General features: G+C 56.6%; 54 protein-coding genes and 1 riboswitch (2 of these 55 only partly in view). Of the genes, 29 read left to right on the top strand and 25 right to left on the bottom strand.

What is annotated here, in order from left to right:
- Positions 1-2,347, top strand: partial view of a hypothetical protein gene (locus GC165_04005; GenBank protein MBI1332025.1) — the 3' portion only. The gene continues 386 nt to the left of window position 1, outside the view; only the last 2,347 of its 2,733 coding nucleotides appear in the window; the start codon falls outside the window, past its left edge; its stop codon occupies positions 2,345-2,347.
- On the opposite strand, the gene yicI is transcribed toward GC165_04005, so the two are convergent.
- A complete protein-coding gene (gene yicI / locus GC165_04000) occupies positions 2,344-4,494 on the bottom strand; it encodes an alpha-xylosidase (protein MBI1332024.1) in 2,151 nt (716 codons plus the stop codon). The two genes, GC165_04005 and yicI, sit on opposite strands and share 4 nt — an antisense overlap.
- A complete protein-coding gene (locus tag GC165_03995) occupies positions 4,491-6,614 on the bottom strand; it encodes a carbohydrate-binding protein (protein ID MBI1332023.1) in 2,124 nt (707 codons plus the stop codon). Before GC165_03995 ends, yicI begins: the two co-directional genes overlap by 4 nt.
- A gap of 129 nt (positions 6,615-6,743) precedes the next feature.
- Here GC165_03995 and GC165_03990 point away from each other — a divergent pair, with 129 nt between their 5' ends.
- The 3 genes from GC165_03990 to GC165_03980 are packed head-to-tail and all read left to right on the top strand — an operon-like array spanning position 6,744 to position 8,897.
- Complete coding sequence (locus tag GC165_03990) at positions 6,744-7,766, top strand: LacI family DNA-binding transcriptional regulator (GenBank protein MBI1332022.1); 1,023 nt, start codon at positions 6,744-6,746, stop codon at positions 7,764-7,766.
- Positions 7,767-7,782: 16 nt separating this feature from the next.
- A complete protein-coding gene (locus GC165_03985; GenBank protein MBI1332021.1) occupies positions 7,783-8,625 on the top strand; it encodes a prepilin-type N-terminal cleavage/methylation domain-containing protein in 843 nt (280 codons plus the stop codon).
- A gap of 50 nt (positions 8,626-8,675) precedes the next feature.
- Complete coding sequence (locus GC165_03980; protein ID MBI1332020.1) at positions 8,676-8,897, top strand: hypothetical protein; 222 nt, start codon at positions 8,676-8,678, stop codon at positions 8,895-8,897.
- 56 nt (positions 8,898-8,953) lie between these two features.
- Here the strand turns inward: GC165_03980 and GC165_03975 are convergent, their stop codons facing one another.
- Positions 8,954-9,664 (bottom strand): hypothetical protein, encoded by a 711-nt coding sequence (locus GC165_03975; protein MBI1332019.1) that lies wholly within the window; start codon positions 9,662-9,664, stop codon positions 8,954-8,956.
- Between the two features lie 4 nt (positions 9,665-9,668).
- Positions 9,669-12,767, bottom strand: a complete 3,099-nt coding sequence (locus tag GC165_03970) for a hypothetical protein (protein ID MBI1332018.1) — start codon at positions 12,765-12,767, stop codon at positions 9,669-9,671.
- Between the two features lie 90 nt (positions 12,768-12,857).
- On the opposite strand from GC165_03970, the gene GC165_03965 reads away from it, so the two are divergent.
- Positions 12,858-13,847 carry a hypothetical protein gene (locus tag GC165_03965; GenBank protein ID MBI1332017.1) on the top strand — a complete coding sequence of 330 codons (990 nt, stop codon included), beginning with the start codon at positions 12,858-12,860 and terminating at the stop codon, positions 13,845-13,847.
- A gap of 9 nt (positions 13,848-13,856) precedes the next feature.
- On the opposite strand, the gene GC165_03960 is transcribed toward GC165_03965, so the two are convergent.
- The 3 genes from GC165_03960 to GC165_03950 form a co-directional block, all read right to left on the bottom strand.
- Positions 13,857-14,561 carry a hypothetical protein gene (locus GC165_03960; GenBank protein ID MBI1332016.1) on the bottom strand — a complete coding sequence of 235 codons (705 nt, stop codon included), beginning with the start codon at positions 14,559-14,561 and terminating at the stop codon, positions 13,857-13,859.
- Between the two features lie 162 nt (positions 14,562-14,723).
- A complete protein-coding gene (locus GC165_03955) occupies positions 14,724-15,485 on the bottom strand; it encodes a prepilin-type N-terminal cleavage/methylation domain-containing protein (GenBank protein MBI1332015.1) in 762 nt (253 codons plus the stop codon).
- Between the two features lie 57 nt (positions 15,486-15,542).
- Positions 15,543-15,650, bottom strand: a riboswitch (TPP riboswitch).
- A 24-nt stretch (positions 15,651-15,674) separates the two neighbouring features.
- On the bottom strand, positions 15,675-16,187 hold the full coding sequence (locus GC165_03950; protein ID MBI1332014.1) for a hypothetical protein: 513 nt from the start codon (positions 16,185-16,187) through the stop codon (positions 15,675-15,677).
- Between GC165_03950 and GC165_03945 the strand changes: the two genes are divergently transcribed.
- From GC165_03945 to GC165_03920, 6 genes are read left to right on the top strand one after another with little or no spacing between them, the layout of a single operon-like run.
- Positions 16,177-17,211, top strand: coding sequence for a decaprenyl-phosphate phosphoribosyltransferase (locus tag GC165_03945; GenBank protein ID MBI1332013.1), 1,035 nt, complete (start codon positions 16,177-16,179; stop codon positions 17,209-17,211). The two genes, GC165_03950 and GC165_03945, sit on opposite strands and share 11 nt — an antisense overlap.
- Positions 17,208-17,930: an SDR family NAD(P)-dependent oxidoreductase gene (locus GC165_03940; protein ID MBI1332012.1), complete on the top strand. Its 723-nt coding sequence runs from the start codon at positions 17,208-17,210 to the stop codon at positions 17,928-17,930. The genes GC165_03945 and GC165_03940 overlap by 4 nt, the downstream gene beginning before the upstream one ends.
- Entirely contained in the window at positions 17,927-19,354 is a 1,428-nt protein-coding gene (locus GC165_03935) for an FAD-binding protein (GenBank protein ID MBI1332011.1), read from the top strand. The genes GC165_03940 and GC165_03935 overlap by 4 nt, the downstream gene beginning before the upstream one ends.
- 50 nt (positions 19,355-19,404) lie before the next feature.
- Entirely contained in the window at positions 19,405-20,157 is a 753-nt protein-coding gene (locus GC165_03930; protein ID MBI1332010.1) for a hypothetical protein, read from the top strand.
- Between the two features lie 47 nt (positions 20,158-20,204).
- Positions 20,205-21,134, top strand: coding sequence for a polysaccharide deacetylase family protein (locus tag GC165_03925; GenBank protein MBI1332009.1), 930 nt, complete (start codon positions 20,205-20,207; stop codon positions 21,132-21,134).
- 21 nt (positions 21,135-21,155) lie between these two features.
- Complete coding sequence (locus tag GC165_03920) at positions 21,156-21,992, top strand: methyltransferase domain-containing protein (GenBank protein ID MBI1332008.1); 837 nt, start codon at positions 21,156-21,158, stop codon at positions 21,990-21,992.
- A 61-nt stretch (positions 21,993-22,053) separates the two neighbouring features.
- Here GC165_03920 and GC165_03915 read toward each other — a convergent pair whose 3' ends face one another.
- On the bottom strand, positions 22,054-22,386 hold the full coding sequence (locus GC165_03915) for a hypothetical protein (GenBank protein ID MBI1332007.1): 333 nt from the start codon (positions 22,384-22,386) through the stop codon (positions 22,054-22,056).
- A gap of 120 nt (positions 22,387-22,506) precedes the next feature.
- On the opposite strand from GC165_03915, the gene GC165_03910 reads away from it, so the two are divergent.
- A complete protein-coding gene (locus GC165_03910; GenBank protein MBI1332006.1) occupies positions 22,507-23,328 on the top strand; it encodes a hypothetical protein in 822 nt (273 codons plus the stop codon).
- Here GC165_03910 and GC165_03905 read toward each other — a convergent pair.
- The 8 genes from GC165_03905 to GC165_03870 all read right to left on the bottom strand — a co-directional run bounded on the left by GC165_03905 (position 23,298) and on the right by GC165_03870 (position 29,716).
- Positions 23,298-24,338 carry a gfo/Idh/MocA family oxidoreductase gene (locus tag GC165_03905; GenBank protein ID MBI1332005.1) on the bottom strand — a complete coding sequence of 347 codons (1,041 nt, stop codon included), beginning with the start codon at positions 24,336-24,338 and terminating at the stop codon, positions 23,298-23,300. The two genes, GC165_03910 and GC165_03905, sit on opposite strands and share 31 nt — an antisense overlap.
- Positions 24,332-24,514: a hypothetical protein gene (locus tag GC165_03900; GenBank protein MBI1332004.1), complete on the bottom strand. Its 183-nt coding sequence runs from the start codon at positions 24,512-24,514 to the stop codon at positions 24,332-24,334. The genes GC165_03905 and GC165_03900 overlap by 7 nt, the downstream gene beginning before the upstream one ends.
- A gap of 26 nt (positions 24,515-24,540) precedes the next feature.
- Positions 24,541-25,011: a hypothetical protein gene (locus tag GC165_03895; GenBank protein ID MBI1332003.1), complete on the bottom strand. Its 471-nt coding sequence runs from the start codon at positions 25,009-25,011 to the stop codon at positions 24,541-24,543.
- 232 nt (positions 25,012-25,243) lie between these two features.
- Positions 25,244-26,464, bottom strand: coding sequence for an extracellular solute-binding protein (locus GC165_03890; protein ID MBI1332002.1), 1,221 nt, complete (start codon positions 26,462-26,464; stop codon positions 25,244-25,246).
- A 4-nt stretch (positions 26,465-26,468) separates the two neighbouring features.
- The gene (locus GC165_03885; protein ID MBI1332001.1) at positions 26,469-26,978 is read right to left on the bottom strand and encodes a hypothetical protein; all 510 of its coding nucleotides are present in this window, start codon (positions 26,976-26,978) and stop codon (positions 26,469-26,471) included.
- Positions 26,979-27,097: 119 nt separating this feature from the next.
- Entirely contained in the window at positions 27,098-27,946 is an 849-nt protein-coding gene (locus GC165_03880) for an SDR family oxidoreductase (protein MBI1332000.1), read from the bottom strand.
- Positions 27,822-28,790, bottom strand: coding sequence for an alpha-ketoacid dehydrogenase subunit beta (locus tag GC165_03875; protein ID MBI1331999.1), 969 nt, complete (start codon positions 28,788-28,790; stop codon positions 27,822-27,824). Before GC165_03875 ends, GC165_03880 begins: the two co-directional genes overlap by 125 nt.
- Positions 28,787-29,716, bottom strand: coding sequence for a hypothetical protein (locus tag GC165_03870; protein ID MBI1331998.1), 930 nt, complete (start codon positions 29,714-29,716; stop codon positions 28,787-28,789). Before GC165_03870 ends, GC165_03875 begins: the two co-directional genes overlap by 4 nt.
- A 115-nt stretch (positions 29,717-29,831) precedes the next feature.
- Here GC165_03870 and GC165_03865 point away from each other — a divergent pair, with 115 nt between their 5' ends.
- Complete coding sequence (locus GC165_03865) at positions 29,832-30,350, top strand: sigma-70 family RNA polymerase sigma factor (GenBank protein ID MBI1331997.1); 519 nt, start codon at positions 29,832-29,834, stop codon at positions 30,348-30,350.
- Positions 30,347-31,507: a hypothetical protein gene (locus GC165_03860; protein MBI1331996.1), complete on the top strand. Its 1,161-nt coding sequence runs from the start codon at positions 30,347-30,349 to the stop codon at positions 31,505-31,507. Before GC165_03865 ends, GC165_03860 begins: the two co-directional genes overlap by 4 nt.
- Here the strand turns inward: GC165_03860 and GC165_03855 are convergent.
- Both GC165_03855 and GC165_03850 read right to left on the bottom strand, forming a co-directional pair.
- Complete coding sequence (locus GC165_03855; GenBank protein ID MBI1331995.1) at positions 31,504-31,851, bottom strand: hypothetical protein; 348 nt, start codon at positions 31,849-31,851, stop codon at positions 31,504-31,506. The two genes, GC165_03860 and GC165_03855, sit on opposite strands and share 4 nt — an antisense overlap.
- A 53-nt stretch (positions 31,852-31,904) precedes the next feature.
- Positions 31,905-33,869, bottom strand: coding sequence for a hypothetical protein (locus tag GC165_03850; protein ID MBI1331994.1), 1,965 nt, complete (start codon positions 33,867-33,869; stop codon positions 31,905-31,907).
- A 202-nt stretch (positions 33,870-34,071) separates the two neighbouring features.
- Between GC165_03850 and GC165_03845 the strand changes: the two genes are divergently transcribed.
- Both GC165_03845 and GC165_03840 read left to right on the top strand, forming a co-directional pair.
- Positions 34,072-34,950, top strand: a complete 879-nt coding sequence (locus tag GC165_03845) for a sulfurtransferase (protein MBI1331993.1) — start codon at positions 34,072-34,074, stop codon at positions 34,948-34,950.
- A gap of 85 nt (positions 34,951-35,035) precedes the next feature.
- On the top strand, positions 35,036-35,446 hold the full coding sequence (locus GC165_03840; protein ID MBI1331992.1) for a hypothetical protein: 411 nt from the start codon (positions 35,036-35,038) through the stop codon (positions 35,444-35,446).
- A 26-nt stretch (positions 35,447-35,472) separates the two neighbouring features.
- Here GC165_03840 and GC165_03835 read toward each other — a convergent pair whose 3' ends face one another.
- Positions 35,473-35,892 carry a hypothetical protein gene (locus GC165_03835; protein ID MBI1331991.1) on the bottom strand — a complete coding sequence of 140 codons (420 nt, stop codon included), beginning with the start codon at positions 35,890-35,892 and terminating at the stop codon, positions 35,473-35,475.
- A gap of 288 nt (positions 35,893-36,180) precedes the next feature.
- On the opposite strand from GC165_03835, the gene GC165_03830 reads away from it, so the two are divergent.
- The 3 genes from GC165_03830 (at position 36,181) to GC165_03820 (ending at position 39,118) form a co-directional block, all read left to right on the top strand.
- Positions 36,181-37,161: an FAD-dependent oxidoreductase gene (locus GC165_03830; GenBank protein ID MBI1331990.1), complete on the top strand. Its 981-nt coding sequence runs from the start codon at positions 36,181-36,183 to the stop codon at positions 37,159-37,161.
- Positions 37,162-37,205: 44 nt separating this feature from the next.
- Positions 37,206-38,336 carry a hypothetical protein gene (locus tag GC165_03825; protein MBI1331989.1) on the top strand — a complete coding sequence of 377 codons (1,131 nt, stop codon included), beginning with the start codon at positions 37,206-37,208 and terminating at the stop codon, positions 38,334-38,336.
- Between the two features lie 110 nt (positions 38,337-38,446).
- Positions 38,447-39,118 (top strand): response regulator, encoded by a 672-nt coding sequence (locus GC165_03820; protein MBI1331988.1) that lies wholly within the window; start codon positions 38,447-38,449, stop codon positions 39,116-39,118.
- Here GC165_03820 and GC165_03815 read toward each other — a convergent pair.
- The 5 genes from GC165_03815 to GC165_03795 form a co-directional block, all read right to left on the bottom strand.
- Positions 39,115-41,166, bottom strand: coding sequence for a hypothetical protein (locus GC165_03815; protein ID MBI1331987.1), 2,052 nt, complete (start codon positions 41,164-41,166; stop codon positions 39,115-39,117). The two genes, GC165_03820 and GC165_03815, sit on opposite strands and share 4 nt — an antisense overlap.
- A 122-nt stretch (positions 41,167-41,288) precedes the next feature.
- Positions 41,289-42,947: a DNA repair protein RecN gene (gene recN / locus GC165_03810; protein MBI1331986.1), complete on the bottom strand. Its 1,659-nt coding sequence runs from the start codon at positions 42,945-42,947 to the stop codon at positions 41,289-41,291.
- Positions 42,944-43,900, bottom strand: a complete 957-nt coding sequence (locus tag GC165_03805) for a hypothetical protein (protein MBI1331985.1) — start codon at positions 43,898-43,900, stop codon at positions 42,944-42,946. Before GC165_03805 ends, recN begins: the two co-directional genes overlap by 4 nt.
- Positions 43,887-44,609 carry a hypothetical protein gene (locus tag GC165_03800; protein MBI1331984.1) on the bottom strand — a complete coding sequence of 241 codons (723 nt, stop codon included), beginning with the start codon at positions 44,607-44,609 and terminating at the stop codon, positions 43,887-43,889. Before GC165_03800 ends, GC165_03805 begins: the two co-directional genes overlap by 14 nt.
- 12 nt (positions 44,610-44,621) lie before the next feature.
- Positions 44,622-46,475: a tetratricopeptide repeat protein gene (locus GC165_03795; protein ID MBI1331983.1), complete on the bottom strand. Its 1,854-nt coding sequence runs from the start codon at positions 46,473-46,475 to the stop codon at positions 44,622-44,624.
- 23 nt (positions 46,476-46,498) lie between these two features.
- Here GC165_03795 and GC165_03790 point away from each other — a divergent pair, with 23 nt between their 5' ends.
- Positions 46,499-47,533: an L-threonine 3-dehydrogenase gene (locus GC165_03790; protein ID MBI1331982.1), complete on the top strand. Its 1,035-nt coding sequence runs from the start codon at positions 46,499-46,501 to the stop codon at positions 47,531-47,533.
- Between the two features lie 56 nt (positions 47,534-47,589).
- Here the strand turns inward: GC165_03790 and GC165_03785 are convergent, their stop codons facing one another.
- Positions 47,590-48,261 (bottom strand): PEP-CTERM sorting domain-containing protein, encoded by a 672-nt coding sequence (locus GC165_03785; protein MBI1331981.1) that lies wholly within the window; start codon positions 48,259-48,261, stop codon positions 47,590-47,592.
- A 534-nt stretch (positions 48,262-48,795) separates the two neighbouring features.
- Between GC165_03785 and GC165_03780 the strand changes: the two genes are divergently transcribed.
- The 9 genes from GC165_03780 to GC165_03740 all read left to right on the top strand — a co-directional run.
- Entirely contained in the window at positions 48,796-49,263 is a 468-nt protein-coding gene (locus GC165_03780; GenBank protein ID MBI1331980.1) for a hypothetical protein, read from the top strand.
- A 5-nt stretch (positions 49,264-49,268) separates the two neighbouring features.
- A complete protein-coding gene (locus GC165_03775; protein MBI1331979.1) occupies positions 49,269-49,715 on the top strand; it encodes a hypothetical protein in 447 nt (148 codons plus the stop codon).
- Positions 49,716-49,764: 49 nt separating this feature from the next.
- Positions 49,765-50,277: a hypothetical protein gene (locus GC165_03770; GenBank protein MBI1331978.1), complete on the top strand. Its 513-nt coding sequence runs from the start codon at positions 49,765-49,767 to the stop codon at positions 50,275-50,277.
- Between the two features lie 214 nt (positions 50,278-50,491).
- A complete protein-coding gene (locus GC165_03765) occupies positions 50,492-52,252 on the top strand; it encodes a type II secretion system protein GspE (protein MBI1331977.1) in 1,761 nt (586 codons plus the stop codon).
- Positions 52,253-52,403: 151 nt separating this feature from the next.
- Entirely contained in the window at positions 52,404-53,657 is a 1,254-nt protein-coding gene (locus tag GC165_03760) for a PilT/PilU family type 4a pilus ATPase (protein MBI1331976.1), read from the top strand.
- A gap of 12 nt (positions 53,658-53,669) precedes the next feature.
- On the top strand, positions 53,670-54,902 hold the full coding sequence (locus GC165_03755; protein ID MBI1331975.1) for a type II secretion system F family protein: 1,233 nt from the start codon (positions 53,670-53,672) through the stop codon (positions 54,900-54,902).
- Between the two features lie 80 nt (positions 54,903-54,982).
- Entirely contained in the window at positions 54,983-56,002 is a 1,020-nt protein-coding gene (locus GC165_03750; GenBank protein MBI1331974.1) for a hypothetical protein, read from the top strand.
- Between the two features lie 136 nt (positions 56,003-56,138).
- Positions 56,139-57,029: a prepilin-type N-terminal cleavage/methylation domain-containing protein gene (locus GC165_03745; protein ID MBI1331973.1), complete on the top strand. Its 891-nt coding sequence runs from the start codon at positions 56,139-56,141 to the stop codon at positions 57,027-57,029.
- A gap of 16 nt (positions 57,030-57,045) precedes the next feature.
- Positions 57,046-57,535: the 5' portion of a hypothetical protein gene (locus GC165_03740; protein ID MBI1331972.1), read on the top strand. 1,535 nt of this gene lie beyond the right edge of the window; the window shows 490 of its 2,025 coding nt (coding positions 1-490); its start codon is at positions 57,046-57,048; its stop codon lies off the right edge, out of view.

Raw genomic sequence — 57,535 nt, 5'->3', positions numbered from 1 at the left:
AGCGACTTTTCCTGGTGACTTTCCCCTTCAAGTAAACCGGACATGGAGTGTCGATAACGGCCATCTCAAACTCACTTTTTCGATCAAGAATCCGACCAAGGACACGATCGAAGTTGGATCGCTCGGCATTCCGATGATCCTGAACAACATCATCAGCGATCGAAATTTGAAGGAAGCCCACGAGCGGTGCTCGTTCAGCGACCCGTACATCGGGCGCGACGCGGGTTATGTTCAGGTGACGAGGCTGAGCGGGGAAGGACCGGCGCTAGTGATCACACCGCAATCAGGGTCGCCGCTAGAGGCATATCACCTGCTGAACGAGCCGACGCGACCCAACCAAACGTTCGAAGGCATGTTCGAGTGGATGGTGCATAGCAAGGCATACGCGGACAATGAATGGAAGGAAGCTGAGCAGTGGAACCCGCCCACGGAGGCTTCGGTTGGCGCGGGGGAAACCAAGACCTATGGCTTGGAGTTCCTGGTGTCGCCCAGCATCCGGGGGATCGAGAAGACTTTGGCTGACAACCATAAGCCGGTCACGGTGGGAATTCCGGGCTACATTCTGCCGATCGACCAACACGGAAAGCTGTTCGTCAAGTACGACAAGGCGATCAAGAGCTTGGAAGTGGAACCAAAGGGGGCGATGCTGGTCTCCAAAGCAGGGAGCGCCAAGAACGGCTACAAGACTTTGAGTGTGAACGGAAAGGGGTGGGGAAGGGCCCGACTGACCATCACCTACACCGATGGGGTCCACCAGACCATCCACTACTACCTGACCAAACCGGCGCAGCAAGTGGTGAAGGACATGGGGCATTTCCTCAGCACCAAGCAGTACTTCACGGACATGGACGATCCGTTCCATCGCGCGCCGTCGTTCATCAGCTATGACCGCGACGCCGACAAGCAGGTCACGCAGGACAGCCGGGTTTGGATCGCTGGACTCGGCGACGAAGGCGGCTCGGGTTCGTTCGTGGCCGAGGCGATGAAGCTGTTTGGACAGCCGACTAAGGACGAGGTCGGGAAGTTCGAAGACTTTGTGGATGGCGTTTTGTGGGGCAACATCCAGTTCAAGGACGGCCCGAACAAGTATGGCGTTCGCAAGAGCGTGTTCTTTTACGAACCGGCGCTTGTGCCCGACTTCAAATACAATCCGAACTTCAATTGGACCAGTTGGACGAGCTGGAACAAGAAGGCATCGGAAGACATCGGCCGTGGCTACAACTATCCGCATACCGTCGCGTCGTATTGGGCGATGTACCGCGTGGCGCGCAACCATCCGGGGCTGGCCACCCATCACGACTGGCAGTGGTATCTGAATCAGGCGTACGAGACGACGATGTTCATGACGAGTAAGGACAAGGACGGCAATCCGCGCGTCTGGTATGTGGACCTTGGGCTCATGGAAGGCACAATCTTCATCGATTTGCTGAAGGACCTGAAGAACGAGGGTTGGGCTGATCAGGCCAAGCAGATGGAGGCACGGATGAAGGCGCGGGCCGACCACTGGATCGCGGAGGAGTACCCGTTTGGAAGTGAAATGGCGTGGGACTCGACCGGCCAAGAAGAGGTTTACGGTTGGTGCAAGTACTTCGGTCGCAACGACAAGGCGATGGTGTCGCTGAACTCGATCATCGGCTACATGCCGAGCCTTCCGCACTGGGGCTATAACGGCAACGCGCGTCGGTATTGGGACTTTCTGTACGGTGGCAAGCTCCCTCGGATCGAGCGGCAACTGCATCACTACGGGTCGGGCCTGAACGCGATTCCGATGCTGACCGAATATCGCGAGCATCCAGATGACTATCACCTGCTGTTTGCGGGCTACGGCGGGGCCATGGGCTCGCTTTCCAACATCAGCAAGGAAGGGTGTGCGTCGGTCGCGTTCCACTCATTCCCGTCGACGCTGAAGTGGGATGCCTATACCGGCGACTATGGGCCGAACTTCTTGGGGCACTCGCTGAATGCAGCGACCTATTTGATCGACCACCCCGACTTTGGCTGGCAGGCATTCGGCGGCAATGTTTCGGTGGCGGGAAGCAAAGTCAGCATCTTACCGCTCGATTGCTACCGGCGACAGTTCTACATTGCTCCGGCTGGTTTGTGGCTGACTTTGGACGCGGGTTCGTTTGTTTCGGTCGAGTACGACACGAAGACGAGGGCTGTGCGGGTGGCGGTTTCGGGCGATGCGAACACGCCAAACGCACGCCTGCGATTTGATCAACCAGCCAAGATGGCCGGAGTTGGGCATTATGCGATCGAAGGGTCTTATACGACTGACGCTGGCGCGACCACTATACCGATGGTGGCGGGCAGAACCCGCTGGATCGAACTGAAGCAGGGCGTTTAGCTCTGCTTCAAGTTGTCGAGCCTTCGCCATTTAGGGGTGAACGGCTCGGCAGATTCGTCGAACACGGTCGGCATTCCGCCACCAAAATCAAGAACTCCAAGCTCAGCAGCGAAGGCGTCGTATGGCGTGTCGTCGGCGAGCGAGATGGGGATAGAGAATCCATGACGCGCGAGAAGCGGGATCGACAGGGTCGAGTGCTGCTCGCGAATCCAGCGACCGCCATCCACCGCTTGGCCAGTCAGCAGATTGGTCCACTGGCCCGATGGGACGTAGTAGTCCACCATGCCATCGAACGAGAAGACTGGTGCGACCAGTATAGCTTCGCCAAGCATGTACTGCCGGTCGAGTGTATCGCATGCCGGATCGTCGGGGAATTCCAAGTGCATCGCCCGCATGACTGGTACGCCGGTTCGATGAGCCGTCACCGCCGCCGACCAAAGGTACGGCATCAAGCGATGCTTGAGGCGAGTGAAAAAGCGTAGCACATCGACCGCTTCTTCGTCGTAGAGCCACGGCACACGGTAGCTGGTGCTTCCGTGCAGGCGGGAGTGGGACGACAGCAGTCCAAAGGCGACCCATCGCTTGTAGAGGTCGGCGGGCGGAAGGCCTTCGAAGCCACCGATATCGTGGCTCCAGAACCCGAAACCGGACAGGCAGAGCGATAGTCCGCCGCGAAGGGATTCGGCCATTGCCTCGAAATCCGACCAGCAGTCGCCGCCCCAATGCACTGGGTACTTCTGACCGCCAACGGTTGCAGAGCGGGCAAAAAGCACGGCCTCGCCTTTGCCACGCTTGCGCTCCAGAAGTTCAAAGACGGCTTGGTTGTACTGCTGCGTGTACAGATTGTGCATCATCACGGGGTCGCTGCCATCATGGTAGGCGACGTCGGTCGGAATCCTTTCGCCGAAGTCGGTCTTGAGGGCATCGACACCTTGGTCGAGCAGGTCGGCGAGAAGCCCTTGGTACCAAGCCTTGGCGTCGGGATTGGTGAAATCGACGATCGCCATCCCGGGTTGCCACATGTCCCACTGCCAGACGTCGCCGTTTGGCTGCTTGAGGAAATAGCCTTTCTCTCGCCCTTCCTCAAAGAGGTCTGAGGCCTGGGCGATGTACGGATTGATCCACGCGCAGACCTTGAGTCCGCGGTCGTGGAGGCGCGCCAGCATGCCCTTGGGGTCGGGGAACACGTTGGGGTCCCATTCGAAATCGCACCACCGAAAGCCGCGCATCCAATAGCAATCGTAGTGGAAGACGGAGAGGGGGATGTCTCGATCGGCCATGCCCTGGATGAACTCGGTGACGGTCGCCTCATCATAGTCGGTGGTGAACGAGGTGGACAGCCAGAGGCCGAATGACCACGGCGGCGGGAGGGCTGGGCGTCCCGTCAATTGGGTGTACTTGTCCAGCACCTCTTTGGGCGTGGGACCGTCGATGACGAAGTACTCCAGCGACTCGCCGGGAACTGAGAACTGGACCCTTGAGGTGCGCTCGCTGGCGACCTCGAACGAGATGCGGCCTGTGTGGTTGACGAGCACGCCGTAACCCCGATTGGTGAGGTAGAAGGGGATGTTTTTGTATGCCTGGTTGCTACAGGTCCCGCCGTCTTCGTTCCAGATATCGACGACTTGGCCGTTCTTAACGAACGCCGTGAAACGCTCGCCAAGGCCGTAGACCAATTCACCGACGCCGAGCGTGAGCTTGTCGAGAATATAGGCTCCTTCGCCCGCGACTTCCATGTAGGCGGCACCTCGGTTCGGCGAAGTCGTAATGATTTTGCCACCCCGCAGGAACTCGATTTTGTAACTCTTCTTGCTGACTTTTGCAGTGAGCGAGCCGCTGGTGAGGGTTAGGAAATCCTCGTCTTCGCCAAGCTTGACCGGGCAGTCCGTCTGAGCGATTTCGAATGACGGACGCTTGGCATTGACACCCGCGTGGTGCACGAGTTTGACCGCGATGACGCCGGGCAGGGGGCTTGAGAGCGTGATTGTCAGATTCGCCCCTCCCAGGGTATCGCCGCGATGATTGATTTGGTGGCAGGGGACGATGGCGGTGACCGATCGGTCGTCGGACGACGCGTCGTACACCTGTGCCGCATAGTTGGGCGAGACGCCCGGGAGGTGCATCCAGTTGCCGTCGGTGAATTTCATTTCGGATCTCCGTACAATACGCCGCGCCCGTTGGTGCCTAGGTACACACGGCCAAACACCTTAGGATCGCCTTCGATGCAGTCTCCGGTGCCGAAGCCAGTTTTGGCGTCATTGATTCGCTGGAAGGTGTTGCATCCGTCGGTCGAGCGGTAGATTCCTTCTACTCCATCGAACTTGCCGATGACGTAGGCAGTGGGTGTCTTCGAACCTGGTGCAGGAGCGCCAAACGCGATCTGCTCGATGAACTGACCGGGCTGGTAAACGGAGCCCTCGGCCTTGACGAGATCACACCGGAGGACACCCTTATTCAGAGGAATCCAGACCACGCCCGCTTCATTCGGCGAGGGGTAGATGCGCCCCTGGTCGGACGGATACTTGTTGGCGACGGCCCGGAACGAGCGGCCCGCATCGGACGAAAACCACAGATTGCCGGTCCGACCGTCGTGAATGGTGAAGTAGTTGGCGTTGGTTCGATCAGCGACGACTCGCCCAGTTGTCCTTTCGCCGCTCGCGGCGTGCCAGGTCGCGCCTCCGTCGTCGCTCCATTGGGCGGTAAGGCCGTTGACTTGTTGGACAATTGTCTTGCCATCGGCGGAGATTGCGGCGGTACCAGAGTTTCGCATCCCGGTCGGCTTTCCTGCAAAGGGCTTCCAAGTCTTACCGCCATCGTGGGAGAACGCGCCCTGCCCCGCCCCGACACGGATGACCGCCAGGGGGTCCTTGCCTGCATAATCCACGTCGGTCGTGGTGTTCCAAAGTGGGTTCGCCCACATGCCGCCGGGGGGTGAGTGGTCGAGGTCGAAGTGGGTGAACCCGGCGATGTCGCCGAGGGCCGAGATCACGTGCGCCCCTTGCGGCGGGCTGGCAAGATCGAGAACCGCGGTTTCTTCCAATCCCTCAGCGCGGGGAACCCAGTTCACGGTCTTGCCTTTGTCGGCATCGGTGAGATTGTCTGTGCCCCAGATTGTCGCGCCGGTCACGTACCAGGCTCGGTTGGAATTGAAGGGGTCGATCTCGACGTCGCCGATCCAGTGTCCAAATTCTGGTTCAGGCCGGGCCCAGTTGAGGAACGGAGATTTCGATGAGTCTCGCTTGGAGTGTTGAGCTAGATTCATCCAGCTAATCCCACTGTTGGTCGAGCGAAAGACTGTGTCGTGCTTGCCCCAACGGTCGATGGTGCTCACCATCACTACGCCCGGGTTTTTGGCATCGAGGGTGATGCCGCCGTAGCCAAAGGTGTTGCCTGCTCCCGGTTCTTCGGGCGTGATGTTCATGAACTTGCCTTTGCTTGGCGAATACTTGTATACGGCGCCATCGGTCACGCCATTTGGACCAGCCGCGTTGCAGTAGGACAGGAAGAGATCGCCGTTCTTAGCCTGCTTGCAATGATGGGGCCAAAGCATTTTAGGTTGGCCAGGAACAGCGGTCCAAGAGGTTCCACCGTCATGGCTAACATAGAGGTTTTCGTCCAACCCGGTCGTTCCAGCGTAGAGGGTTTGGCAAGGCATGCCTTTCTTGGATGATGATGAGTCGAACTCAATCCAGCCGATTCCAATGCGGTTGGTTCGACCAGTGATCGGGAAACCCGAAATCGCCTTCCAGGTCGATCCGTAGTCGCTGCTTCGCAACAGGCCATTGTTGCGGGTGCCGAAGTAGAGGACACGGCCATCATTCGGGTCCACCTCCAGCCTCTCTCCGATCGACCGTCCGTCTTCGTTTCCTCCGTTTTTGAAGGGCAAATTGACCCGATCCCAAGTCTCACCCTGATTGCGCGAGCGCAGGATCGCCCCGTTTTGCCCCCATTCATTGGTGTACGTACCGGCCGCGATGTAAACCCGCTTCGGGTCGCTTGGGTCAATGGCAACCGATTCGGTACCGTACAGGTTCCAGTCCGACCGGGTGATGAAATCCTCGATCGGCACCCAGCGCTGGGTCTTCTCGTTCCACCGGTACGCACCGCCGATGTCGGTTCGGGCGTAGATCACATTCTTGGCGTAAGGGTGGGTGGTGATGCCGGTGACAAACCCTCCGCCGACGATTTCGACATTCTTCCACGTATACGGAATGCTCTTCGGCCCTGGGCCCAATAGCCCCATCAGAACGGCGGCGGCGACGATCATTCCCTAAGTTTGCCAGAAATTTGAAAAAAGCTACACAAAATTTGATACATCGTTGTAGTATGTTTGATACATCGTTGTAGCGACCCCTCCTTTGGCGGGAACCTCGCTGACTCAGAGTAGAGTGAGACTATGGCAGTGACATTGAAGACCGTGGCCGAACGGGCGGGGGTGACCCCGACCGTCGTTTCGCGTGTTTTGCACAACAAAGCTCTCTCGATCCGGGTTAGCGAGGCAACGGCTGAGCGGGTTCGACAGGCGGCAAAGGATCTGAACTACCGCGTGAATGCGGCGGCTCGGGGCTTGCGAGAGCGGCAAACGATGTCGATCGGCATCTTGCATGGGGTTGGATTCGGTCGTCCCCGCTTTGACTACGGAAGCCGGTACTTTGCTCAATTGATGGACGGCATCGTCGAGGGGGCATTCAACCACGGCTATAGCGTCACTCTTTGTCCGAAACTCCTCGGTGACGATCCGACCGATGCGCTAGCCGACGGTCGCTTCGATGGCCTCGTCTGGTACAGCACGTCGCCGAGCGAGGAGAATCACCAACTTCTGGAAAAGACGTCCTTGCCGTTGGTCCTTATCCACTCGACTGGCGAGGATTTTGGTGGGCGTTTTCCGACGGTCATTTGCGACAACTATCAGGGTATCGGCCTCGCGCTCGACCATTTGCAGTCGCTCGGTCATCGGCGAATCGGCTTCGCTATCGTTTCGGAGGACTCCTTTGGGGAGGGGAAGATTCGACATGACGCTTTCGTTGCCCAAATGCTGTCGCGAGACCTCCCGGTTTCCGAGCGAGACATCGTCGATGTCAACTGGGATGGGGCGGGCTTTGGTCGCTACCTGGACGACGGGATTCGCCACACGGCCTTTCTCGCCGTCAGTGATGGCGCGGCGGGCAGGATGATCGAAACTGCCCAGAGCCGCGGGCTGAATATTCCCAACGACCTTTCCATCGTCGGATTCGATTCCACTGCGTACTGCAACGAATTTCGACCCTCGATCACCTCGGTTGCCCAACCGCTTTTCAAGATCGGCGAGACCGCCATCGACCTACTGGTGAAGACGATCCAGCAGGAGACGGTCCCCGACAAGCACCTCGTCATCCCTTGTGGCTTCGACCTTCGCGAATCCACCACGTCCCCACCCTAATCTTAGAGAAATAATCATGAAACGTAGAGGTTTCACGCTCATCGAACTACTCGTCGTCATCGCTATCATCGCGATTCTTGCCGCTATTCTTTTCCCTGTCTTCGCCCAGGCCAAAGCCGCCGCTAAGAAGACTTCCGACCTTTCGAACCTGAAGCAACAGACGCTAGGCGTCATCATGTACGAATCCGACGTCGATGACGTCGTGCCGTTCGGACTCGACGCCAACTGGCAGGCCGCTTGGCCCCTTCTCGTTACACCGTACATCAAGAGCGGCGCCATGGGTGCACAGGATTACGGCAAGAGCGCTGGTCTGTTCCGAAGCCCGTTTGAGACCAACTCGGCTCCGGCCGCAGGCGTCGATCCGGTCGGTTGGGCCCTTGGCACGACCATTTCCTATGGTGCTAACGGCTACTTCGACTGCGATAATGGGTGCGTGCTCCACGGACTCTTTACCCCGATGGCGCAGGGATGGATTCTGCCCGACACCAAGAGCGCAACTGCGGTAACCAAGCCAGCCGAGACGATTATGCTCGCCAACAAGTACAACGGCGAAGCCGTCGCCTACGGAAGTATGGGCGTCTATTCGGCCTTCTACGGATCGGTCTTCATCGGCCCCGAGAACTGGTTTGACTGGGCCGCACCTGGCGAAATACCGAACGGCAACCCGAACGCAGGCTGGATCAACGGCGCGGTCGGCGCGGCTTACCCGCTTGGCTCGCGCGGTGCGGTTGGCCTGACCACTGCCAACACGTCCAACTTCACCTTCTCGGATGGCCACGCCAAGGCGATGAAGCCAGAGGCTACCAATCCCGATCCGATTGGCAAGCCTGACCTCAATATGTGGAACGCAGATCGATAAGTGAGTGTTTGGGAAGGGCTTCGGCCCTTCCCCCTCTTTTTTGAAAGATCATGAAGATACTCAGCCTGTTAATCGTTGTTTCGGCTTGTCTCGCGGGATGTGGGTCGGCCGACTCGTCCATGAATTCTGAAGAAACAAAAAACTTTGCTCCGCCCAAGGATGCGAAGCGGGATCCCAAGGCAACTCAGGGAATCGCCGATTTCAAGAAGCGCTTTGAGGAGAAGCACGGCGGCGCGACCAACATGCCCGCCAACGCCTCCAACGGGGCTTAAAGCTTTTCTGACCCAAATTATCGTGAACTTGCCCCCGTCTCTCGGGGGCTTTTTTGTCAGATCTTGGCTTGGTGGAGTGCTTCGGCCAGCTTCTTCGCGGTGTCGGGAATTGCCTTCGTCGTTCGGTAGGACGCTCCGAATTCCAATTGGATCGCCGCGATTCCATCCTTGCCGTAAGTCTGGACCGTGTATCCGCCGTCAAACTTGGGATTTTCCGGGTCGTGAGCGTTCTTCATGGTCGGGAAAATCTTGATTCCCGACGCCTCGAGTAAGCCGAGGAACGACGAGGGACCGAAGAGGTCATTGTCCGAAAGGCCAGCGATGGTCTTGAGGTTTTGGGTCCCACGGAAGACGGTGTCCTTGTCCGCACCCTGACCATGGATGTCGATCAACAGTCCGTGTCCAAACTTTGCCCGGACCGCGTCGACCGCCTTCTTGACAGCCTCATGATAGGCTTTGTACTGTTCGCGGGCGTCGTCGGACTCCGCGCCGGATTCGATGGGGCGATTGACGTCGACGTATTTGCGCGAAAATTGGGCGATGACCACCCAAGGCTTCTTGCCAAAGAGTCTTTCAACTTCCTTAGCCGTCGCCCTTGCAAGGTCATCGGTGCGTGTATCGGTGACGACGACGAACTGTTTGGCCCCGTTCCCAGTGCGAACTCCACCGGGAATTTCCGTGGTTCCGCCGTGCGGTGCGGCGAGGATGATGGCGAGATCGCCCTGCACCGTCTCAATCAGGCTGAGTGAGACGAGCAGGGCGATCATAGGGTTAGCCCTTGAGCTTGATGGTGATGATCTCGAACGGCTTGTACGAGAACTGGACCAGTCCGTCGTTGACGTCGAGGTCGGCGATCTCGTTCTCTTCGAGGTCGCACAAGACGGCTTCGCCTGGAGCGTTCACACAGAACAGCTCGGCTTGGCCTCGGCTGTTGTGGCACTCGTAGAGTCGGATGATCAGATCGTCCGAATCCTCGGCCTTCTTCACCGTTTCGATGACGATGTTTCGGTCGTCGCAGGTCACCAGCGGGTCGAGCTGAGTCGCAGGTCCTGCCGTTGGCTCGATCATCGCCGCGCGGAGCGGCGAGTTGTGCGCATAGGCGGCGTGGACGACGTCCGCATAGTTATACGGCCCGAAGTGCGGCAACAGGACGTAGCTGAACCGGTGCACGCCCATGTCGCACTCGGGATCCGGTGCCTTGGGAGCGCGCAGGAGCGACATTCGCATCACGTTTCCGTTGATGTCGTGGCCGTACTTGCCATCGTTGATGAGGGCAACACCGAGGTCGCCCTCGCTGAGATCGACCCACTTCTGGGCGCACACTTCGAATCGGGCCATGTCCCAACTCGTGTTGTAGTGCGTCGGTCGCTCGACATTGCCGAACTGGATTTCGTAGGTTGCACGGCTGGAGTTCACCTTCACCGGGAAGGCGACCTTCAGCATCTTATCCTCTTCGTGCCAGTCGATCTCGGTGTCGAAGCGGATACCTGGCGTGGGGCCGAGCGAAATGCGCTGGCGAATGGTAGATTGTCCGAACTTCTTGACGATTTCGATCGCGACTCGGACCGGACCCTTTTCAACCAACTCAACGCTTTCGCTCTTCAGCAGGTCTTGGGCGGTCTCGTAGGCATAAACGTCGACGTCCCATGCGCTCCAGAACAGCGGCTTGTCTTCCATCAGTTGGAACACGTTGGCCAGCTTGCCCGGCTCGACAAACTCGGTGCCGTCCTCCAGACTTTGAATCGAGGAGATGTTGCCGTTGACATCGAACCGAACCGAGAACTGATCGTTCTCGAGCTTTCGCGAAGAGCCTTTCAGGCGGTTCTTCAGCGGGGTGCCGGACTCCTTAAAGTCGCCGACGGCGACCGTACTGAGGGCATCCTGCGGGGTCTCGAAGATCAGCTTTCGTTCGCCGAACTCTTCGACAAGCTGAACCGGAAGGAATTCATCGCCGACCTTGAGGCCGACCGGAGTTTCCTCGTCGGTCCACGGAATCGACGCCTGGGTGGGAACGTTGCCGTTCTGGAACATCGCGATCGGCTTGCTGAACTCAGACGAGTCGAGCCTTTTGCTGATCGCCTTCAGCGAATCCTGGATGACTTCGTTGCCCATCTTTTCGACGGCTTCGTAGTCGACCTTGCTGTCCACGTAGACTTCGTGGACGGACGAACCGGGAATGATGTCGTGGAACTGGTTGAGGAGCACGAGCTTCCAGGCTTCTTCCAGCTTTTTCGACGGGTGCTTGCCACCGGCAAAGAAGGCGAGCCAGTCGGCATCGCGGAGCAGGAACTCGCAGTCGCGGTTCGACTTCTTGTTTGCGGCTTGGCTGGTGTAGGTGCCACGGTGAAGCTCCAGGTAGAGCTCGCCGACCCACGTCATGAGGTCTTTGCTCTTGGCTTTGGCATCCCGGAAGAAGTCGATGGCCCTCTTACCGAACATGACTTCGGGGTAGTTCGGCGCCATTCGTCCGCGCTGGATGAATTCTAGGTGTCGCTCGGTTGGGCCGCCCCCACCGTCGCCGTGACCGAACACGTACAGCGAATTCTCGGATCGAGCGTGATCCTTGTAGTTCTTAACCGACTTGATGACTTCCTTTGGCTCACACGACGCGTTATAGGTGTCGGCAGGAGGGAAGTGGGTCCAAACCTTGGTGCCATCGATGCCCTGCCAGTAGAAGGTGTGGTGCGGGAACTTGTTGAACTGGTTCCAGCTAATCTTCTGGGTGAGGAAGTAGCTGATGTTGAACTTTTCGAGAATCTGCGGAAGCGCCGCAGAGTAGCCAAAGACGTCCGGAAGCCACATGTCGTGGGTGGTGTAGCCAAGCTTCTCCTTGAAGTATCGCTTGCCATACAGGAATTGGCGAACCAATGACTCGGCGCCCGTCAGGTTACAGTCGGCTTCGACCCACATGGAGCCAACCGGCTCCCACTGGCCTCGGTCGATCGCCGCCTTCACGCGCTCGAACAGCTTCGGATAGTCTTTCTCCAGCCACTCGTACTGGCTGGCCTGCGAGTGGACGAAGATGTACTGAGGGTACTTCTCCATCAGCGAAAGCTGAGTCGCCGTCGTGTGGGCCATCTTCTGCTTGGTGATCGAGATCGGCCAAAGCCAAGCAGTATCGAGGTGGGCGTGACCTACAGGGTAGATGGTGTGTTTGTACTCGGAATTCAGACTTCCAAGGGCGTCCTTGATGATCTTTCGGCTTCGCGTAATGGAGTCCAGGCCATCCTTCGCGAAGAGGTTGATGACCTCGTTAAGGGCTTGGAGCAGAGTGTAGAACGACGGATCTTCCTTATCGACGCTCGAAAGCAGGTCATAGGCAAAATCGACGTCGAAATAGAGAGCCTTGACATCGTTGTTGACGATGACGAGATCGGCAAATTCGACCTTCTCGACCTTGGGTTCGCGCGGAAGCTCCTTGAGGTGAACGCGGCATTGCGGGTTCTTGGTATACGCCTCAATGACGTAGCTGACGTTTTCGCCACCCTTCACGGGGCCTTCGGTCGGAAGAGTGCCGCCGGTCAGAAATCCAAAGTCGGTGTGTTCGTAGTCGACGCCACGGAACGGGGAGTTGTCCTTCCAGAGAGTGCGTTCACTACCGATTTCGGCGTAGACGACGACTTCTTTGCCTTCCCACTCCTTCGGCACTTTGCCGGAGAGGCGGAACCAGAAGGTGGTGTAAGCCGGCCCGTACTCAAATCCCTTCTCGACCTCTTGCCAAGGTCCTTTCTCGGCTTCCTTCTGAGTCTTGCAGGGGTTGGAGTTGACTTCGATCTTCAAGCCATGCCGATCTCCGTAGATTCTGGGCTTGAGTTCGGTCTTCAGAAATAGACTAATTCGTCTTAAAGTAAGGTCAGAGTGTTTGAGCATTGGGGGTAAAAACCAGTAGTTTACTGAACTGGGGCCTAAAGTTTCTTGATAAAAGGAGTGACTATTAATATTGGGGCCGAACCCATATAAATGCTGGGTACCGTCATAGCAACGTTGTATGGCGAGAGCGATTTTCGCTCTCTGTCGCGTGTTGCCCGGCACACCCAGATACTCTCATGCCTGAGAAAGGCTTTTGGCGATGAGAGCGACGTGGACTGGGACGACGTCGTCGAGGCTCTGCGACGCAACAATTTCGTTCAGGAAGCCCTCTTCATTGCTACCAAGCACAACCGCGAAAGAGGAGCTGCCCTGATCCAGGAAGGCAAGGTGATCACCTTGGCCTGTGAATGCTACCCCCAACTGCTCATCGCGAACCTAGGCGTGAATGCACCTCCGATTTTCTGGATCAGCGACCCTCGATTGCGCGAGGAGACGCCCTGGATGAACCCGGACGGCTCCCAGCGGGTGTGCGTGTCCGGTGTTGGCTGCCGACAGCCGCTGGGAGTTGGGCTTGCGATTGCCACGAAGGTGGGCGAGTGGGTTGCGTCGCGCGGCTACTTCGCTGTCTCCGGCGGCGCGCAAGGATGCGACGAGGCCTTCGGAAATTCGGCCCTGAAGGCAGGTGGCCAAGTGGTTCATATCTTGCCTCATGGCCTCAACAAGCTTCCGCGAAACATTTTTGGCTATGCCATGTCCGTCTGCCCGCCCAATGAAGCGTTCAGCGCCGCGCGGGCCATGGAACGGAACGCGTTGATTTATGGCTTCGGGCATTCGACGGTCGTTTCATCGGCTCGCTTCCGCATGGGTGGATCGTGGCAAGGGGCGGTGGCGGCCCTGAAGGTCAATCGGCCCGTCATGGTTGCGGATTGGACTACGGTCGGTTTTGCTTCGACGGCCAAGGAGTACACCGAAGGCACCTACGGGTTGGCCCAGAGGGCCTTCAAGAACCTCGGCGCTTTTCCGCTCGTGCTCGATCTGGCGTCGTTCGCTCAGGATATCGACGCAAAGCTAGACGAGGGGCTAGATTGGTCCTTCTCTCGCATTGCTGGAGAGATGAACACCGGCCTTTTTGCTTCCTAGTTCAGTCTGCTACTGAATTCGATTGAGGACATCGGCCACGGCTTTGTACTCGTGCCCTTCCCAAACTGCTACGTCATCGTTGAATTGATCGATCGACGCATTGTAGTTGTGAACGAGTTGCTTGTAGTCCTTCATCGATGCGGGATCGAGAACGTACTTGTTCTTCACTAGCTTTGGCGGATGAGCCTCTAAGAAATCGAGAATTTTGGTGCGGCTGTCCGCCACCGTCTGATACTCCGTTCGAGCCTTGATTCTGAGGTTCTGGACCTCAAGATCGCCTTTGGATGAGAGTGAGTAGTTGTCACGCCACGTGTCCATGTACTGGGAGAAGATCAGACCTTCGGAGTCGAGGAAAACGACAATTCCTTCGTCGAACACGCGACAGTCGTGCCGAGACTTCGGCTGGGCTTCGATGGTGCCCGCCTTAAGCGTGATGAGCTTGTCTGGATTGACTTTGCCGACTTGCTTCTCCAAAGTTGCCTCTGCCTTGCACAGGTCGACAAAACAGTTCTTAAAGGAAATCGAGAGTGGCTGGGTCGCTTGGACCTTAAGGTTAATCCTGGGCAAGTCCTCATTCTTCACGCCCTTGAGCATCGCATCAATCTCCGACTTCGCTTTCGGAAGATTGGACTGGACCTTGTGCGGTGCCTTCACTAATGAGTTAATGGCCAGCCCCTTGATATACATGAAGCCAAAGGCTCCCAGGGCGATCATAAATGGCGAAGCATAGTACCAAGGCTTTGCACGGTTTTGGACTGGAGGCGCGTATGGCCGATAATGCGACATAGATATGTCGATTTTCGGAAGTTTTAGGCCGGAATCTTTACAATTTCTGGTTGCCGCAGCTTGGTGGCCACGACAACCAGATTAAGACAATTAGTCGCAGCGCCAGTAGTAGGTGTCGTCGTAGGCGGTGCCGCTTCCGGTGGCTTCGTTCGACTTGTGTCCGGCTGGGTCGACGATTTCATTGTCGAAAGCGCCGTAATTGGTCACCGACTTGGCGTGGGAATCGGCGAAGATCACGGAGCCGCCCACTGACGACCAGGTCTGGAAGTAGCCGCAGTCGTAGCCGTACTTGGTGCAAGTCGGATCATTCTCTTTCTTGAAGAACGGCATCATCTCGATGCGGATGGAGCGGGTGTTCGACGGGTCGGAGAATGACGTGTCTGTCACGGTCCAGTTCTCCGTTCGGGGAGCATCGTTCTGCATGCTAAAGCCGGCCACGACGGTGAAACTGCACTTGCCGAATCGGTACGAAGAGCCGTACGCTTGCCAATAGGTCGAGCTCGGTCGGCTGGTAAGACCGGGGTCAACGGCCAAATATGGGCCGCCGGAGTCGAGCGGGCTCTTAAAGATGTCTTTGCTCTTCACATAGGGTAGCAGTTGCATCTCCGTACCAAGGTGACCGGTCAACCATGGGGCCGGAGTGGTGTTGTAGGCGTGGAAGATCGGCAGCACGTCGTCGTTGTCGGTGCTGTACATCTTCTGAGAGAGGGCGATCTGCTTCGCATTGCTAAGGCACGCGGTGCGTTTCGCGGCTTCCTTGGCCTGGGCAAAGACGGGAAAGAGGATCGCGGCGAGAATCGCGATGATCGCGATGACCACGAGAAGTTCGATTAGCGTAAAGGCTCGTTTCATATTCGGTCCGTGCGAACTGCCGCAAAAAATGATAATCGCGGCAATTTCGGAACGGATCCGGTTCTGCTCACGCTATCCCTACGCTGGTACTAACCAGATCAGGTTCAAGGGTCGAGTGGTGTAATTCCACAATCTCAGCCAATTCAGGCTCCCCTCGCGGGCTGTTCGTACACTCTATTTTACGTCATTTCAGTCCGACTTCGTACGGAGCATCATCATGAGGCCCCACGAGTTGCGGACCGACGTGACGGTCAGAAGCATGATGGGCGTGAGGAGAAGGTACATCAGTGTTGCGATTTCAAACCGGATCAGCGAAAGCGCCAAAACGACCGCGTAGCTGGCGAACGCCATGTAATAGGAGCGGTGAAGGAAGGGCGTGGTCGGGTCCGACTTCTTCAGTCCTCGGTTGCGAAGGGTGATCGTCCAGAACAAGCCGATGACGCCGACGGCGGCCATAGGAATGATGAGCTGGGGCCGAACCCGCATCGGCACGAGCATCTGGAGCGAAAGGGTCAACAGCATCAGATAATTGCTGAATGTGAGCCGGGCGAGCCTTAGAAAGTGGGAATTCTCTTCGTCGTGGATTTGGTTGGCATGGAGGGAGAGGGAGACGAACAGCAGACCCATGAGAGTCGCAGTGGCACCGGCCAACGTGAAATAGAACGTCTGCCACTCTTTCAGTAGGTCACCAATGCTTTCCATGGACGACGAAATTGTACTGAAGACCGAGAATCCGGTCAACTCAACGCCGGGCTATCGAACCGCGATGCCTCAAAATCGACCGGAATCAGCCAACATATACGGTATCCCAGTAAAAACACTGGGGCAATCGATGTCGGTAACCGATCTAGTCAAGCTTGTCCGCGTGAAGCAGTACACGAAGAATGTCTTCGTGTTTGCCGCGTACATCTTCTATGTCGAAGGTTGGCAGACTCCTGGCGCGATCAAAGCCGTTCTGCTTGCGTTTGCTGCGATGTGCTGTGCGTCGTCGACGACCTACATCGCCAACGACATCTACGATATCGAGAAGGACCGCAACCATCCGGTCAAGAAGAATCGCCCTTTGCCCTCGGGACGGGTGCCGGTGCTGGTTGCTTTCACGATGGCCGTGGTCCTGCTCATCGCCTCCGTCGTTCTCGGCTTTCTTTCGAATATCCAGGTTGTGTACGGCTTGGCCGCCTACCTGCTGATCCAGGTGATGTACAACCTTTGGCTCCGCAACAAATCGGTCGCGGATGTGGCCTGCATATCACTGGGGTTCGTTATCCGCGTCGTGATCGGCGCGCTGGCAATTTCGGCCCACGTTTCGGGTTGGATTCTGCTTTGTACGGCGACGCTGGCGCTGATGCTGGGCTTTGGTAAACGCCGACACGAATACATTCTGATGGGTGACGACGCCCACACGTCGCGCAAAAGCCTGGCGGAATACACGCATCAGTCGTTGGATATGCTGGTCATGTTTTCGGCCACCTGCGCGGCCCTCACGTACAGCGTTTACTCGATCGAGAGCCCGACCGCGCGAAGCTACCCAGGCATCATCCTGACCACACCGTTCGTCATCTACGGGATTGCGCGGTACATCGTGATCGTTTTTGGGAGCGGTGAGAGCGGAGAGCCTGAGTCGATGGTTCTGCGCGACCCCCACCTTATCGTCACTTTCGTCGGTTTTGCCGCCGCCGCCGCGATCGGGCTTACCAATGTGCCCCTGCCTTTCCTCTATCGATGAAATATAAGACTGCCATCGTCATCGGCGCGTCCAGCGGAATCGGGCGCGAGATCGTCCGCATTCTCGCTCAGCAGGGAGTGAAGGTAGCCGCAGTTGCGCGCCGTCGTGCGTTGCTCGACGAACTGGCGAACGAATTTCCCAATCAGGTCTTGGCGTTCGAACACGATGTCTTGAACACGGGCGAAGTACCTGAGCTTTTCTTGGACATGACGAAGCAGTTGAATGGGCTCGACCTCTTCGTGTACTGCAGTGGCGTGATGCCGGAAATAAGTCCCACCGAATTCAATTTCGAGAAGGACAAATCGATGGCCGACGTCAATATGGTTGGAGCGATCGCTTGGTGCAACCAGGCCGCCGAACGATTTATGAACACGAAGCACGGGTACTTGGTCGGCATCGGGAGCGTGGCTGGCGACCGAGGGCGACAGCTTCAGCCGGTGTACAACGCGAGCAAGGCGTTCCTACACACGTATCTGGAAGCCCTGCGGAACCGGTTGTCGCGCTACGGCGTTGTCGTGAGTACGATCAAGCCGGGGCCAGTGGAGACCGATTTGGCAAAGCATATGACGATGAGCAAGATGCCGGTGCGAACCGCCGCCGAGATTTGCGTTTCGAAGTTTGACAAGAACGGCGAACACTATTTGAAGCTGTTCCACCGCCTCGCGTTTTACATCATCAAACGCATCCCCAGCCCGATCTTTCGCAAGCTGAAGATATGAGCTCCGCTGGCTTAACCCTCGATCACCTGGACCGGATCAGCGGATTCGGGCAGTCGGGGCATACGGACGCCTTTGTGTATCGACCCACCTCGGTCGACGAGGTTCGCGATGTGTTTGCGTTGGCGCGGACTTCTGGCCGCCAAGTGACCCTGCGCGGGTCGGGCCGAAGCTACGGCGATGCCAACGTCGGCACCGAAAAGTTGGTGATCGACATCACGCGGATGAACCGAATCCTCCATTGGGATAAGGAGACGGGCGTCATCGAATGTGAGGCAGGAACAACGATCGAGGGCTTATGGCGCTACTGCCTGGAAGACGGCTGGTGGCCTCCCGTGGTGACGGGAACCATGTATCCGACCCTGGCGGGTGCTTTGGCGATGAACGTCCACGGCAAAAACAACTTCTGCCAAGGAACGATTGGCGAGCATGTGCTTGAACTGGACGTTTTGTATCCAAACGGGACGCTGGCAACCTTGACACCCAGCGATGAGCGATTCTTTGAGGTGGTTTCATCGGCGGGTCTGTTAGGCGTAATCACACGCGTTCGATTGCAGATGCACCACGTTGCGAGCGGAAATCTGAAGGTCTACGCCGAGGCGGCGCACAACTGGGATGAGCAGTTCGAAATGTTTCAGCGGTTCGAGCACGAGGCGGACTACATGGTCTCGTGGGTGGATTGCTTTGGTCGAGGTAACGGCGCCGGAAGAGGGCAGTTTCACGCCGCTTGGTACGATAAATTCGATGATCCCAAGAGTCGCCGAGCCGACGCTCAAGACCTGCCGCCGCTGATCATGGGGTTCTTTCCGAAGGCGATGGTTTGGAAGATCCTGAAGATGCTCTGCAACCGAACGGGGATGCACCTCCTCAATTGGATGAAGTACGTTGCGGGAACCAAGCTGGGCAACAAGAAGACGCACGAACAGAGCCTGGTGGCGTTCTCATTCCTGCTCGACTACGTGCCGGATTGGCGTAAGGCATACGAGCCGGGCGGGTTCATCCAGTATCAGACTTTTGTGCCGAAGGGTTTTGCTCAGCGCGTTTTCGCCGAACAGGTTCGACTTCAGCAGGAGTACAAGCTGGAGTCATATTTGGGAGTGCTGAAGCGGCACCGAGAAGACAAGTTTCTGTTCTCCCACGCGGTGGACGGCTATTCGCTGGCCCTGGACTTCAAGGTAACAGAGCGCAATCGCGAGCGGCTTTGGGAACTAGCCCACAAAATGAATGACCTGACGCTTTCCTGCGGGGGGCGGTTCTATTTTGCGAAGGATTCGACGTTGCGGCCGTCGGATGTGGCGGCATATTTGGGCGAGAACCTAGATCGGTTCTTTGCGATCAAGGCCGAAGTCGATCCCGAGAATCTGCTGACGAGCGATTTGGCAGAGCGAGTTGGGTTGACGAAAAGTTCCTGTCCGTCCTTTGGATGACGGGAAAGTTTTGACTTGTTGGTTTGAATTGCAGATAGCACTATACGTGTATGGAATCTGTTACGAAAACTCCAGAAACGATGTCGGACGAAGCCGCCTCGATTGGCGACGGCAACTATGGGCAGGGTGAGGAGAACTCACAGGGATGTGGGGCCAAGGGCAAGATTCTTGGGGCTCTGCTGGCAGTAGGAGGAATCGCGGCCGCTGCCGCGGCTTACGCCAAGGTTATTCGACCTTGGCATTTGACATGGGGAGCCACGGACGAAGAAGCGAAAGAAGCCATGCCAGGTGACGAACTCATCAGCGGGGCTCGCAGTATTACGCATGCGATCACGGTGGAAGCATCCGCCGATACAATTTGGCCCTTCCTGACCGAGCTTGGAGAAAACCGAGGCGGTGTGTATCACCTCACCTGGCTTGAGAACATCATCGACGCCGATATCGCGACGGTGGAGTCGGGCGAGCCGCAATGGCAGGACCTCAATGTCGGAGATGTGGTGTCGATCCACGGCAACTACCCACCGGCACCGGTCGTCTCAATGGAAGCAAAGCGAAGCCTCGTACTGGGCATCGACCTCGGGACAGAAAAAGCGGCGACTTGGTCGATCCTCTTGCATCCCTATAAACTGGCGGGGCAAGAAAATGTCGAGCATACGCGACTGATCATTCGATTCCGTGAGCGAGAGAAGTCAGGCTTGGAAAAGGTAGTCGATGTCGTCGCTAACGAGCCGGTTCAGTTCGTGATTGAGCGAAAGATGCTACTGACGTTAAAGAAACTAGCGGAAGACGCCGAAAAGGCCTGAACCGTTAGCTAAAGAAGGCGGTCTCGACCGCGTGGTAACCTGCCGACATGCCGATGGTCGCAATGATGCTTCTCGGTTCGGCGCTGGTGTCACCTATGGTCGAGACCCCGACGATTACTCCGTTCGCGCATGGTAAGTCGTGCGCGTTCAGCATGGAATTCGACGACTCGATGGGTTCGCAAGTGCAAAACCTTCTGCCCCTCTTGGCTCAGTACAGATTCCCGGCGACCTTCTACGTCAACCCCGGCGAGGAGCGATATCGACAGCATCAGGAAGTTTGGGAGAAGAAGGTATTGGCCGCAGGACATGAGCTTGGCGACCATACGATGCACCATCGAGACACCGTTGGTCCTGAGCAGGGGGCGAGCGAAATCGGCGATGCCGCAAAGATCCTCCACAAGATCGTGGGGCATGACGCCCTGATGCCGTTTGCAATTCCCGGTGGCGTCAAATGGGAGATTCCCAAGGCTGACTTCGACCGGATTCTGGCTGAGAATCGGTTGTTTCTGCCCGGGCGCGAGGCGTTCTATCAGGATGGGCAGGGTGACATTACCAAGTGGGCAAAGATGGCTCTAGATTCGTCCTCGTGGCATCATTTGGGCTTTCATGGAGTGGGCGGTGAGTGGTTGAGCACGAGCGTCGCGAACATGAAGACGTTGCTCGAATTTCTCGATCAGCATCGGGACAAGATGTTGGTCGCGCCGACTGGTGTGGTTTGGAAATATCAGAGAGAGCGGGAGGCGTTCTTGGGCCTTGACGCGAAGGGCAAGCCGCGATTCGACCACGAAAAGCTCGTGCCTTTCGATGGTTACGATGTCCCACTCACGATGCACTATCCGGTTCCCGCTGGATGGAAGAAGGCGAAAGTGATCATTGACGGCGGGAGTCCGATGACTTTGGAAGTTACCGATGGGGCGGTGCACTTCGACTTTCTGCCCCGGGCCTCGTCAATTCGCGTGGAGCATGTCCAAAATTGAACCTAGGTACAGTCTAGGGTGATGGAAGGGCAGTACGACTCGACGTGGGTAGAGCGATACTTTGACGAGTTCGCCGACCAGGAATGGGATCGGCTGGCGCTGAATCCGATGCGGGAAATACAGTTCCTGGTCCATCGCCAACTGCTTTTGAACCACGTTGGAGGTGGGTCGGAGGTGCTGGAGGTCGGCGCTGGGCCAGGGAAGTTTACGCAGGAGCTGGTTCGGCACGGTTGCCAAGTAACGGTGGCCGATATTTCGTCGGTTCAGCTTGAGTTGAACCAGGCGAAGGCGAAAGAACTGGGTTTTGAGCACGGCGTAGCGGCGTGGGAAAAGCTCGATCTGTGCGACCTTTCCCAGTATGCCGACGAGTCGTTCGATGCGGTCGTGGCGTACGGCGGGCCGCTGAGCTACGTGCTGGATCGGCGAGATGTGGCGATTGCTGAATGTGTTCGGGTTTTGCGTCCGGGCGGAGTGCTGTTAGTGGACGTTATGAACCTTTTTGGCACGATCCGGCAGTATTTGGAAGGGGTTTTGGGATTTCCGTGGGTGGACAATGAGAACGTTCTTGCAACCGGAGATCTGACCAAGGCGAACTCGGAATTTGCGACTCACTATTGCCACTTGTTTCGGTCCGACGAGTTATGGTCGTTTTTGGAGGCCAACGGACTAGCCGTGGTGGACATGGCAGCGTCGAATAACCTGACTGCAGTGTACGGGGACCGGCTTGACGCGATCCGTGCCGACGAGCAGAAGTGGACCGAGTTGGTGGAGCTAGAGATGCGGGCGGTCTGCCTGGACAGCGGGACGCACCTCATCGGAGTGGCGCGGAAGCTGTTCGAAACGGCCAGTTTCGGCTGAGATTTCGTTGCTGGCGCTTCGATCTCTAGGAATTAGCGATTGCACGTGCTTGCGGAGTGCATCAGTCGTGGACCCAGCACCAACGCTTTTCCTCGTCGTCACCGTAGAACGCCACCAGCTTGTTGCCGTGGACATGGTAGTTCAGTCCAAATTGCTTGAATGACGCGTTGAGGTAGACGTCGCCATTCGCAGGAGTCCACTTGCCTTGATAGAGAACCTTATCGCCATCTCTCATCTCGAATGTGTTGTCCACTTTGAAATTCATCTTATAGCTGGCAATCGATTGGTCGAGAGTTGATTGGGACTGCCCGATGTGATAGAGCCCAGCAACCGACGGTTCTCGGCATCCGATCATAAGGAATGCCCCCAGCAACGTGAGTAGCAATGTCCGCATTGTACGTCCATGTTAGCCTGTTCTTCTCCTTTGGGTGCCAGGAATATCAGGGTTGATGATGAATTGGTTGGTGCCGCAAGACGTCTGACTGGATAAGCCATGGTAGCTATTGGAATTGGAATGATCCTCTCGGCTGCGCGTTTGCAGGGAGAGTATTTAGATCGAATCATTCATCAGGTGGACTATGACGGGGCAGACGTTCACGACGTTTTGAGCGCGGTCACCAAAGAGATTGGACTTAAGCAAGCCGTTGATCCTGATGTTCATGGCAATGTCACCCTTCACTTGAGGGACACGCCATCGGTCGCGATTATCCGCAAAATAACCGACCAGATCGGAGCTATTTGTTTCCTGCGAGATGGGAAGTTGGTCGTCGAGCATACGCCAAAATATGTCCCAAATCTGGAAGGTCAGACGGGCACATCAGACCTGACTCGAATCGATATTCGTGATGCGATTAAAAGCCTTTGTCGCGGCGCGAAGGTTGACTATTCCATTGATGCCTATATTAGCGGACCATCCAATATTGTGATTCCCGAAGGAAACACCGGGCAAGTGCTGGCTACCCTTGTTCACACCTATGGATATCAAGCGCAATGGAACCGCGGAACTGTTCTGGAGATCATTCCAGAAGCGTGTAAAGAACCCATTCAACTTGTGCTCAATGGGCTCTTTAGCCAACTGAACGCCAAGTACCAAATCGACGATTCTGCCGTGCCTTTCTTGGGCCACGCTATCGATGTTCATTCGCTAAAAGGCAAATTCGAGGTAACTCTGGCAAATGTCCTCAGTGAAGCCGGACTGACGTATCGATATGAAGGCGGAAGCTTCACGATCCTCAAGGATAGTAAATCCAAATTATCGTCTGAACAGCACCTGGTCTTGTCGGGACTGCCGTCGAAACAGCTTGCCTATTCAGCCATCAAATCCGAACAGCGATAGGCTTCCTCGACGAGGCGCATGGTGAGAATTGCCTGGTGAACCTCCGTCGAAGGCGCGTCACCGCCAGCTTGCCAATCCATCATGGCCGACATGGGGCCGCGGAAGGCGTGGGGAAACCAGCCGCCTTCGAGCGGGACTGGGGTCCAGTCGGAGTCGCCTTCCAGCCAGTATTCGAAGATGTCGGCGCCGCCCTTTGGGTAATTAAGATTGAGACCCATCTGGAACCAGGCGACGCCCTTGGTGCCTTCGAGTTTGAGGTAGGACTGCTGGTGTTTTGGCCCGGCTTTGTGCGCGTGGTAGGTGTTGATGGTGGCGCGGAGTTGGTCACCGTACTCGAAATACAGACAACTTCGGGTGGATTCGAGCTTGGGGGCGTCCGGGTGCTTGATGGCCCTCGCCCACACCTTGTGGGGTTCGCCTAGCAGGTCGCGAGTGAGGTCGGTGTAGTGGATGGAGTGGTAGACCATTTCCATTCGGGGAGCCAGTTCGAGGAAGGGCCAGCCGGCCCACGGCGTGTGGACGTTGACTTTGAACTCCAGATCGAGGAGTTCGCCAAGTGCACCTTGATCTAGAAGCGATTTGAGGGCGAGCGTGTAGGGAGCCCAGCGGAGTTGGAAGTTGACCGCGGCCCTGATGTTTTTTTCATCGCAGACGCGAAGGATTTCTTCGGCTTGGTTGAGGGTTTCGCCCATCGGCTTTTGGAGGAGCGCGTGGGAGTGGTCGGGGAGTTTGCGGAGGATATCGGCGTGAGCATCGGGTGGGACGGCGAGGTCGTAGATGGCGTCGCTGGGAGCCTCAGCGATGAGTTGGTCGAGGGATTCGGCGACGAAGGGAATGTCGAACTCTTGGGCAAGCTGGCGGGCGAGTTCGGGCTTCGTGTCGATGATGGAGACGGCCTCGAAGCCGCACATGCGGTAGGCCGGGAGGTGGGCGTTGCGCATGATTCCACCGGCGCCAACGCAGACGATAGGGAACTTTTGGCGAGGCTGAGTAGGGGATTGGTTTACCAATTTATCCGCTCCTTCGATGCGATGTGCGACTCACCCGGTTCGCTCCGCTCACCGACCTCTCTAGCCAGAGAGGTATCTCTGCTCGCATTGCGCTTGATTCCGTCCGTCCCAATGCAGACGATGGGGAACTTTTGGCGAGGCGGGGCGGAGGATTGGGTCAGAATCCGAGATTCCATGCGATGGCGGAGAGTTTACTTCGAGGCTAGGGGCGTTCGGCGGTTAGACCGGTTTGGGATTCGAGGTATTGGATAAATGGCTCCAGGTCTTGTGGCGTGGGGCGGACGTAGACCGCCTTGTGGTTCGCCAATGTTAGCCTCACTTCTCGCCGATCCTGATGCAGGATTGGAGTCATGATCGTGATTTTTTTGAGTTCGGCAAGGGAGGAAGTTTGATCCTCGTTTGGCAATTGGTAGGTCCCATCTTCAAACGAAATCTTCTGCTTCTTAGACAAATGTTTTGCCCAAATGAAGATACAGGTGAAACTGAGCGGCAACAGAATTGCGCCGACATTTCTGGCGGCAAAGTCATGACGGGACAGCCGACCTAGGGCTTCAGCCAGAGCGCGAACCGTGATAAGGCTAAACATGAAGATGAAGGCGAAGTAGCTCATCTCCGTTGAGTCTCGGAACGGCATCTGGAATGCTCTTGGATCGTCGGCAACGGGAGCATTCATGGCTCGGCTTTCATTGTACGCCGGGCTCGATGCATCGGTAGCGAATGGCTCTATTGAGTCGGCAAATCACTGGTCATTCCCAGCCCGCAAACGGGGGTGTCATGACCAGTGCCACCCATCTCGCCTTTCAACATCCTCACTATAGAGAGGGGGGAAATGATGATGAAAGGCTGGTTTCATCATCACAATTGGGGGGTCTATAGGAAGATGGAACGACTAGACGGTCGCCCTCCTATTTCTTCAGAATCGTTCTCGCTTCGCTCGCGGCCTTCTTTAGCGATTCCTCCACCGACATTTCGCCGTGGAGGGCCCGATGCACCGCCCGCGAGATCGCTTCGTTGATCTCGGGGTATTCGGGAATGGCGGGAAGAGTCCGCGTGTTGGCGTGGACGTCGGCGATGATGCCGTAGTACGGGTACTTCGCGCGGACTTCGGGATCGTTCCAGGTCGAGAGGCGAACGCCGTTGGCTCCGGCCATCGAGACCATTTTGTCGGTCGCAGGACCGGAAATGTGCTGGAGGAATTGGTAGGCGAGCTCCTTATTCTCCGAGCCGGAAGGGATCGTGAGGACCCAATAGATGTTGAGAGACACCGAGCCAGCCGAGCCCGCCGGGAGCTTGGTGCAAGCGTTCTTGCCGACGATCTTACTGTACTCGGGCATCTCGGCGACGGCGGCGAAACCGCACCAGTTCCACATCATGGCGGCGTTGCCTTGGGCGTAGTAGTCACCGCATTCGACACTGCCGAGGTTGAGGCATTCGGGCGAGGCGACCTTGTGCTTGTGGAAGAGATCGACGTAGAACTGTAAGGCTTCGACCCCGATTGGGCTATCGAAGATGGGGTTGCGGTCGGCGTCGAGGAGCCTGCCTCCTCGGCTCCAGAGGTGGATGAGGAAGTCGTAGACGTTGTTATGGCCGTCAGTGTAGGCCGCTTCGCAACAGCCCCACAGACCCTTGTCGGGCCGAGTGAAGAACATGGCGACTTCGAGGAATTCGTCCCACGTCTCGGGCACACGAAGGTCGCGGCCGTGTTGCTCGCGAAAGGCGTTCTGCTCGTTGGGATCGTTGAAGAGGTCGGTACGGTAGTGGAAGACCTGGGGGCCGTCGTGCCAAGGTAGGCCGTAGATGTAGCCGTGGCGTTGTTGAAGCCCCAGCATGGCGGGGTGCCATCCATTGGGCCAATCGACGGGCGGATTGGAGTCGATCATTTCGTCGAGGGCGGTGATGCTCTCGTTCTCCATGAGGATCGGCAACCAGTCGGTGCAACATAGGAAAAGATCGAATTCGTCGGATTCGGTGCCCATGTTGGCGACCATCTTTTCGTAGTGGTCGTGGATGGGTAGGAAGGTGCACTCGACTTCGACGTGGGGGTGAACCCGCTGAAAGTCGGCGATTTGGGCGCGGAAGGCGTTTTCGAAAGTCTCCTGCTGGCGGGAGATGAGTTTTAGCTTCATTGCGTTAGGGCTTTTTCAGTTCGGTGCCGTTGACGCTGCCCCATGGGCGACCAGCTGGCGGCTGCAACATTTCGAGAGTGATATCGTCAGGATCAAGGAAATAGACGGTGAAGCCTCCCTTATTGACTCCCTCTTCGATAGCGACGGGAGCGGGGGCCTTGAATCGGACTCCAGCGGCGGCGAGGCGTCGGTAGTCGGCGTGGATGTCGTCGGTGACGAACGCCAGGTGCGGGGCACCCGGTCGGTTCGTGCTGACGTCGGTTTTTTCGCCGCGAGGGTGGACGTACTCGACGAGTTCTAGGTGGTGATTCGAGGGGCCCACGAAGGCGTTGGGGATGCGGAGCATCGCGACTTTCAAGTTGGCGTCGGGGTAGCCGACGAGCTTGGATGTGTATTCGTTGTGTTGGACTTGCTGGTGATGGAGTTCCATGCCGAGCAGACCGCAGTAGAATTCGAGACTTTGCTCGAGGTTGGAGACGGTGAAGCTGGCGTGCCAAAGTCCGTTGAATGCCATGTTGTCGCATCAGTTTACAGGAGATCGGCAAGGAGTGAGCGGAGAACTAAAAATCGTAGTCTCGCTTATTGTGCGATATCTGGATTCCCCACCCTTCCGGGCAATTGACGATATGAATTTTAGTGCATCAGTTGACCGCCATCGACCAGATAGGTTTGGCCCGTGACGAAGGCGGATTCGTCCGAAGCAAGGAAAAGAGCGACGTTAGCGACCTCATCAGCCGTACCCATGCGGCGGAGGGGGAGGGAGTCGAGGACGGGACGAAGCGTTTCTTCCGGCGGAACGCCCCGGATTTCGCTTCGCTGTTTGGCGATCGACTGGGTGAGCGGGGTGTCGATAACGCCGGGTGCGATGGCATTAACCCGGATGCCGTGCGGGCCGAGGCTGGCGGCGGCAGAGCGGGTCATGCTGATAACGGCGGCCTTACTGGCGCCATAGTCGAGCTGCTCCAACTTGGGCATGAGACCGCTGTTGGAGGCCATGTTGATGATCGAACCAGGGCGCTGGCCCTCTTTGAGGTGCCATGCCAACTCCTGCATCAGCACAAAGCTTGCGGTCACGTTGATCTTGAATGTGCGCTCAAAGCCATCGACTTCGATGTCGAAAAAGGGCCGGGTCAGACAGATTCCGGCGCAGTTGACGAGGACATCGGGGATCGATGGGAGAGCGCGGATGAAGTCGGGAATCTCGGCAACGTTGGCGAGGTCGAGCGTGAAATCGGTCGCTCCTGGCGTGCGGTCAACACCCCAGGCGGTAGCGCCTTCCTGGGCGAAGAGGTCGAGAATAGCCGCACCAATGCCCTGGGCGGCACCGGTGACGAGGGCAGTTTTGCCGACGAGGCGATCAGCCATGGAAGACCCTTTCGATCGTGGTTCGGATCCGCTCGGGTGTCGGGAGGACGACCTCCTCAAGCGTTTTGGCGAAGGGAATCGGAGTATCGGCACCGCCACAGACGAGGACAGGCGCATCGAGTTCGTCGAATAGCTTTTCCTGAATTTGGGCGGCGAGATCGACACCAACGCCGCATCGCGTGTGCGATTCGTGGACAATCATGGCGCGGTGGGTTTTCTTGACGCTGGCGGCAATGGTCGGCCAATCGAGCGGGTTGAGGCTTCGGAGGTCGATGAGCTCGACCGACACGCTTTGCCCTTCCAGAGCCTGCTCGACGAGGGTGACTCCGTAAGAGTAGGTAAAGATCGTTAGGTCGGTGCCTTCGCGGAGGACTTTGGCTTCGCCAAGCGGGATGACGTGCTCGCCATCTGGCACCTCACCCTTCACGCCGAGAAGCTGTTTGTGCTCGATGAAGAGGACGGGATTGTCGTCGAGGATGCATGCGGCGAGAAGGCCCTTGGCGTCGGCAGGGTTCGATGGGCAGACGACTTTGATGCCGGGAACCTGGAGGAAGAGGGCTTCCAGCATCTGGCTGTGCTGGGCTGCCGCGCCTTTGTAGCCGCCGCCCTGGGTGATGATGGTCAGCGGAACCTTCACGCGTCCGCCGCTCATGTAATGCGTCTTGGCGATCTGGTTGTGAACCTGGTCCATTGCGACCAGCGAGAAGTCGATGAACATAAGTTCGGCGACCGGGCGTTTGCCAGCAAGCGCGGCACCGAGAGCCATACCGATGAAGCCGGATTCGGAGATCGGGGTGTCGACCACTCGCTTCGGGCCGTACGTGTCGAGGAGCCCTTCGGTTACGCGGAACATGCCTCCGTAGTGGGCAACGTCCTCGCCCATCAGGAAGACGTTGGGATCGCGGTCGAACTCCTGGCGAAGGCCGGAGTTGATAGCCTGAACAAAGGTCATTTCGCTCATGCGAACACCTCCGTGAGGGCATGGCTGAAGTGCGGATCGGGCTGCTTGAGAGCCCGCTGCATGGCGTCGGAAACGCGAAGCTCTTCCTCTTCCCGAATGGCAATTGCCGCCCCTCCGATCACCTTTTCCAGTTTGGCAATCGGGGACTTTTCGCGCCAAGCGGAGACCTCGTCGGCGGTTCGGTATTGGGTGCCTGGGTCGGCTTGGTAGTGGCCGATGGTGCGGTAAGTCATGGCCTCGATGAAGGTTGGACCGTCGCCTTTTCGGGCGTGGGCTACCGCCCGGCTCATGGTCTCATGCACGAGGAACGGATCGTTACCATCGCACTTGTCGGTGCGGATGCCGAAGCCCGCGACGCGAGCGCAAAGGTCGGTGTTGCCGTGACTGCGGTCCAGCGGGGTCATCTCGGCGTAAAGGTTGTTTTCGCACAGGAAGATGACGGGCAGTTTGTAGAGCGCGGCCATGTTGAAGCATTCGCTGACGTGGCCCTGGTTGAGAGTGCCGTCACCGAAGACGGTGAGGGCGACGCGGTCGGCTCCGTCGATCCACGATGCCATCGCGCCCCCGACGGCAGTTCCGACGCCGCCACCGACGATGCCGTTGGTGCCGAGGAGGCCGAATTCGGGGTCGAAGAGGTGCATCTTGCCGCCTTTGCCGTGGCACAGACCAGTGGCTTTGCCGAGGATTTCTTGGAGGACGAGGTCGAGGTCGAGCCCCTTGGCGAGGACGTAGCCGTGACCGCGGTAGGTGCAGGTGAGGTAGTCGTCCTGGCGGAGGGCGGCGCAGGCTCCAGCGGGGACGGCTTCTTGTCCCTGGCAAAGGTGGAGAGAGCCGCGAAGTTGACCGGATTGCGAGAGCTTGGTGAGTTCGGTTTCGACCGCGCGCAGACGCACCATCTGGCGGTAGAAGTCCTCGGCTTGTGGCATTAGGAAGATGTTACCGTGTGGGGCGCGGAGAACCGAGAACAGGGAACCCAGCAAGAGAGCCCGAGTGTAAAGAAATTCGTCCAACAAAATGGCGGCAAATCGGCAATAGAGGAGTATGGGGCCAAAGTTAGGCGGTGACGAGAAGAAGCGGTTAGCCGCGGCGCTGTGGGACGACCACGGTGCGGCGGTGTACCGATTTGCGCTTCGCTTGACCGGCAATCGCTCGATTGCAGAGGACTTGGTGGGAGAAACGATCCTTGCCGCTTTACAATCGGCGCGAAGAAAGCCGATCGAGGAGATGCATCGAAGCTACCTGTTTGGCATCACGCTCAACCGTTGGAGGCGACTCCGCCACATTCCGACGGAGCCGATCGACGACCTCGTTTCCAGCGAAGCGGTGGATATGGATTCGCTTCTCGACTTGGAACGAGCCTTTCGCGCCTTGCCCAAGTCTTTACAGGAGGCTTTTGTGCTGGTGAAGGCGGAGGGTTTCACGTCGAAAGAGGCAGCCGAGATTCTGCGTCTTCCGCAGGGCACGGTGCAGTCGAGAGTGCACGAGGCGGTGCATCGCCTGCGAGATCAGCTTGAAATCGAACCTTTGACCCCAACCAAACTTCACGAGGCAACGTTATGAATGAACCCACTTTTGATTTGGATGGATGGAGAGATTCATCCCCCGCACCTTACTTGGCGGGCGACCTTTTGGCTCGGGTCGAGCGAGACGCGAAACGACGGCGGGCGAAGCTCGTTGTCCTGAGCCTGGCTGGTTCTGGCCTTGGCGTTGCAGCGCTGAGCACCGTTTTCTTGTTTGGTTCGGCGCCGATGACGATGGCGCAGGTCATCGCCGCAGAGAAGAAAGCAGACTCGGTGACCATCGTGAACCACCGTATCATGGGTTCACCCGAAAAGCGCTCCTTTACGGTGACGACGAAGATCGCTAAGGGAGTTTGCGTTAACTTTTATACTCTCGATGACGAGAAAGGGCCAGCCCAGAACTTCTCGTACCGAGACGACAAGACGGTCATGGGTTACGTTGCGGCCATTCACGCGGGCTCGATCGATGTGCCGTCGACTCGGTACCAACTGCAATTCCGAATTCCCAGTCTGGATGACATCCTCAAGAGGTTCCCGCCACCTACGGTCGAACGGGACTTCGACTGGAAGGGCCGAAAGGTCACCCGATTCGTGTGCACAAAGGTCACAAGCAATACCGATCAGCGGGTTGAGTTGCTGGCCGACCCTCAAACCAACCTTCCCATTCGGTTGCTGGCAATGCGAGATCACGGATCGTGGGGCGACGAATACCTCTACGACTATTCCAAGCTTGATCCGGCGGACCTCAAGCCTGAGTTTCCGGCAGGAACGGAGGTTTTCGACAATCGCGAGGTCCGAAAGGCGATGATGACGGCCGTGGGGCAGGCGGGTCGAGGGATGCCGTTTATCGAGGTCTCCCCGACGGAGGTCGTTATTCCTATACCCGTGGCGGTTGCTCCGAAGAGCCGTTCAGTAAAGTTCGAACTCAATGTGAAGACTGGCAATGGCGCTACAAAGCATTTCAGCGCGACTTACACGCCTTACTTCGGAACGCTCAGAATTGACAAGCAATCGTTTGCTCCGTTTCGGTGGTCCGGGATGCAAGACGACTGGTCAAAGGTCTGGAAGGCAGGCGACAAGGTATCGGGCTCGGTCAAGTTTGGCGACAAGACGCTGAAGTTCGAAAAGGTGCCTTTGATTCGCTGTGCAGGGGCTGTCATTCTCAATGAACCATTTATGTTCACCGATGGCGGCTAAGGATCGACTTCGATGTCGGTAAACGAAGGGTCTGCTTCCAGCAGGCCCTTGACGTAAGTGAAGCATGGGTCTTCAACCGTCGTTTTGCCTCGGCCCAATAACTGCTCCTTGAATGTTCGCTTGCGCTCGATCACAAGATGCCAAACATCGGGCTCATCGGCTCCGCACATTCCCACAAAGCTGTACCGTTGGCCATCGAACGTTGCCGAGCAGAAGTTACCGTGGTCTTCTTCATCGATGTCGGAGACGTCGGTGAGCTTGCTTGCGTGGTCGCGAAGCCAAACCAAGATGGCCTCACCCCAAACAACGCCCGGGTTGTAGGAGTTTTCCTTCTCCTTCTTCACATCGAAGGTTGCGTTCCTAAAACGAATATCCGGTCCCACGGTGGATACCTTACCTAGAACGCCCAGACCGCTTTCAAGCTTAATCGGTTGGAAGTCCGCTGGGCGTTGGGATCACCGTAGATCAGATAGTATTCCGTTCCTCGGAATCCCGCGTGGCGGAAGCTGAAGTAGATGTTTTGGTCGTTGCCGTTCATGACGAACCGGCTGGACAGAAGATCCTGCGGCGATGCCTGATAGGCGAGGGTCGCGATGGTTTGGCGTGTAGTTCCGCCGAGCTCTTGGACGGACTTATCGATGCTAAGGTCGAGGTTGTTGACCACCCGGTAGCTTCCGCGCACAAAGTAGTACTTGCTGGGCATGTCGCCTTGGGTGCCCTGCAGGTAGTTCATCGAAAGCTTTTTGAATCGGTTGGACGTGTTGAAGGCGATACCGTAAACCCAATAGTCGTCGAGCGAACCGCTGTAAGTGTAGCGGACGCGAGCAAAGCCGACCCCCATGTCGTTTCGGAGTCCGACGTTGAACGACGTATCGAAGCCATTTTCTTGTAGGACGCCGGAATAGGTGCGGAATTGATCGGTGCTGAAGTTGTATTGGGTTTCCCGAATTGGACCCTTACGATATTGACGATTGCTCTCGCCGTAGATGTAGCCGCCCCGACGGTCGGTCCAGGGGATGTAGGCGAGGGAGGGGTTGAACTCCGGCGTGACCCATAGGTACCGGGCCATCAGGAAGTCGCCATTGCCTTGGTAGGAAATCGCGGCGGAACCGGCGGTGTCGGCCTTGGTTCCGTTATCCTTCTCCATTGCCGCTCCGACATCGAATCCGATCTTGCCGACCCGCTTGTTGTAGCCAAAGCCGAGCGACGAGTTGTCGTTGCCATCAGCATTGACGGTTCCAAAAAGGTTGATACCTTCGGTCGAGGAAAAGGTGCGCTTGACGTTGAATACGGCGGCCTTTTCGCCGTCGAATTTATTGGTGTAGAGGGCGCCGAATCCGAGGTTCGGGTTGGCTTGACCGTAGACCTTGGCTCCCATATCGAAGTCAGCGATGCGCCGGCTGTAGAACATCGAACCGTAGGTGAAGTTGTCCGTCAGGCGGAAGAAGCCGGAGCCTTCGTTGAAGAAAGGGCGCGACTCATCGAGGTTTCGTTCGGTTCGTACGAAGTCGATTCCGGGAACGACGTCCTGAATGTTCTTAAAGTCCGGCGCGAGGCTCATGACGCCGGTGACCGACTGGGTGAACGCGTAACGGGCGTCGAGACCGACTCGGTTCTGGAATTTGCCATTGGCTACCTCCGGCGCGCTGTAAGCGAGGTACTGAACGTGCGCGGTCGGCGGGGTAGGAGGTTCGACGCCCTCCCAGATGCCCTGCTGCTCGGGTAGAGGGTTGAGTCGGGCGTTGGCCCAGCTCTGCTCGATTTGGGATCGACCCTGTCCACGGATGAGGTTGAGGTCCATGTTGAACCGATCCTTGCGTGGGTAGTTGAGGATCGGCCACGGGATTTCCATTTCGCAGACCCAGCCGTCGGAGGTACGCGAGGTGGCAGCTTTCCAGTCGCCCCGCCATTCGCGCTTATCGGTGCGGCCACCTTTGAAGTTCTCGGACTTGGTGCCGCGAGCGTTCACAACGAACTCGCAAAGCTGGTTGAAGGTCCGATTCCCGAAAGGATTGATGTCGAACTCGACCCAGTCTTCGCCGTCAAATTTGGAATTTGGGATAATTTCGCGGGCAACGATCTTGTCCGGTTGGGAGTCGTGGCAGTAAAAGGCGATGTAGATACCCTTGCGGTCGTAGCCGATCCAGGCCTCGGTTTTGTCGGAAGGAGGCTTCGTGGTGGCTCGGTCGAGGAAAGTCGAAGTTTCGAAGGCTTCGTCCCATTCGCCCGGGTTCATTTTGCCGTCGATGGTCGGGGCTTTATCGAGGCGGTGGGCCTTTACGATGGGAACTTGCCCATCGGCCAAAGTGGATCCAGCAAGAGCAAGACCCGCAACCAAACCCCAAATACGAAAAACCTTCATCAACCCCTTTGTCGACCGCCGCGCCCTTTATGATGGCTCGTTTTCCCCTGGTCGCGGCAACGGGAGAAAGTACGGGGAATGGGTTTCGACAAGTTTCGACGCGGGGACTTTTTCCCAAATAAAGTGCGAATCTCGACTTCTTTGTCCAGTTGAATGTCGTAGAAGGTACCAGCAAGTGCCAAACTGAAATTAGGAAACCGTTATGCCGACTACATTGGAGCAACCGATTGAAACCCGTGGCTACGTGCACCCGGACAAGCTTGTCTCGACCGAATGGTTGGCCGAGAACCTCAACAACCCGAATTTGATCATCGTGGAGTCTAACGAGGACTCACTTCTTTACCCGTCGGGGCACATTCCCGGTGCGTATGAAGTGGATTGGACGCGAGACCTGAACGATCCGCTTATCCGCGACTATATCCAGAGCGAGGCGTTCTCCACGCTTATGTCTCGCATTGGTGCAACGCCCGATACGCTGATCGTGCTTTATGGCGATAAGAACAACTGGTGGGCTACCTATGCACTCTGGATTTTCGAACTTTTCGGCCACACGAACACCCGAATTCTGGATGGTGGACGCCTGAAATGGGTGAAGGAAGGTCGAGAGCTAACGCGAGAAGTGCCAGCCGAGAAGAGCACATCGTACCCGTCGAAGACGCGCGACGACAAGACTCAGCGGGCGTTCCGCGACCAGGTCTTGGCGCATCTGAAGACGGACGGCAAATTGATCGATGTTCGCTCGCCAGACGAGTTCAGCGGCGCGAAACTGCACATGCCGGATTATCCTAACGAGGGCGCCCTGCGCGGCGGTCACATTCCCGGCGCGAAGAGCGTGCCGTGGGCTAAGGCGATCAATCCCGAAGATGGCACGTTTAAGACATCGACCCAACTGAAGGAGATTTATCAGGACGGTGCGGGAACCGCCGAGGGCGATGACGTGATCGTGTATTGCCGAATCGGAGAGCGATCGAGCCACACCTGGTTCGTGCTGCGGTACCTGCTGGGCTACTCGACGGTGCGAAACTACGACGGTTCTTGGACCGAGTGGGGCAACCTGGTCGGCGTACCGGTCGAGAAGTAACTTACTGGGCTTCAGGCTGGAGAACGGAATTCCCCTCTGAAAGCGGAGGGGAATTCTTGTTTATGGTCCCTGACATAATAGGGAAGTGCCAATTCCCGCGAAGCTCCAGGAGCATTTGGACGACCTTGCCTTTTTCACCGACCGGCAGGATCGTATCGAGGCGTTGATCGCCTTGGCCGACGAGTATCGGCATCCCTCGGTGGAGCAAATGGTTCGGTCGGAGGAGAAGAAGGTTCCGGGGTGCGAATCCGAGGTTTACATCGAGGCAGTTCCGGTGGGATCGTCGGTCGAATTTCACTTCGCTGTCGACAATCCTCAGGGGATTTCGGCGATGGCAATGGCGGTGCTTCTCCAGTCGGCGTCGGGCGCGCCGAAGGCGGAGATTGGGGCGATCGATGAAGGGATCGTCTTTCAGGTCTTTGGGAACGAGCTATCGATGGGAAAGAATCTGGGGCTCACCAACATGGTGCGGATCGTCAAGCGCCTGGCGGCGTAAGTTAGATGAGGGTTTGAAGTCGGGAGTTAGGGGCAAATGTCCTTCTGCTTGCGACGATCAAAGAGGTTGAAAACCCAGAAGATTCCCAAGATCATCGCGAAATCTATCGACGCCGCAAGAAACCCTTCCTTTCGAGTCGTTTCTGGCAAGAACACGGCAAGCCCGGCGAATATCCATAGCTTACTTGGGCTCTCGAACTTGCCTTTTTCGATTTTCCAAATAAACAGCGCGGTTTGAGCCAGCACGAACAGGACTGGCCCTAGGAGAACAAGCCTAATAACCCTATCATGTCCTGGGGCCACACAGTTGTAGATCGTCTTGGTTACAGCGACGACGGCAACGAACAACATAACCCATTTCATGAATCGCTTGAATTTAGGGCCAAACATGAAAGCGATCAGCCATTTGGGCATCCATCGGGGGCGCAGGTCATCGGGGATGTCCATTAACTATTGGCTATTATAAGCCGTATCGGCTTTCATAAAACCTACTTGCTCTCACCCGTTCGCCCTAGTGCCTAGCTCACGGACTCCCTCACAAATGAGGGAGAATTGGTGCACCCTCCGTTTTTCGTGGCAACGACCGCATGTCGTCGTCGCGTTCCGCCAAACAATATTAGGTCGAAGCCAATAGATGGGAAAGGCTAAAAGGTGCCGGGCCTCGGCGAAGAATCCTGAAGGCACCCCACGGAGTAAACTATTGTCCGGTTCGACGCCGAGCCGATTCCTTGCAAAATGAATACAGTTGACGTTACGATTATCGGCGGTGGACCCTGTGGCCTGTTCGCGGCCTTTTACGCTGGGTTGCGCGGCATGTCGGTCCGAATTATCGATTCGCTTCCCGAATTGGGTGGGCAGCTAACCGCGTTGTATCCCGAAAAGTACGTCTACGATATGCCCGGTTTCCCGAAAGTGCTGGCCAAGGATTTGGCCAAGGCGATGATCGAGCAAGGGACGCAGTTCCACCCCAAGCTGGTGCTGGAGAACACGGCGGAGGAACTGATCGATGCAGGCGACCACTACATCATCAACACCGACAAGGGGCTCGAACTCTCGACCAAGACCATCATCATCTCGGCGGGACCGGGCGCATTCCAGCCCACCAAGATCGGGGCGCTTCGCGAGGACGACTTTATCGGCAAGGGCGTTCACTACGGCGTTCGGGACACCAGCGTTTTCACCAACCGCAAGCTCGCCATCGTTGGCGGCGGCGATAGCGCGTTCGACTGGGCGATGGCCCTCGAAGACATTGCGGAGTCGATCACGCTGATCCACCGTCGAGACGTCTTCAAGGCGCACGAGGACAGCGTCGTGAAGGTGACGACCAGCTCGGTCGATATGAAGCTTTTCTACGTCGTTAAAGAACTTCACGGCGACGATCACGTGAATGGTTTAACCATCGAGAACACCCAGACGAAAGAGACCGAATTCTTCGACTGTGACGAGGTGTGCGTCAATATCGGATTCAAGTCCAGCTTGGGGCCGCTCAAGGATTGGGGTCTGGAGATTGAAAAGAACCAGATCAAGGTGGACGATAAGTTCGAAACTAACCGACCGCGTATCTTCGCGGTTGGGGACGTGGCGAGCTACGGAAGCAAGCTGAAGCTGATCGCGACGGGCGTCGGCGAAGCGGCTACGGCGGTGTGCTTTGCGAAGACGTATCTGGACCCAACGGCGAAGCTATTCCCCGGCCACAGCAGCGACCGCGACGCTTAACATCAAGTACACTCTTTCGAGATTTCACTCGAAGGATCAACAGTTTGGCAAGCGCATATACCCCTGGACTCACCGTCAGCGGCGACATCGTCGTCCGCCGCACTCGACGCCTTCCCATTAAGGGCAACGTCCTCGTCAAAGTTGGCGATTCCGTCGAGCCAAAGACTGCCGTCGCCCAAGCGATGCTTCCAGGCGCGCTCCAAACCGTCAAGATTGCGGACCAACTCGGAGTTGAAGCCAAAGACGTTCCTGCCTTTTTGAAGATCAATGTCGGCGATCCGGTCGAAAAGGGCCAACTGGTGGCGGAAGGGAAGAAGCTGTTCGGTTTGTTCAAAGCGCCGACCGCGACTTGCGATTACACCGGGACGTTCGAGTCGTTCAGTGAGGTCACGGGCAATGCGCTGATCCGCGAACCTTCGATCCCGATCGAGATTGACGCCTATATCAAAGGCACCGTCCTGGACGTCATGCCGGACGAAGGCGCGATCGTCGAGACGCGATGCGCGATGATCCAAGGCATTTTCGGCGTTGGCGGCGAGCGACAAGGTGTCGTTCGGCTAGCTGTGACCGACCACGAAAAGGTTCTCGATGAAGGCGACATCAAGCCGGACGACAAGGGCAAGATTCTGGTTGGCGGCGCAGGTATGACGGCGGCGGCGATCAAGAAGGCGGCGTCGGTAGGCGCAGCGGGAATCATCGCTGGCGGCCTGAAGGACAGCGACCTTATCGAATTTCTGGGCTACGACATTGGCGTGGCGATCACCGGTACGGAAAAGATCGACCTGACTCTGATGGTCACGGAAGGCTTTGGTTTCTTGCCGATGGCTCAGCGCACTTTTGACCTGCTGAAGTCGATCAATGGACATGACGCGTCGATCAATGGTGCAACACAGATTCGCGCAGGCGTTATTCGACCCGAGCTGATCGTTCCTGAGCCCAAGCACGCGGGCGAGGCTCCGGCGGAGGCAAAGGCCCTGGCTTTGGAGATCGGATCGCAGATCAGAATCATTCGCGAACCATATTTCGGACTCATCGGATCGGTCACTCAGCTTCCGGCCGAGCTGGTGACGCTCGAATCTGGTACTCATGTCAGGGTGCTTCGGGCCAAATTAGGTTCGGGCGAAGAAGTCACGGTTCCGCGGGCAAATGTTGAAATCATCGCCGCAGGGTCCTAAGCTTTACCGTCCCTTAATAAAGAAATGTAAAAACGATTCTCGGTGTACTCGCCGAGGACAATATGGCAATTGCTGACCGACTCGATAAGGCTAGACAGGGAACGGAGACGATGACAATCCTGATCGTCGATGACGAAACCGCGATCATTGAGACACTGGAAAACAAGTTCCGGAAGGAAGGATTCACCACGTTTACGGCGGAGACCGCCGAAGATGCGATGCGCCTGTATAAGCGCGTGAAGCCAAACCTGGTCATCCTCGATATCATGTTGCCCAACCGAAGCGGCCACGATTTCTGCAAGGCCGTGCGGCGCGAACACCAAACGCCGATCATCTTCGTCTCGGCCCGCGCCTCGGAAGAGGATCGCATCAAGGGCTTGGAGATGGGCGCCGACGACTATGTCGTAAAGCCGTTCAATATGACCGAATTGGTGGCCCGCGTGCGGGCAATCCTGCGCCGATCCGGCGGCGAAGCGATTCAAGAAGTCGTCGAACGGGGCGACCTCCGAATTGATCCACGAACGCACGAAGCGACCCTGGACGGCAAACTGCTCACCCTTTCGCCGAAGGAGTTCGCCCTTCTGCTGTTTTTGGCCAAGAACGCCGGTCAGGTGTTCTCTCGTGAGGCGTTGCTAGACCGCATCTGGGGCAAGGACGCGTACGTGACGAGCCGAACGGTGGACGTGCATGTACGATGGCTCCGCATGCGATTGGCGACCTCGCAAGAGGCGGCGGATCGGATCGTAACGGTACGCGGCGTGGGTTATAAGTTCGTCGGCTAAAGAGCGCTTACTCGCTCCAGGTGAACACTCAAGCCTGTGGGCCCATCCTTATCGAACGGCGTCATTTCGCCATTCGTTAGGTTGAGACGATAGAGCTGAATCTTCCCGCTATCCTGTGGCCGGGCTGCAACTAGTAGTTCGGTGTCGTTAAGCGGAATGAAGGATCCTATTCCATAGCCTCCAACAATTCGAATGGGGACGCGCTGCTTTGTTCCCGGGTAATAGAGAGACAAGTCGCCATTTTGGAACAGGGCCAGCGCTTCTAGTTTTGGCATCCAGACGAACTTGACCACCTGGGACAAAATCGAATCCTTCGTCGGCTCTACCAATGTCGTCTCCGATTTCGTCCGAGTATCCATCACGACGAGGTTATTGTGGTTGCTCAAAAAAACGTAGCGCGACTCCCCATCGACAGCCAAAACCGGCACAAGGCTTTGTGAAGTCTCCAGGGTGGTATCGACAACCCCAAGCTTATTTATGTGGATGAGCGGATAACGGTTACCTCCCAAGGTTGCATTGGGACAACCCCATATACCACCCGCCGAATCGAGGCAGTAGGACGAAAACTCGTACTTGCTAATGGATCGCAGAAGCCACTCTATGTTGGCTCCGTCCTGTTCGATCACGCTCAAACCTCGGGTCGTGGCTAGCAATCGGTTGCCGAACCACTCCAAGGAAGTCCCACCTGATAGCTCCTTATAGCTATCATCGCCATTGTCTTTGACAATGGTCACATAAGTGCGCCCGTCAGCGTAAATCCACGAGACTGCCGTCTTTTTGTCGGGTGAGAGGTGGATCCCACCGCACTTTTTCGGCAATTCGATTGTTGATAGTCGTTGTCCCGCGGCTGAGTAGTATGTATAAGAAGTCGGCCAATCGAAGTCTCCCGCCTTTGAAGCTGCCGGGCTAAACGTCCGCATGACGAAGTCGGGTTTCAAGCTGAGGACTTGCTTCATCGCCTCGACCAGCGATGGAGTGTTTCCGGTTGGATATGCAGATGAGAAGACGCCGGATTCCGCGTGAGCGACGTTTGAACTGCATGGGTATAGCATCCTTAACCAACCTAATGGTGACTTTGCGGCAAGAGGCTTGGCTACGCCAGTTTTCACGTTGATTTTGTACAAGTAGGTATCGAACGAAAGCACATCTTTCGGACTCGCCCGAACTACGACTTCGTCATTGGTGATCGGAACCATGTCGCCAAAGGCGGCGACATTAAGTGTGAATTCAGCCCACACTCCGGTTTCTGGTTTGTATGTTTTCAAAACCTGTCGTCCACCGATGTCTCGATACAGCACGGCAAGGACAGCGGAATCTGGTACCCATTGGTAGTGGTAGTCGGTGGCGTCTTTGACCTTAAGGCTTTCGAGGATTGTCTTTTCCTCGTTAGCATCGGCATCGTAAACAATCACGTCGGTCGCCATGTGGCTCGAGAACAAGAAACTGAATCCAGATGCCGGTATCGAGTTGTGGTCGCCGCTGAAACTGTGGCGAAGGTCGATGGTTCCATCCTTCCCCATATGAATGAGCATCGAAGACTTCTTCTCGATCGCCCAAAAGGTCTCTTCCGAATCAGCCCACGCCTGACTTAATTCTTCGACATCAATTGGTGTTTCTCTCCACTCCCGTGATTTTCCGTCCAGTTTCAGGATCGAGCAATGGTGGAGGTCTTTTGCGCTGGTCAACAAGATTGAGTTGCCCATCCACGACGAGGTAACCGGATAGCTAAAGTGTTTGGAGGTGACTGAGTTTCCATCCGCGATCAACAGCGTTTCACCGTCGTTTTCTGCGAATGAAGTTTTCGCCAAGGTTTTTTCCCAGTTCAATTGGATCGATGAATACCTTGCCGACAAATGGAACGAAGCGATCTTGTTGCCTTCTTTGTCAAAATAATCATCTGGCCCCTTCTCGACCTTTGGTTTGCCTGTCTCCGCTGCGCTAAGATCGCCAGCGACTAAGAATGCAGGTTTGGCTCTAACGAGTTCGTTGAGAGTCGCAATGATGTCCGACTCCTGGCATGCGATGGTTAGCAGAAGCGAGAACAGCACGGCCTATTACACCTAACTAATTTCGGATTGTAACACCAAATTCTTATTTGGCTGATCTAGGAGTGAACGCGGATCGTGAAGATGGGCGGTGTCGGCTATAAGTTCGTCGGCTAGGACCGGAATTACAGCAACCGCAAGAGGTCACGCGCGTTGGCGACGGCGTGTTCGCTGACCTCGTCGCCCGCCAACATGCGAGCGATTTCCTGCACACGATCGTCTTCGCTCAGACGGATGATTTCGGTTTGCACGCGTCCTCCGGCCTCGGCTTTTTGGATTCGGAACTGCTCGTTGGCGCGGCTAGCGACCTGGGGCAGGTGTGAGATGGCGAGCACCTGATAGTGCTCGCTGAGCGCGCGAATCTTCTTGCCGACGGCAGCGGCAGCGGCACCACCCAGGCCAGTGTCGACTTCGTCGAAGATGAGAGTCGGAACCCCGGCGCGACCAGCCAATGCGCTCTTCATGGCCAGCATCACACGGCTGATTTCGCCACCCGAGGCGATCTTGGCCAACGGCTTTAGATCTTCACCCGCGTTGGCGCTGAACAAGAACTCGACAAAGTCGGTGCCGTCAGGCGATGGTTCACCGGGCCGAATTTGCACCGCGAACTGTGTTTTGGCCATCGAGAGATCGGTCAAGTGGTCTTGAACGTCGGCGACAAAGTCCTTCGAGCGCGAAGAGCGCAGTGCGGTCAACTCGGCGAACGACTCTTTGAGACGGGCCGACGAGGCGTCGAGGGCTTGTCGGAGGGCGTCTTCGCTAGCCTCGATGTCGGTAAGATCGTTTAGCTCGGCTTGGGCCGACTCCAGATAAGCCAGAATCTCGGCCTCGGTCTCGCCATACTTTCGCTTGAGGCGTTTGAGACCGTCTAGCCGCTCAATGGTTTCTTCCAGCGCTTCGGGATCGCTGTCGAGAGTATCCATGTAAGCCTGGAGCTTGTGGATGGCTTCCTGAACATCGACGAGAGCTTCCTGCAGTTCGGAGAGATCGAGCGACGGATCAAGGCGGGTGACCTCTTCGGCGTCCTTCAGGCCGGCGGCGAGGAGATCGCGAGCGTTAACCTCGCCTTCCGAGAGGGCTACTAGCGATCGCTGGGCGGCATCAGAAATCTTCTCGACGTTTCGCAGGCGGCCCAGGCGGGCATTGAGGTCCGCTTCTTCGCCCTCGACCGGCGAAAACGATTCGATTTCGTTGACCTGGAAGCGAAGCATGTCCAGCCGTTGTTCACGCTCCTGAATGCCTTTTTGAAGGGCCTCATATTTGCGTTTCGCTTCTTGCCAGGCGGAGTATCGTTCGGCCGTCTCGGCCTTTAGGTTAGTTACCGGGCCGCCGATCCAACTGTCCAAGTACTGCACGTGCGTTTCTTGGTCGAGCAGAGCCTGGTGCTGGTGCTGACCGTGCAGATCGACGATCGCCGCGCCAAGCTCGCGAAGTACGGAGAGCGGGACAGATTTGCCGTTAACCCGAGCCTGCGAGCGACCCTCGGCCATCACTTCGCGTTGGATGTAGACTTGACCCTCCTCAACATCGACACCGAGTTCTTCGGCGATAGCGAGGATTTCGGGACGGGTCGAGAGATCGACCACCAACTGAACCGAGGCCTTCGTCGCCCCGGTACGAACCAGTTCGGTGTCGGCGCGCTCACCGAGGCATAGTTCCAGGGCATCGATCAGAAGCGATTTACCCGCGCCGGTTTCGCCGGTGAGGGCCGTGAAGCCGTCACGAAAAGCGACCTTCGCCTCTTGGATGATGGCGAGGTTTTCGACGTGGAGTTCGACGATCATGCGGCCTCAAGCGACGGCTTTTTGCCGAAGCGAGCCTTGACCCGCTCCCACCAGCCGACGACTTCATCGCCCTCATAGTACGTGATGTACATGGAGATCATCAAGTAGCTGAAGAGGGGGATATTCATCGAATACTCGATGTAGCCGTGGAGGAGAATTCCACTCAGTAGAACCCACTTTCGCAGTGGCTTGAACCACACGAGGGTGGCCATCGCGAACTCGACGGCGAGAGTGCCGTAGGTCGTAACGTAGACCATCGGGAACTGATTGAAAAAGCCTGGGACAGGGAAGCGGTCGAATTCATGTAGGCGGGCCGGGTACCAGGTCGCCGCGCCTGACTTCCAGAGCACTCCGAACCATTTGGCCCAGGTGGTGGTGAAGTACAGCAGGCTACAGTTGTAAGCGATGAGCCGTTGAGGCCACATCGATATTTCAGGCGGCACCGGTGGGGCTTTGCCTGCCTTCACGGCGAAGTAGCGATCCAGTGAAAATGCTGCGCCGGATGGAGCGATGGCGAGGTACAGTGCGCACATCCGCATGACGGTGTCGCCGCCGTGCAGGATGGCCGAATTTCGATGGTGGAAGGTCACCACGCCAATGGCCAAAAGGATCGACGTAATGCGCGTGAAAAGACCCAGCGAGACCATGATCGCCAGGGTAATGACGATCACGTTGAAGGCAAGCAGAATCCGGTAATCGGTAATGCCGTAGAGCAGATCGACGCGCGTCAAGTTCAGCTTGCCGTTCTGCGTGAGGGCGACATTGTTGTCCAAAAAATACGCGGACAGCCAGGCCGGCGTGTATCCCTTTTCCGAGAACCAGTCTTGGAAGAAGAGGGAGATCATGCAGAAATTGATGGCGATGAGCCCAGCCATAATGGCGCGGAAGACGCCAAGCGCTACTGGGCTGCCCTGGCGGAACCAGTACGTGTAAGCAACCTTAATGGATTCCAAGTTTCCACCCCTTGTCGGCAAATAATTCGTGCTGGTCGACGGCGTACCAATAGAACTTCACGGCCGTGTACGGCGGCTCCTGCGGCTTAGGATCGTTATGGCGCATCACCGGCTGAAAGTGGCGGATTAGTGTCACTTCAACGGGAGGATTGTTTGTATCTTCCGCAGCTTGGTAGGCGATTGCCTGGGCAAAGGAGGGCCAAAGAAATGCCTTGTCGTCCTGGTTGACGCGCTCGTAATACTTTCGATGCCGCTCATAGACGAACTTTTGGGGAATCGTCAGGTCCTTAATGCGGGGGTAGTGGAACTCCTTCTTGGTTCCGTCTAGGTAGGTAATTTCGGCGCTACACCAGAGGTCCGTCTGGGCGGGATCGGGAGCGAACATATCCCAGTACTGCCAAAAGCCGGTGACGTACAGGTAGCCGTAAATCGGAGCCCAGTTCTTGACTTCCTTCTGGTTATATTTGAGGAGGATGTCGGTTCCACGAGCCGGGACTTCGTCGTCGAGGACCTTTTTGCTCGGTATTGGAAGGGCGTAGGTAGTTACCGCGATGATGTGATACACGACGAACGCGACCACCAAAGGGTGGACGCGCACGGTCGGTGCTTTAGGAGCTTCCGGTTCCTTAGGCGCTTCCTTCTTGGGGAAGGGTTGCTGAGGAACCGGCCTGTTTCCGTTAGGCTTTTTTCTAGGAGCGGTTTTCGCCACGGCTAAAGGATTTTACTGCTGAAGTTCGGCCAGTATGTCCTTTAGTTCTTCCTGCATGTCGGGATTTTGTGCCACAACAGCCTTGATTTGCTCGGTGATTTGGTTGGCTTCCTGCATATGCCCGGCCCGCTTGGCGGCGATGCCGAGATTAATAAACACGCCAAAGCTCTGCTGATTATTGGCGAAGGCGTACTGCATGAACTGCCACGCTTCCTCGTTTTTGCCTTGGCCATTGAGGGCCTCGCGAAGCTCGCCATAGGCCGGCTCGCAGCCTGGGAACACCTGCAAAAGCTGTTGGGCCGCCTTCTCGGCTTCCTCGTAGTCGCCGACTCGGTTGAGGGCAGAACTCAGGACCGCCCACATCTTCCAATAGTCGGCCAGCCAGTTGCGCATCGGCTTCAGGTCGCGGATGGCACCCTCGGCGTCGCCGTTGGCGAGCTTTTCTTGGGCAAGCTGAACACTCTCGACGCGCTTCGGCTGTTCGAGCTCGATCAGCCATGCCTGCATGTTGGCCTTCGTGTTGGGGTCCGGGTTGGACTTGAGAATCGTCTGAAGGACCTGGGGAACCTCAAAGGCGCGATCAGCGGCTTGGAGGGTCTGAGCGTACTCGACGAGGAGCGCGACGTCGTTCGGGGCCACGTCGATGCAGTCCTCGTAAAAGTCCATGGCGCGGTCAAGATCGTTGTTCTGCGCGAGGTAAGGCGCGTAGTACCGCTTTACCAGTGTGTTGTCGTCGACCGCCTCCAAACCGGCCTCAAAGGCGCGTTCGCCTTCTTCCTGCTTGCTGTTTTGAATCAGCGAGATGGCGTACTTAGCGTGGGCATTGGCGTTCTGGTTGTCTTGATCGATGATCGACTTCCAAAGGGCGGGGACCTCGTGGTTTCGACCGGTAGCATTGAGGACGCCAACCAGGTAATCCATGCTCGGCTTGTCCGGGCCTTCCAACTCGACGGCCTTCTTGAAGTTGCGCTCGGCGTTGACGAACATGTTCATCATCGCCTGAGCGTTGCCAAGACGGTTGAGGATGGCCGGATCTTCGGGGTTTAGCGCAGAGGCTTTCTCGAAGAGGTCAACGGCTTTGGGAATATCGTTCGCGGCTTGGTATAGCTCGGCAAGGGCGAAGAATGCGCCGAAATCTTCCGGCACCAGTTGCGTGGCTTTGGTGAGGCTGTCCTTGATGAGGTCGAATGTGCCGATCTGGTACGCGGTGCAGGCGCGACAGAGGCCAACGAGCACCTGGTAGGAACCTTCGAACTCGGTGTCGCCTTCGATGGCTTCAAGGAGCGTGTTGAGAGCGCCCTCGGGATTGAATTCCTGTGCCACGAGCCCGTTCGCCTGCTGGATATAGTTGAGGGCGTCGTAGCCTTCCAGGAACTTGAGGAAGACTTCGGGGTTGTCGGTGCCAAATTCGAGCTTTTCACCGGCCAGGATTTCGGGGAGACCGATTTTAGCCTTGTCGGCCAGTTTCTTGACCAACTTGGTCAGGACTTCGAAGGTTTCGGCCGGAGTGAAGCTTTGGACTAACTGCTCGCCATTCTCCAAGTCGTCCTTCGAGGTGTAGCGGGTGGTGACTTCGTAGCCGCCTTCGGTGGCTTTGATCATGCCATCCATCGAAAGCTCGACGCCGGACTGCTCGAAAAGGTCCTTGAGTTGACCCGGTTCGATCAGGCCGTCGGAAATATTGACAAAAGCGGTTCTGGCGACGCCATCCTGTTCGACCTGCGTTAGGAATGACACGGATTGAATGTCGGCGTCGGTGTTGCTTCTCAACTGATCGGCAACAAAGGCGGAAATTTGCCTACCAATCTGAGGTTTTGTACCTTCTCCAGCGTTTAACGGTAAGACAGCAACTTTTAGCACGTGCATAGTGTACTCGTGCGAGTAAAATCTTGCCCGTGAAAGCGATCGCAAAGACGCGACCGGAGCCTGGTGTTGAGATCGTCGAAGTTCCAGAGCCAGAAGTCCGATCCGGTCACGTTAAGATCAAGCTTGAAGCAGCGTCAGTTTGTGGAACGGACCTCCATATCTACAATTGGGACCCTTGGTCTGCCGGCCGAATCAAGCCGCCGCGGATCATCGGCCATGAATTTTGCGGCACCATCGTCGAAATCGGCGAGGGAGTAAGCGAGAGAGCAGTCGGCGACTTCGTCGCCAGTGAAAGCCACATCGTTTGTGGCCATTGTCTTCAATGCCGACGAGGGCAGGCGCACGTTTGCGTCAACACGAAGATTTTGGGAGTCGACGTAGACGGCGGATTCGCCACCTACGCCGTTATCCCATGGGAAAACGCACGGCCGACGCCGAAAACGGTGTCGCCGCTGATCGCGTCGTTCCAGGACGCGTTGGGCAACGCCGTGCACACGGCCCTTTCTGGGCCAGTCGAGGGTTGCGTGATCCTGATTACGGGCATGGGACCGATCGGCCAATTCGCGGTTTCCGTTTGCAAGGCGATGGGGGCGAAGGCGGTTTATGCCACCGAGATTAGCGAATATCGGGCGGATATCGCGCGGCAAGTCGGGGCGGATCGGGTGTTCAATCCGGTTCAAGAAGACGTGGTCTGCGAACTTGCCAAACTTCACCCCGAGGGCGTGGATGGCGTGCTGGAGATGTCCGGGCATCCGACCCAGCTATCGTTGGCGTGTCAAGTGGTCCGTCCGGGCGGACGAATTTCGCTGTTGGGGGTCTATGCCAACAACGACCAGACATTACCCATCAACGACTTGATCTTCAAGGGAATCGACGTCCACGCCATCGTGGGGCGACGCCTTTGGGAGACCTGGGATCAGATGTCGGATCTGCTGGGGAGTGGAAAGCTGAAGCTCGATCCGGTTGTGACGCATGTGATGCATTTCACGCAGTTCCAAGAAGCGATGGAACTGATGAAGGCGGGCAAGGCCGGCAAAGTCGTCTTCACCTTCGAATAAACGCGAAAAAAGGGGCTCCTTCGATTCGAGGGAGCCCCTTTTTGTCGGTGCTTGCCTTACTTCTGGGTTCGTCGTCGGCGAACGAGAGCCAAGGCGCCGAGCCCAAGAACCGCCATCGAAGCCGGTTCAGGAACGGTCCCGACGCTGCCGTAGGTGTGGTTATCGATGATCGGGCTCCAAGAATAGGCTGGAGAAGAAATCGAAACGCTCGTGATCAACTGCGTGCTCTGCCAACCGAGGAAGACCGTTTCTCCGGCGGTGCCGCTGAGCGAAAAGTTGACCGTGCCAAGCAGGTTCACTCCACTGTAGACCTTCATGGTGCCCGCGTAGCCATAGCCCGAGTAGGCCATGGCGTCAACGCCCATGGCTCCGACCGGCGTGTTGTAGACGATCTCTACGCCCCCTGAAGTGCCATTAGCTACCAGCGTCTTGGAATTCAGGCCAAAGTAATGGTCGCCATTCCACTGAAAATCATACTCACTGGAATCGACATAGAATGCGCCGGAGTGAACCAAGTTGGGCCCTTGACTGTCGTAAGTTGTTGTCGAATCCAAAACTGAATTGCCGAAAAGGGTCGTTGCGTCCTGGTCGGCGACGTTGAAGGTTTCAAAATCGTCGGTGGTCGAGGTGGACAGGATCGAGTTTAGGTCTCCTCTGGTCAAGATCTGCTGGGCGTTTGCCGCCGTTGCGATCCCGGTAAGAATGAATAGCGCAAAGTACTTTTTCATAAGCCTCCAAAAAAAATGGACTGTTAGCCAGCCCACAGATTCAATCTACCAAAGAAAGTATTCTTAGGCAAGGCGAGGAACCACGCCAGTCGTCCGTTGGTCTTAAGAATTGCTGTACATGTTAGGTGCATTTTGAACCTAGCTTGGTCAATCTCCCTTCTTTCCAGTTAAGAATTTCGAATACCGGTATTTATGCAGGGGCCCCTTCTTTAGGGGCTGCCCCTGAAATCTGTGCAATCGCGGACTCGATTTATCCGATAATAGGATTGAATCTCGATGAATGCCGTCGCCAGGCTCTACGACAGGTGCATTGCTATGCCATACAACTTGGCGCTAGCGAGCCTTGATGAGCAGGGGATCGACACCACCTTCCCTGCGCCTCTAACGGCGGCGCTCGATTGGCTCATTGGTGATCAAACCCTATGGCCCTATCGGAACCATCGGTGCCCCGTTGATGAGTTGGCTATGAGAACTAGTGGAGCCGACGCGGCTCCCATATGTAAGCTTGCCTCCGCTATCATCGGGCAAGCGATAATGGATAGCGCGACAAGGATCGACATCTATGCCAATGCTCCCGAACCGGAAAGGGTAGGACCCGAGAAACCACCGGAAATGATCGCGAAGGAGGAGGAGGAAGCATGGGATCGGGCGATGAACGCACAGAACCCCCAACGATCAGCGAACTTCGCCAAGTTTGCGCGCATTTTGGCCGAAGCCGCAGTCAAGCAGGGAGCTGTCGAGGTTCCTCGCGGGGATAGGCTCCAGGTGGTCTACACGATCGCCACGCTTCGAATGGAAGCGATGCGAATCCCATCCAATCTCAGTGAGCGGTTGGTTCGAATCTACCAATACGACTTTAATTACCAACGTTGTGCATCTTACGTGCGACCCATCAACCTACTGTACTGTGAGGTAAGGGGAAGAGGGGCATATGCCTCCATCGACCAGTACGATCCCGCCGACGACCATAAGGTTGGTATCGTCCTCGAGTACGAATCATGATGCAAATGTCTTCGATTCGAAACTGGCTTCGCGGTATTGCCGCTTCGCCGACAGAGGTAGCGGAAACGACTTCGCGGGAGCAGGACGCTGAGCGAGGTTTCTACAACATGATGCTGTCGACGGGGATCATCGAAAACATCTGCTTGAATGCAGTCGAAATGGGGTCTTCGGTTGCAATATTGAAACCAACCTCGCAAGACACGACTTCCTTGTTCTATGTCTCCGCAGGCGAAGAGCGAGAAGTTGGCCAACTGCCGTCCGAGCACGGAATTTCGGTCGCGGCCAAAATTCGCGTGCTTGGCAATGTTGACAACTTCACCAGCCTCGACGCTCCTCGAAACTGGTTCAAGCTGGAGTCTAAAGAGAAAATTCTGGACGTAAAAGTCGAGGCGTTTCAACTGAAACCCGAACTCTATGTGCGATTGGAGGTAACCGATGTCACACCTGCTTGACTGGTTTCTCGGAGCTGGCAAATATCGTCCCGAACCAAAATTCCAACGGATGGACGAGGATTCACAAAATCCAACGAAAAGTCCTCATGCGGCCCCCATCCTGAAGCTGAATCGCGCGATCCTTCTTCAAGCAATGGCCGACCAAGCCTCGCGGATCGATCTCTGGACAGGTATTCCGGAACTCGAATTGCACCGAGTGGAAACCCTTCAAGAGTACGAAGACCGAATTCGCAAAGGGGACGGGGCTGAAGGATCGATGGCTGAATTTCGCAAGGAGTTGCAATCGGCCGGCATAGCAACTGAAAATTCGGTAGACCGCCTAACCGCCGTGTATACGATATCCGGCTTTCGAGTGGTCGCGTTGACGATCCCGGCAAGCTTGATCAAGCCGATCGTGCGGGCCTACCCTTATGCCTTCAACTACGGCCGCTGCACCTCCGATGACGGACCCGAAAACCTGCTCTACCTTGAGGCCAAGGAGAGAACTGCCTACGCCTCGATCGACCACTACGACCCCACCGGCGACCACATGGTCGGGATCGTCCTCGACTACGAGTCGTGACGACAAAATTGCCGGGGAAAGAAACATTCCAAAGCCGGATTTCGTCTGCCTAAAACAGGTGAGGAATGAGCGGCAGAGGCCCGAGGTGGTTCGTATAAAGAATTTCTATAAAAAGTTCCCGAATCCTCTCAAAGTCCTTTCCCTTTTCCTCGAAAAATAGGTTACAATGCCCCAATTACACTTGGGAGAGTGTATTTCCTGCTGAGAGTTCAACATGGCTATGCCCCGTGTGTCAATGATTGAGTTTCTGATTCAGAAGGGCTTTCTGAAGAAGGAACAGGCCGATGAGGCCATTAAGGTTGCCAAACAGACCAACACGTCCGTCGATAAGGCGATAATCCAACTCGGATTTTGCGGCGAACGCGAGGTTTTACAGGCCAAGGCCCAAGAGGCCGGCCTCGGATTTGCGGATCTCGATCGCATGACGATCGAGTCGAGCGCGCTCAACGTCGTCCCCGAGCGCATCGTGAAGAATCACAACGCGATTCCGGTTCGAAAGGATGGTCAGACGCTTTGGATCGCGATGACGAATCCGAACAATTTGGCGGCCATCGACGATTTCCGCATTGCGTCGGGTTGCCGTGTGGTGCCCGTCCTTGCTGTGCCAGGCGCGATCGAAGATGCGATTCGAAAGAATTACGGAGGGGGCACGGTTGTTCAGGCCGCCGCCGACCCCACCCCAACTGCTTCGAAGGCTCCGGCTGCCGACTTCGCCCGAATCATGGCCGAAGCGGGCGTTAAGCAAGGTCGCGACGCCGAAATGACGGACGAGGGCCGAGAGGACGACGCCGCAGGCGCCGATGCGGCTCCGATCATCAAGTTGGCCAGCGCGCTTATTCAGCAGGCGATTGCCGATCGAGCTTCGGATATTCACATCGAGCCCGGCCCCCGATCGATCCGTGTCCGGTATCGAATCGACGGTGTCCTTATGGAGGCGATGACGGTTCCACGAAACCTCATGGCTCCACTCATCAGCCGCTACAAGATCATGGCGGACATGAACATCGCCGAGCGACGAATTCCGCAGGACGGCCGTATCGAGGTCAAGCACCAGAACAAGGAAATCGACCTTCGCGTTAGCTCGATCCCCACGCCGTTCGGCGAGAAGATCGTTATGCGAATTCTCGATAAGACTTCGGTTATGATCGGTCTCGAGAAAATCGGCTTTACGGAAGAGAACCAGATCAAGATCGAAGAGTTGGTCAGCCAGCCGAACGGTATGTTCCTTTGCACCGGTCCTACGGGTTCGGGCAAGACCACGACGCAGTATTCGGTTCTCAACAAGCTCAACACGGTTACGGTCAACATCATCACGGCTGAAGACCCGATTGAGTACCAGCTCAACGGTATCGCTCAGGTCCAGATGAACCGAAAGGCGGGTCTGACGTTCGCGACCGCGCTTCGCGCTTATCTGCGACAAGACCCGGACATCATCATGGTCGGTGAAATGCGTGACCTTGAAACGGCAGAAATCGCGATTGAAGCATCGCTGACGGGCCACTTGGTTCTTTCGACGCTTCACACGAACGACGCTCCGTCGGCTACGCTTCGTATGATCGACATGGGCGTTGAGCCCTACTTGATCTCGGCAACGGTTATCGGCGTTCTCGCCCAGCGACTTGGCCGACGTATCGACACTGAGCACAAGGAGCGATACGAAGTGCCGCAGATCGACCTTCGCCGCTTTGGCTTCAACGTGACCGATCCGGACGAATTGGTGACCCTGTACCGAGGCATTCCGGCCGAAAGCAACCGAATGACCGGTTACAAGGGCCGAACTGGTTTCCATGAATTAATGATCATGAACGCGGAAATCGCGGAACTTGTTGTCCGCCGCGCCCCTCTAAACGATATTAAGGAGGCGGCAAAAGCAGGCGGTATGAAGGAGCTTCGCGAGGACGGCCTTTACAAGGTGTTGCAAGGTGTTACGACACCAGAAGAGGTCATGCGTGTTGTCTTTACCGCAGGTTTCTAGTATTTTGTAAGAAAGAGAGTATATGCAGAACGATCCTACGCGACAGAATCCGGGCGGAGCCCCTCCGCCTCAGCCGCCAATGGGCGGCGCGCCGCCCCCTCAAGCACCGCCGATGGGCGGGGCGCCTCGTCCGCAACCCGGTGCCGCTCAGATGGTGGGCGCCGGAAATCCCGACGCTTGGAAAGAGCGCTTGGAGACGATCAGCGGAATCCCCAATGACGAAAAGCCGCTAGGACCGCGCAAGACGGTCGACGACCTCCACATCGACGAGTTGTTGAACATCGTCGTCGATATGAACTGCTCGGACCTGCATATCGCGGCACAGTCGCCGCCCGTGGTGCGCCACGACGGTAAGATCAAGCGCCTCAACTACGAGACTTTCATCCCGGAAAACATCCAGCGAATGCTGTATGAAATCATTTCCGACGATCAGATTCAACGGTTTGAAACGACGTTTGAGTTGGACTTCTCGTACTCTCTGCCGATTCCGTTCCATCAGCGAGTTCCGGGCGGACCGTTGGCGCGAGCCCGATTCCGCGTCAACATGTACCGCGAGCGCGGTGCTTGTGCGGCAGCGTTCCGACTGATCTCGTCCAAGATTCCGACAGTTGAGGAACTGAAGCTTCCTCTGATGCTGAAGTCGCTTTGCGAAAAGCCTCGTGGTTTGATTCTGGTTACCGGCCCGACCGGTTCTGGAAAATCGACGTCTCTGGCGGCGATGATCAACCACATCAACATGAACTTCGCGCACCACATTATTACGATCGAAGACCCGATCGAATATCTGCACGAACACAAGTTGAGCGTCATCCAGCAACGCGAACTCGGAATGGACACGAAGAGCTTCTCGAACGCACTTCGCGCAAGCCTTCGTGAAGACCCGGATATCCTGCTCGTTGGTGAAATGCGTGACGTGGAAACGATTTCGCTCGCGATTACCGCAGCGGAAACGGGACACCTCGTCTTCGCAACCCTGCACACCAACAACGCGGCAGAAAGCGTTGACCGAATGATCGACGTCTTCCCTCCGGGGCAGCAGGAACAGATTCGTGTTCAGCTTTCGAACAACCTCGTGGCGATCATTTCCCAACAGCTTCTGGCTCACGCCAGCGGCAAGGGACGTGTGCCTGCCAACGAGATCATGGTCGCTTCGCCCGCTATCCGCAACCTCATCCGCGAAGCGAAGTCGCACCAGATTACATCGATGATCCAAACGTCGGCGAACATGGGAATGTTCACGATGGATCAATGCCTTCGAGACCTCTACCTCAAGGGTTGGGTCACGCTCGAAGACATCATGTCGCGTTGTACGAACGTCGAAGAACTCAAAAAGATGCTTGCCACCGCTGGTGGCGGCGGCCCGACTGCCGGACAAGGTCCAGGAAACCAACAAATCAGACGATAATAGGAGAAAGAAATGCCTATCTTCAGCTACACATTTAAGGATGCCGTCGGCGCGATCCAGAAGGGTACCGCCGATGCCGAAAGCGAAGAGCTCCTGAGGAAGCGCTTTGAAGAGCAGGGCTTCACCATCACCGAGATCACCATGATCAAGGCGAAAAGCCCGAAGACAAAGAGCCCCGGTAAGGTTAAGCTCACCGACCTTTCGGTCTGGTGTCGCCAGTTTTCGACGATGGTCGACGCGGGCGTTTCGCTCGTCCGCTGTCTCGACGTTCTGGGTAATCAGACGCAGAACAAGAAGCTGAAGAAGATCATCGGCGACCTTGGTACCCGCGTCGAAGCGGGCGAATCGCTCAGCCGAGCGATGCAGCGACACCCCAAGGCATTTAGCTCGCTCTTCATCGGTCTTATCAAAGCTGGTGAAGTCGGCGGTGTCTTGGAAGAATCTCTCCAGCGACTCAGCCACTTCCTTGAAAAGGACGTGGAACTTCGCCGAAAGGTCAAGTCGGCGCTCACGTATCCGGTCCTCGTTGCCGTCATGGCGTCGGGCATCACGCTTTTCCTCGTCTATTGGTTCGTTCCGCAATGGGCGGCGATTCTGGTCGACCTCGGTCTGAAGGCCGACGACCTTCCCGCGCCGACCAAGTTCCTGATCGACATCTCGAACGTGTTGGTCTATAAGGGCTGGATCGTCGTTGTCTCGCTGGTCATCCTGATCATTGCGCACCGACTGTTCGTCTCGACAAGGTTTGGACGACGCGTCATGGACCGCGTCAAGCTGAAAGTTCCGGTCTTCGGCAAGCTGCACCACAAAATCTGTATGGCGCGCTTCAGCCGAACGATGGGTACGCTTCTGACCTCGGGTGTTCCGATCCTGCAGGCGATGGAGACCGTCGCCGGTACCGTCGGTAACACGATCATGTCGGATGCGATCCTCGAAGCTCGAGCCCGAATCCGTGAAGGAGACCGAATCGGCGACCCGCTCGAAGAATCGAAGCTGTTCCCGCCGATGGTCGTTCACATGATCGGTGTCGGTGAAGAATCCGGTTCGCTGGACTTCATGCTCCAGAAAATCGCCGACTTCTACGAGAACGAAGTCGAAGCGGCACTCGCCTCGCTGACGGCGGCTCTGGAGCCGATCATGATCGTCAGTCTGGGCTTTGTCGTTGGCTTCATCGTCATCTCGATGTTCCTTCCGCTGGTGAAGGTTATTGCCTCGCTCTCGTCGGGCGGCGGCGACGACTCATAGGGAAAGGACTCGGAGTTCGCCCGGAAAAGGGTACGATGCCCGTTGCAAGTTGCAACGGGCATCTTTGTTAGGGAAGACATATGTTTCCAGATTGGACATGGATCATGGGGCTGATGATCGGCGCGGCGATCGGGAGTTTCCTCAACGTCGTCATCTACCGAATGCCTCGCCTGCTGTCGCTCGGAAATCCCAAGCACAGCTTTTGCCCCTCGTGCAAGCACCAACTAGGCCCGGCCGACCTCATTCCGCTTTTTAGCTGGCTACTGTCGGGCGGTAAGTGCCGGCACTGCGGCCAAAAGGTTCCGTCGCGCTACTTCTGGGTCGAGCTGATTAATGGAAGTCTCTGGGCGGGCATCTGGTATCGCTATTTCTGCGCAGAGCCGACCGGCAAAGAGTGGGTCCTGGCGATCTTCTTCATGCTGGCGACCGCGGCGCTGGTTGCAATCATCTTCATCGACGGCGAGCACTTCATCATCCCCGACGAGATCAACGCGTTCCTGTTGCTCCTTGGGATCGGATTCGCCATCTACTCCCACGATTGGAAGCTGTGCCTCTACGGCTACCTAATGGGCTGGGGCATCATCTTCGGCATCGCCTTTCTTGGCCGCATCGGTTTTGGTAAGGACGCGATGGGGCATGGCGACATTAAAATGATGCGAGGGGTCGGGGCTCTACTCGGTCCGATCCTGACTGTCTTCGATGTCGGCATTGCGGTGATCACGGGTCTGATCTTTGGCCTGTTGTTCATTGCGATCGAAATGGCGAAGGAGCGAAAGGCAGGGGGATCGGGCGATGCCGAAGGCGAAAAGGCGGAAGGGGAAGAAGAGGATTATCAGCCGGAACCGATCAAAGACCTTTTCATCTTGGGCATGTCGTATCTGCTGTGCTTCGACATTGTCGCCATCTGGTTCCCACAGCTCTATGTAAAGATGGGCTATCCGATGGAAGATGTGAGTGTCGAGGACGACGATTGGAAGCCTACGTTGACGACAATCCCCTTCGGTCCCTACTTGGCAATCGGCGCAATAGTTTGTATGCTATTACGGACCGAACTTTCACAATATGCCGATGGCGTACTCAGGGGCTTAAATGGGTCCTGATTCCGCGACTTTGCCAGGGTGTTGGAGTCATAATCGATGATTGGGATAGTAGGCCAAACGGCCCAATCGTGAGACATTCACGAAACGACGGAACAGGATCGACGACGCCTAAGTCGAATCTGGTAGGGAAGAGGGTATGGGAACGGTAGAAATGAAGAAACGCGCATTTACAATGATCGAGCTATTAACGGTGATTGCGATCATCGCTTTGCTGTCTGCGATCATATTTCCAGTTTTCGCTCGGGTCAAGCTCAATGCCTATAAGAGCGCTGACATGTCTTCGATGAACTCGATTCGGTCGGCACTCCAGTTGTATCGAGACGACCAAGGGGGATATCCGCCGCACCTGCTTGGCTATATCAGTCCCTACGAGTACCAAAACGGCGTCACCGTTGTCCCTGCCAACCTCGTTCGTGGTCCGATGTATCCCAAGCGGATCACCTCGATCGACACCCTGAAGGGTGGCATCAATCGTAGCGCGTACGACTTGATGGTTCCCGGAATCTGGCCGCAGGCCGACACTCGAACGGTCGGTAGCGCACCGATTCTCGATCTGAACGGTGACGGCGTGATCGATACAAATGACGATATCCTAAGCGCCAGGCAACAATATTCGACTGACTATACTGGCGCGCCTCAATACTATTTGCAGAATCCGGGGACGGCTCCTAACGAAACGACGGACCCGTCCGATGTAAGCGCGGGCCGATTCTATGCCGTTAGCGGTTACGACGTAGGTCCGACCAAACTGAGCTCGGACGGCAACTCCTACTACGAGATGCACTACACGCTTTTCTGGACGACTTTTGGTTTGGGTATAGGCAGTGCGCTGGATGATCCGCGCCAGCTTGGATACAGCAACCCGCCCGACACGACGGTGGTGACGTGGGATACGTTCTACCGCGACTACAACTCCAATTTCTTGACGCCTGGTGGAAGCAAAGACATCGTTCTCTTCCTCGGTGGCAGCGCTCGACCGCTCGATTCTAAGCAAATGTCCGAACGAGCATGGCGAATGATGCCCTAGGGCTGGAGAAAGAACTATGATCTCTCCATCGCGAAAACTTAGCCGTATCGGCGGGACGACCCTCGTTGAGGTCTTGGTCGTCATCGTTGTATTCCTGGTTGGGATTCTTGCCATCGCCCAAATCTTTCCGGGCGGCATTCGAATCCTGAACCGTGCCAGGGACAACTCGGTGGCGGTCGGTCTTGGCCGATCGGCTCTCGAATCCTTGAAGGCGAGGCCGGACCTGGTCCCGGAGGCCATTCTACCGATCCAGTTCCAACTGATCTCGGGTGTCTACACCCCAGTCGTAGATTCCAATATTTCGAATACCGAGTACAGCCCGATCACGACCGGTATTGACTCGACGGGAATCGTGCAGGGAACCGACCGAGCTTGGCAGCTTCAGTCCGGGCCTAACGTCTTCCGGCGTGTGATCGGTGAGACTCACCGTCTTTCCGCCCCTGAATGGCTGACACCTGGCACGCCGACCGCAAACGACTACTTCGGTTGCCTTGCCATGCTGGAGC

The organism is Armatimonadota bacterium, from assembly GCA_016125185.1.
GTDB lineage: Bacteria > Armatimonadota > Fimbriimonadia > Fimbriimonadales > Fimbriimonadaceae > Fimbriimonas.
Note: the sequence above shows the minus strand (reverse complement) of the source record. Positions and strands in the feature narration are given on the sequence as shown.

What these genes read in the sequence shown, in the direction of transcription:
- yicI (MBI1332024.1), bottom strand. Translation starts at nt 4,494, where the DNA reads ATGAAATTCACCGACGGCAACTGGATGCACCTCCCGGGCGTCTCGCCC.
- GC165_03995 (MBI1332023.1), bottom strand. Translation starts at nt 6,614, where the DNA reads ATGATCGTCGCCGCCGCCGTTCTGATGGGGCTATTGGGCCCAGGGCCG.
- GC165_03990 (MBI1332022.1), top strand. Translation starts at nt 6,744, where the DNA reads ATGGCAGTGACATTGAAGACCGTGGCCGAACGGGCGGGGGTGACCCCG.
- GC165_03985 (MBI1332021.1), top strand. Translation starts at nt 7,783, where the DNA reads ATGAAACGTAGAGGTTTCACGCTCATCGAACTACTCGTCGTCATCGCT.
- GC165_03980 (MBI1332020.1), top strand. Translation starts at nt 8,676, where the DNA reads ATGAAGATACTCAGCCTGTTAATCGTTGTTTCGGCTTGTCTCGCGGGA.
- GC165_03975 (MBI1332019.1), bottom strand. Translation starts at nt 9,664, where the DNA reads ATGATCGCCCTGCTCGTCTCACTCAGCCTGATTGAGACGGTGCAGGGC.
- GC165_03970 (MBI1332018.1), bottom strand. Translation starts at nt 12,767, where the DNA reads ATGCTCAAACACTCTGACCTTACTTTAAGACGAATTAGTCTATTTCTG.
- GC165_03965 (MBI1332017.1), top strand. Translation starts at nt 12,858, where the DNA reads ATGCTGGGTACCGTCATAGCAACGTTGTATGGCGAGAGCGATTTTCGC.
- GC165_03960 (MBI1332016.1), bottom strand. Translation starts at nt 14,561, where the DNA reads ATGATCGCCCTGGGAGCCTTTGGCTTCATGTATATCAAGGGGCTGGCC.
- GC165_03955 (MBI1332015.1), bottom strand. Translation starts at nt 15,485, where the DNA reads ATGAAACGAGCCTTTACGCTAATCGAACTTCTCGTGGTCATCGCGATC.
- GC165_03945 (MBI1332013.1), top strand. Translation starts at nt 16,177, where the DNA reads ATGCTTTCCATGGACGACGAAATTGTACTGAAGACCGAGAATCCGGTC.
- GC165_03950 (MBI1332014.1), bottom strand. Translation starts at nt 16,187, where the DNA reads ATGGAAAGCATTGGTGACCTACTGAAAGAGTGGCAGACGTTCTATTTC.
- GC165_03940 (MBI1332012.1), top strand. Translation starts at nt 17,208, where the DNA reads ATGAAATATAAGACTGCCATCGTCATCGGCGCGTCCAGCGGAATCGGG.
- GC165_03935 (MBI1332011.1), top strand. Translation starts at nt 17,927, where the DNA reads ATGAGCTCCGCTGGCTTAACCCTCGATCACCTGGACCGGATCAGCGGA.
- GC165_03930 (MBI1332010.1), top strand. Translation starts at nt 19,405, where the DNA reads ATGGAATCTGTTACGAAAACTCCAGAAACGATGTCGGACGAAGCCGCC.
- GC165_03925 (MBI1332009.1), top strand. Translation starts at nt 20,205, where the DNA reads ATGCCGATGGTCGCAATGATGCTTCTCGGTTCGGCGCTGGTGTCACCT.
- GC165_03920 (MBI1332008.1), top strand. Translation starts at nt 21,156, where the DNA reads ATGGAAGGGCAGTACGACTCGACGTGGGTAGAGCGATACTTTGACGAG.
- GC165_03915 (MBI1332007.1), bottom strand. Translation starts at nt 22,386, where the DNA reads ATGCGGACATTGCTACTCACGTTGCTGGGGGCATTCCTTATGATCGGA.
- GC165_03910 (MBI1332006.1), top strand. Translation starts at nt 22,507, where the DNA reads ATGATCCTCTCGGCTGCGCGTTTGCAGGGAGAGTATTTAGATCGAATC.
- GC165_03900 (MBI1332004.1), bottom strand. Translation starts at nt 24,514, where the DNA reads ATGGAATCTCGGATTCTGACCCAATCCTCCGCCCCGCCTCGCCAAAAG.
- GC165_03895 (MBI1332003.1), bottom strand. Translation starts at nt 25,011, where the DNA reads ATGAATGCTCCCGTTGCCGACGATCCAAGAGCATTCCAGATGCCGTTC.
- GC165_03890 (MBI1332002.1), bottom strand. Translation starts at nt 26,464, where the DNA reads ATGAAGCTAAAACTCATCTCCCGCCAGCAGGAGACTTTCGAAAACGCC.
- GC165_03885 (MBI1332001.1), bottom strand. Translation starts at nt 26,978, where the DNA reads ATGGCATTCAACGGACTTTGGCACGCCAGCTTCACCGTCTCCAACCTC.
- GC165_03880 (MBI1332000.1), bottom strand. Translation starts at nt 27,946, where the DNA reads ATGCGCCTGTCCTCGTCTGTGGCGGTGCCGATACTCCGATTCCCTTCG.
- GC165_03875 (MBI1331999.1), bottom strand. Translation starts at nt 28,790, where the DNA reads ATGAGCGAAATGACCTTTGTTCAGGCTATCAACTCCGGCCTTCGCCAG.
- GC165_03870 (MBI1331998.1), bottom strand. Translation starts at nt 29,716, where the DNA reads ATGCCACAAGCCGAGGACTTCTACCGCCAGATGGTGCGTCTGCGCGCG.
- GC165_03865 (MBI1331997.1), top strand. Translation starts at nt 29,832, where the DNA reads ATGGGGCCAAAGTTAGGCGGTGACGAGAAGAAGCGGTTAGCCGCGGCG.
- GC165_03860 (MBI1331996.1), top strand. Translation starts at nt 30,347, where the DNA reads ATGAATGAACCCACTTTTGATTTGGATGGATGGAGAGATTCATCCCCC.
- GC165_03850 (MBI1331994.1), bottom strand. Translation starts at nt 33,869, where the DNA reads ATGAAGGTTTTTCGTATTTGGGGTTTGGTTGCGGGTCTTGCTCTTGCT.
- GC165_03845 (MBI1331993.1), top strand. Translation starts at nt 34,072, where the DNA reads ATGCCGACTACATTGGAGCAACCGATTGAAACCCGTGGCTACGTGCAC.
- GC165_03835 (MBI1331991.1), bottom strand. Translation starts at nt 35,892, where the DNA reads ATGGACATCCCCGATGACCTGCGCCCCCGATGGATGCCCAAATGGCTG.
- GC165_03830 (MBI1331990.1), top strand. Translation starts at nt 36,181, where the DNA reads ATGAATACAGTTGACGTTACGATTATCGGCGGTGGACCCTGTGGCCTG.
- GC165_03820 (MBI1331988.1), top strand. Translation starts at nt 38,447, where the DNA reads ATGACAATCCTGATCGTCGATGACGAAACCGCGATCATTGAGACACTG.
- recN (MBI1331986.1), bottom strand. Translation starts at nt 42,947, where the DNA reads ATGATCGTCGAACTCCACGTCGAAAACCTCGCCATCATCCAAGAGGCG.
- GC165_03795 (MBI1331983.1), bottom strand. Translation starts at nt 46,475, where the DNA reads ATGCACGTGCTAAAAGTTGCTGTCTTACCGTTAAACGCTGGAGAAGGT.
- GC165_03785 (MBI1331981.1), bottom strand. Translation starts at nt 48,261, where the DNA reads ATGAAAAAGTACTTTGCGCTATTCATTCTTACCGGGATCGCAACGGCG.
- GC165_03780 (MBI1331980.1), top strand. Translation starts at nt 48,796, where the DNA reads ATGGATAGCGCGACAAGGATCGACATCTATGCCAATGCTCCCGAACCG.
- GC165_03775 (MBI1331979.1), top strand. Translation starts at nt 49,269, where the DNA reads ATGTCTTCGATTCGAAACTGGCTTCGCGGTATTGCCGCTTCGCCGACA.
- GC165_03770 (MBI1331978.1), top strand. Translation starts at nt 49,765, where the DNA reads ATGGACGAGGATTCACAAAATCCAACGAAAAGTCCTCATGCGGCCCCC.
- GC165_03765 (MBI1331977.1), top strand. Translation starts at nt 50,492, where the DNA reads ATGGCTATGCCCCGTGTGTCAATGATTGAGTTTCTGATTCAGAAGGGC.
- GC165_03760 (MBI1331976.1), top strand. Translation starts at nt 52,404, where the DNA reads ATGGTGGGCGCCGGAAATCCCGACGCTTGGAAAGAGCGCTTGGAGACG.
- GC165_03755 (MBI1331975.1), top strand. Translation starts at nt 53,670, where the DNA reads ATGCCTATCTTCAGCTACACATTTAAGGATGCCGTCGGCGCGATCCAG.
- GC165_03750 (MBI1331974.1), top strand. Translation starts at nt 54,983, where the DNA reads ATGTTTCCAGATTGGACATGGATCATGGGGCTGATGATCGGCGCGGCG.
- GC165_03745 (MBI1331973.1), top strand. Translation starts at nt 56,139, where the DNA reads ATGGGAACGGTAGAAATGAAGAAACGCGCATTTACAATGATCGAGCTA.